This window comes from Cellvibrio sp. ARAG 10.3, from assembly GCF_051846955.1.
GTDB lineage: Bacteria > Pseudomonadota > Gammaproteobacteria > Pseudomonadales > Cellvibrionaceae > Cellvibrio.
Map to the genome: position 1 here is coordinate 1 of NZ_JBPYCU010000022.1, position 57,671 is coordinate 57,671.

The 57,671-nt window shown below is 51.6% G+C and carries 44 protein-coding genes (1 of these 44 running past the window's edge); 21 read left to right on the plus strand and 23 right to left on the minus strand.

The features are described from left to right. Window positions 1-106: 106 nt before the first annotated feature. From ACSV5M_RS19465 to rpsB, 17 genes are all read right to left on the minus strand, one after another. On the minus strand, window positions 107-1,057 hold the full coding sequence (locus ACSV5M_RS19465; protein WP_439178287.1) for an acetyl-CoA carboxylase carboxyltransferase subunit alpha: 951 nt from the start codon (window positions 1,055-1,057) through the stop codon (window positions 107-109). 194 nt (window positions 1,058-1,251) lie between these two features. Continuing rightward, a complete protein-coding gene (dnaE, locus tag ACSV5M_RS19470) occupies window positions 1,252-4,752 on the minus strand; it encodes a DNA polymerase III subunit alpha (RefSeq protein WP_439178344.1) in 3,501 nt (1,166 codons plus the stop codon). A 154-nt stretch (window positions 4,753-4,906) separates the two neighbouring features. Then, window positions 4,907-5,521, minus strand: a complete 615-nt coding sequence (gene rnhB / locus ACSV5M_RS19475; protein WP_439178288.1) for a ribonuclease HII — start codon at window positions 5,519-5,521, stop codon at window positions 4,907-4,909. Next, window positions 5,508-6,674, minus strand: a complete 1,167-nt coding sequence (gene lpxB, locus ACSV5M_RS19480) for a lipid-A-disaccharide synthase (RefSeq protein WP_439178289.1) — start codon at window positions 6,672-6,674, stop codon at window positions 5,508-5,510. The genes rnhB and lpxB overlap by 14 nt, the downstream gene beginning before the upstream one ends. An 8-nt stretch (window positions 6,675-6,682) precedes the next feature. Continuing rightward, entirely contained in the window at window positions 6,683-7,453 is a 771-nt protein-coding gene (lpxA, locus tag ACSV5M_RS19485; protein WP_439178291.1) for an acyl-ACP--UDP-N-acetylglucosamine O-acyltransferase, read from the minus strand. A gap of 137 nt (window positions 7,454-7,590) precedes the next feature. Then, complete coding sequence (gene fabZ, locus ACSV5M_RS19490) at window positions 7,591-8,028, minus strand: 3-hydroxyacyl-ACP dehydratase FabZ (protein WP_439178292.1); 438 nt, start codon at window positions 8,026-8,028, stop codon at window positions 7,591-7,593. A gap of 112 nt (window positions 8,029-8,140) precedes the next feature. Then, entirely contained in the window at window positions 8,141-9,166 is a 1,026-nt protein-coding gene (gene lpxD, locus ACSV5M_RS19495) for a UDP-3-O-(3-hydroxymyristoyl)glucosamine N-acyltransferase (RefSeq protein ID WP_439178293.1), read from the minus strand. A 27-nt stretch (window positions 9,167-9,193) separates the two neighbouring features. Continuing rightward, window positions 9,194-9,706 carry an OmpH family outer membrane protein gene (locus ACSV5M_RS19500; RefSeq protein ID WP_439178294.1) on the minus strand — a complete coding sequence of 171 codons (513 nt, stop codon included), beginning with the start codon at window positions 9,704-9,706 and terminating at the stop codon, window positions 9,194-9,196. Between the two features lie 38 nt (window positions 9,707-9,744). Continuing rightward, the gene (gene bamA / locus ACSV5M_RS19505) at window positions 9,745-12,372 is read right to left on the minus strand and encodes an outer membrane protein assembly factor BamA (protein ID WP_439178346.1); all 2,628 of its coding nucleotides are present in this window, start codon (window positions 12,370-12,372) and stop codon (window positions 9,745-9,747) included. Between the two features lie 64 nt (window positions 12,373-12,436). Continuing rightward, entirely contained in the window at window positions 12,437-13,789 is a 1,353-nt protein-coding gene (rseP, locus tag ACSV5M_RS19510; protein WP_439178295.1) for an RIP metalloprotease RseP, read from the minus strand. A gap of 11 nt (window positions 13,790-13,800) precedes the next feature. After that, the gene (ispC, locus tag ACSV5M_RS19515; protein ID WP_439178296.1) at window positions 13,801-14,988 is read right to left on the minus strand and encodes a 1-deoxy-D-xylulose-5-phosphate reductoisomerase; all 1,188 of its coding nucleotides are present in this window, start codon (window positions 14,986-14,988) and stop codon (window positions 13,801-13,803) included. Between the two features lie 3 nt (window positions 14,989-14,991). Next, on the minus strand, window positions 14,992-15,834 hold the full coding sequence (locus tag ACSV5M_RS19520) for a phosphatidate cytidylyltransferase (RefSeq protein ID WP_439178297.1): 843 nt from the start codon (window positions 15,832-15,834) through the stop codon (window positions 14,992-14,994). Then, entirely contained in the window at window positions 15,827-16,537 is a 711-nt protein-coding gene (gene uppS, locus ACSV5M_RS19525) for a polyprenyl diphosphate synthase (RefSeq protein ID WP_439178347.1), read from the minus strand. Before uppS ends, ACSV5M_RS19520 begins: the two co-directional genes overlap by 8 nt. A gap of 204 nt (window positions 16,538-16,741) precedes the next feature. Next, entirely contained in the window at window positions 16,742-17,299 is a 558-nt protein-coding gene (frr, locus tag ACSV5M_RS19530; protein WP_439178298.1) for a ribosome recycling factor, read from the minus strand. Then, the gene (gene pyrH / locus ACSV5M_RS19535) at window positions 17,299-18,033 is read right to left on the minus strand and encodes a UMP kinase (RefSeq protein WP_087466342.1); all 735 of its coding nucleotides are present in this window, start codon (window positions 18,031-18,033) and stop codon (window positions 17,299-17,301) included. The genes frr and pyrH overlap by 1 nt, the downstream gene beginning before the upstream one ends. A 113-nt stretch (window positions 18,034-18,146) precedes the next feature. Next, entirely contained in the window at window positions 18,147-19,016 is an 870-nt protein-coding gene (gene tsf, locus ACSV5M_RS19540) for a translation elongation factor Ts (protein ID WP_439178300.1), read from the minus strand. A gap of 87 nt (window positions 19,017-19,103) precedes the next feature. Then, window positions 19,104-19,844, minus strand: a complete 741-nt coding sequence (gene rpsB, locus ACSV5M_RS19545; protein WP_439178302.1) for a 30S ribosomal protein S2 — start codon at window positions 19,842-19,844, stop codon at window positions 19,104-19,106. A 375-nt stretch (window positions 19,845-20,219) separates the two neighbouring features. On the opposite strand from rpsB, the gene uxuA reads away from it, so the two are divergent. The 9 genes from uxuA to ACSV5M_RS19590 all read left to right on the plus strand — a co-directional run bounded on the left by uxuA (window position 20,220) and on the right by ACSV5M_RS19590 (window position 29,869). Next, the gene (uxuA, locus tag ACSV5M_RS19550; RefSeq protein WP_439178304.1) at window positions 20,220-21,413 is read left to right on the plus strand and encodes a mannonate dehydratase; all 1,194 of its coding nucleotides are present in this window, start codon (window positions 20,220-20,222) and stop codon (window positions 21,411-21,413) included. A gap of 169 nt (window positions 21,414-21,582) precedes the next feature. Next, window positions 21,583-22,353 (plus strand): type I methionyl aminopeptidase, encoded by a 771-nt coding sequence (gene map, locus ACSV5M_RS19555; RefSeq protein WP_439178305.1) that lies wholly within the window; start codon window positions 21,583-21,585, stop codon window positions 22,351-22,353. 3 nt (window positions 22,354-22,356) lie between these two features. Continuing rightward, on the plus strand, window positions 22,357-25,044 hold the full coding sequence (locus ACSV5M_RS19560) for a [protein-PII] uridylyltransferase (RefSeq protein WP_439178306.1): 2,688 nt from the start codon (window positions 22,357-22,359) through the stop codon (window positions 25,042-25,044). A 129-nt stretch (window positions 25,045-25,173) separates the two neighbouring features. Then, window positions 25,174-26,373, plus strand: coding sequence for a succinyldiaminopimelate transaminase (dapC, locus tag ACSV5M_RS19565; protein ID WP_439178307.1), 1,200 nt, complete (start codon window positions 25,174-25,176; stop codon window positions 26,371-26,373). Continuing rightward, window positions 26,370-27,041: an endonuclease III gene (nth, locus tag ACSV5M_RS19570; protein WP_439178309.1), complete on the plus strand. Its 672-nt coding sequence runs from the start codon at window positions 26,370-26,372 to the stop codon at window positions 27,039-27,041. Before dapC ends, nth begins: the two co-directional genes overlap by 4 nt. A gap of 20 nt (window positions 27,042-27,061) precedes the next feature. Then, entirely contained in the window at window positions 27,062-27,409 is a 348-nt protein-coding gene (locus ACSV5M_RS19575; RefSeq protein ID WP_439178310.1) for an ArsC family reductase, read from the plus strand. A 132-nt stretch (window positions 27,410-27,541) separates the two neighbouring features. Then, entirely contained in the window at window positions 27,542-28,573 is a 1,032-nt protein-coding gene (dapD, locus tag ACSV5M_RS19580) for a 2,3,4,5-tetrahydropyridine-2,6-dicarboxylate N-succinyltransferase (protein ID WP_439178312.1), read from the plus strand. Between the two features lie 132 nt (window positions 28,574-28,705). Next, window positions 28,706-29,407, plus strand: a complete 702-nt coding sequence (locus tag ACSV5M_RS19585) for a YebC/PmpR family DNA-binding transcriptional regulator (RefSeq protein WP_439178314.1) — start codon at window positions 28,706-28,708, stop codon at window positions 29,405-29,407. Between the two features lie 72 nt (window positions 29,408-29,479). Beyond that, window positions 29,480-29,869, plus strand: a complete 390-nt coding sequence (locus ACSV5M_RS19590; protein WP_439178315.1) for a TM2 domain-containing protein — start codon at window positions 29,480-29,482, stop codon at window positions 29,867-29,869. A gap of 109 nt (window positions 29,870-29,978) precedes the next feature. Here the strand turns inward: ACSV5M_RS19590 and ACSV5M_RS19595 are convergent, their stop codons facing one another. Genes ACSV5M_RS19595 through ACSV5M_RS19605 form a run of 3 tightly spaced genes read right to left on the minus strand, consistent with a single transcriptional unit; the run spans window position 29,979 to window position 34,753 of the window. After that, window positions 29,979-30,920 (minus strand): DUF4340 domain-containing protein, encoded by a 942-nt coding sequence (locus tag ACSV5M_RS19595; RefSeq protein ID WP_439178317.1) that lies wholly within the window; start codon window positions 30,918-30,920, stop codon window positions 29,979-29,981. Between the two features lie 10 nt (window positions 30,921-30,930). Then, on the minus strand, window positions 30,931-33,801 hold the full coding sequence (locus ACSV5M_RS19600) for a Gldg family protein (protein ID WP_439178319.1): 2,871 nt from the start codon (window positions 33,799-33,801) through the stop codon (window positions 30,931-30,933). Next, window positions 33,791-34,753: an ABC transporter ATP-binding protein gene (locus tag ACSV5M_RS19605; protein WP_439178320.1), complete on the minus strand. Its 963-nt coding sequence runs from the start codon at window positions 34,751-34,753 to the stop codon at window positions 33,791-33,793. Before ACSV5M_RS19605 ends, ACSV5M_RS19600 begins: the two co-directional genes overlap by 11 nt. A gap of 428 nt (window positions 34,754-35,181) precedes the next feature. Between ACSV5M_RS19605 and ACSV5M_RS19610 the strand changes: the two genes are divergently transcribed. The 8 genes from ACSV5M_RS19610 (at window position 35,182) to ACSV5M_RS19645 (ending at window position 51,325) form a co-directional block, all read left to right on the plus strand. Then, a complete protein-coding gene (locus ACSV5M_RS19610; RefSeq protein ID WP_439178321.1) occupies window positions 35,182-35,652 on the plus strand; it encodes an Hsp20 family protein in 471 nt (156 codons plus the stop codon). A 204-nt stretch (window positions 35,653-35,856) separates the two neighbouring features. Next, on the plus strand, window positions 35,857-36,984 hold the full coding sequence (gene dapE, locus ACSV5M_RS19615; RefSeq protein ID WP_439178350.1) for a succinyl-diaminopimelate desuccinylase: 1,128 nt from the start codon (window positions 35,857-35,859) through the stop codon (window positions 36,982-36,984). Between the two features lie 500 nt (window positions 36,985-37,484). Beyond that, window positions 37,485-41,261, plus strand: coding sequence for a cellulase family glycosylhydrolase (locus tag ACSV5M_RS19620; protein WP_439178322.1), 3,777 nt, complete (start codon window positions 37,485-37,487; stop codon window positions 41,259-41,261). A 580-nt stretch (window positions 41,262-41,841) separates the two neighbouring features. Then, complete coding sequence (locus ACSV5M_RS19625) at window positions 41,842-44,901, plus strand: TonB-dependent receptor (protein WP_439178323.1); 3,060 nt, start codon at window positions 41,842-41,844, stop codon at window positions 44,899-44,901. A gap of 73 nt (window positions 44,902-44,974) precedes the next feature. Continuing rightward, a complete protein-coding gene (locus ACSV5M_RS19630) occupies window positions 44,975-46,477 on the plus strand; it encodes a tryptophan halogenase family protein (protein WP_439178324.1) in 1,503 nt (500 codons plus the stop codon). Between the two features lie 33 nt (window positions 46,478-46,510). Further along, window positions 46,511-47,776 carry an ABC transporter substrate-binding protein gene (locus tag ACSV5M_RS19635; RefSeq protein ID WP_439178325.1) on the plus strand — a complete coding sequence of 422 codons (1,266 nt, stop codon included), beginning with the start codon at window positions 46,511-46,513 and terminating at the stop codon, window positions 47,774-47,776. Next, window positions 47,773-49,794 carry a methyl-accepting chemotaxis protein gene (locus ACSV5M_RS19640; RefSeq protein ID WP_439178326.1) on the plus strand — a complete coding sequence of 674 codons (2,022 nt, stop codon included), beginning with the start codon at window positions 47,773-47,775 and terminating at the stop codon, window positions 49,792-49,794. Before ACSV5M_RS19635 ends, ACSV5M_RS19640 begins: the two co-directional genes overlap by 4 nt. 277 nt (window positions 49,795-50,071) lie before the next feature. Continuing rightward, entirely contained in the window at window positions 50,072-51,325 is a 1,254-nt protein-coding gene (locus tag ACSV5M_RS19645) for a carbohydrate-binding protein (RefSeq protein WP_439178328.1), read from the plus strand. A gap of 62 nt (window positions 51,326-51,387) precedes the next feature. Here the strand turns inward: ACSV5M_RS19645 and ACSV5M_RS19650 are convergent, their stop codons facing one another. Both ACSV5M_RS19650 and ACSV5M_RS19655 read right to left on the minus strand, forming a co-directional pair. Continuing rightward, window positions 51,388-51,900, minus strand: a complete 513-nt coding sequence (locus tag ACSV5M_RS19650) for a carboxymuconolactone decarboxylase family protein (protein ID WP_439178329.1) — start codon at window positions 51,898-51,900, stop codon at window positions 51,388-51,390. A gap of 103 nt (window positions 51,901-52,003) precedes the next feature. Continuing rightward, entirely contained in the window at window positions 52,004-52,948 is a 945-nt protein-coding gene (locus tag ACSV5M_RS19655; RefSeq protein WP_439178330.1) for a LysR family transcriptional regulator, read from the minus strand. 96 nt (window positions 52,949-53,044) lie between these two features. Here ACSV5M_RS19655 and ACSV5M_RS19660 point away from each other — a divergent pair, with 96 nt between their 5' ends. Both ACSV5M_RS19660 and ACSV5M_RS19665 read left to right on the plus strand, forming a co-directional pair. Further along, window positions 53,045-54,283 carry an MFS transporter gene (locus tag ACSV5M_RS19660; protein ID WP_439178332.1) on the plus strand — a complete coding sequence of 413 codons (1,239 nt, stop codon included), beginning with the start codon at window positions 53,045-53,047 and terminating at the stop codon, window positions 54,281-54,283. Window positions 54,284-54,353: 70 nt separating this feature from the next. Beyond that, complete coding sequence (locus ACSV5M_RS19665; RefSeq protein WP_439178333.1) at window positions 54,354-55,250, plus strand: phytanoyl-CoA dioxygenase family protein; 897 nt, start codon at window positions 54,354-54,356, stop codon at window positions 55,248-55,250. Between the two features lie 7 nt (window positions 55,251-55,257). Here the strand turns inward: ACSV5M_RS19665 and ACSV5M_RS19670 are convergent, their stop codons facing one another. Beyond that, on the minus strand, window positions 55,258-56,199 hold the full coding sequence (locus ACSV5M_RS19670; protein ID WP_439178335.1) for a LysR substrate-binding domain-containing protein: 942 nt from the start codon (window positions 56,197-56,199) through the stop codon (window positions 55,258-55,260). A 127-nt stretch (window positions 56,200-56,326) separates the two neighbouring features. On the opposite strand from ACSV5M_RS19670, the gene ACSV5M_RS19675 reads away from it, so the two are divergent. Together ACSV5M_RS19675 and ACSV5M_RS19680 are read left to right on the plus strand one after the other, a co-directional pair. Further along, the gene (locus ACSV5M_RS19675; protein ID WP_439178336.1) at window positions 56,327-56,584 is read left to right on the plus strand and encodes a DUF2798 domain-containing protein; all 258 of its coding nucleotides are present in this window, start codon (window positions 56,327-56,329) and stop codon (window positions 56,582-56,584) included. 87 nt (window positions 56,585-56,671) lie between these two features. After that, a protein-coding gene (locus ACSV5M_RS19680; RefSeq protein WP_439178337.1) for an MFS transporter crosses the window boundary here: on the plus strand, window positions 56,672-57,671 show its 5' portion. Its footprint extends 233 nt past the window's final position; 1,000 of the gene's 1,233 nt are visible here — the first part of the coding sequence; it begins with the start codon at window positions 56,672-56,674; its stop codon lies beyond the right edge, outside the window.

Below are 57,671 nucleotides of genomic sequence, written 5' to 3' on the forward strand. Positions count from 1 at the left end.
AGTCAGGGACGACTTGAAGGAGCTACAGGGATGTATTCATGCGTTTTCGAAACAAAAGGCCTAATGACAAACGGATTCGAAGCACCACTCTAATAGTGATTGAAGGCTATGGATTGCCGTAACTCATCAACCGTTGGTAACGACGTTCCAGCACATTATCAATGTGTTCCTTATTCAAGCGATCAACCTGATCAATCAAACGCTCTTGCAGTTTTACGGCCATGGCATCGATATTACGATGAGCACCACCTAACGGCTCGGGAATGGTTTCATCCACAATGCCCAGGTCTTCCAACACCTTGGAGGTAACACCCATTGCCTGCGCGGCGTCTGGCGCTTTGGCGACGGTCTTCCAGATAATATTGGCGCAGCCTTCTGGTGAAATCACGAAGTACGTGGAGTATTGCAGCATGTTGAGGTGATCGCCCACGCCGATGGCCAAGGCACCGCCGGATGAGCCTTCACCAATCACCGTACAAATAATCGGCGTGCGCAGACGCGACATCACGGCAAGGTTCTGAGCAATAGCTTCGGAGATACCGCGCTCTTCCGAGTCGATACCCGGGTAGGCACCGGGGGTATCGATCAGCGTCAGCACGGGTAATTTGAAACGTTCGGCCATCTCCATCAGGCGCAAGGCTTTGCGATAACCTTCGGGCTTGGGCATACCGAAATTGCGGTATACCTTGTCGTGAACAGTGCGGCCTTTTTCTTCGCCGATCACCATTACCGGTTTGCCGTCCAGACGCGCCACGCCGCCGATGATGGCCTTGTCGTCACCAAAGTGACGGTCGCCGTGCAACTCATCCCAATCGGTAAATACCCGACTGATGTAGTCCGATGAATAAGGTCGTTGGGGATGGCGGGCTACCTTGACGATATCCCAGGGAGTTAGGTTGGAATAAATACTTTCGGTCAGTTTGGTACTTTTTTCACGCAGCTTGGCGATCTCGTCCGCGATGTTAAGATCGTTGGCATTGCCAACCAATTGCAGCTCTTCGATCTTGCCTTCCAGGACCGCAATCGGCTGTTCAAAATCCAGATAATTCAGATTCATATCACTAACTGGCTCAAAGTTTGTGTGTGTTGCGTGGTGATTTATTCAGGTGCCACTCCGGATGAGTCTCCAGATACGCCGGGCACGATAAGGTCGCCTAAGATACGCTAAAGTGCCCCGCGAGTCGACCTCCGGGGCATATTTTCCTGATGAAATGTAAAAGCAATCAATAGCTTAGCGGTCAAGGTGAGCGGTTAATAAACCAGCCGCACTTTCGTGGTTCCGTATTGGTCGCGCAGGCGCTGCAATAAATCGTCCTCCGGCCGAACCAGCCAGGCGTTCCCCAGGCGCAGTTGTGCCCGGGCATTGCTACGCTGGTAGTCAATCACCAGGGGGCAACGTCCCTCGCGGTAGGGATCAAGGATACCGCTCAATTCACTGATGAAGTTTGCCGGTAAGTTGCCTGACTCCAACTCCAGGCATAATTCCCGCGCTTTTTCCTGGCGCACATCTGACAGCAGGCTGATGGTGTCAGCACGCATTTTTAGCAAGCCGCTGTAATCGTCGTAACTGACCTGCCCGTTGATCACCAACAAGCCGTCTTTCATCAACAGGTCGCGGGATTGGTTATAGGTATCTGAAAAGATGGCGACCTCAATGCGGCCGGTTCGATCATCCAGGGTTACAAAGGCCATGGTGTCGCCACGCTTGGTCTTCATTACACGTTGCGCCACAACCAGACCCGCAACAGTCTGGTTACTTTTTTCCGGCTTCAAATCCGCGATGCGCGATGACACCAGGTGATTCAATTCACTGTCGTATTCATCGATAGGGTGACCGGTAAGATACAAACCGAGCGTTTCTTTTTCCGCGTGCAGACGCTCTTTCATGGTCCAGCTACGCACGCGATGAAAATCGCGGTAAACATCTTCATCGCTGCCAGCGCTGGGCACCACATCACCAAATAAATCCATCATGCCGGCGCTGCTGTTCGCGGCTGATTGTTCAGCGGTTTTGACAGCCTCGTTCATTGCCGCAAACATCACCGCGCGATCGTGATCGATATTAATGCCCGGCCCGAGCTTATCGGCTGCGCCGGAACGAATCAGTGCTTCGAGCGCGCGCTTGTTGACTTTTCGTGGATCAATACGCGCGCAGAAATCAAATAAATTTTTAAAGGGCCCGCCTTCATTGCGTGCAGCGATGATGCTTTCTACCGGGCCTTCGCCCAAGCCTTTGATCGCACCAAGGCCGTAGATAATATTGCCTGCATCATTCACCGTAAAATGGAATTCACCGCTGTTCACATCCGGCGGCAAAGGCATCAACTTCATCTGGCGACATTCTTCGATGAAGGTTACCACCTTATCGGTTTTATCCATGTCCGACGACATGGTCGCCGCCATAAAGTGCGCGGGATAATGGGCTTTTAACCAAGCCGTTTGATACGACACGATGGCGTAGGCAGCGGAGTGCGATTTGTTAAAACCATAGCCCGCAAACTTTTCTACCAGGTCGAAGATTTTGATCGCCAGGTCTGGATCAACACCTTGTTTCTTGGCGCCGTCTTCAAAGACTTCCCGCTGCTTGGCCATCTCCTCGGGTTTTTTCTTACCCATGGCGCGACGCAACATGTCTGCACCACCGAGCGTATACCCGGCAAGCACCTGGGCAATCTGCATCACCTGTTCTTGATAAACAATAACGCCGTAAGTGGGTTCGAGTACCGGCTTCAAACTGGCGTGCTGAAATTTAGCGTCGGGATAGGCAACCTGGGCGCGGCCGTGTTTCCGGTTGATAAAGTCGTCCACCATGCCCGATTCCAAAGGACCGGGGCGGAACAAGGCAACCAGAGCGATCAGGTCTTCAATGTTATCCGGCTGCAAACGTTTGATCAGGTCTTTCATACCACGCGATTCCAACTGGAATACGGCGGTAGTTTCTGCGCGTTTTAATAGCGAAAAGGTTTTGGGATCATCAAGCGGAATGGCGCTGATATCCAGGGGCGGCTCGCCTTTTTTGGCGCGCTGCTTGTCGATCATCAGGCGCGCCCAATCGATGATTGTCAGCGTGCGCAAACCGAGGAAGTCGAACTTCACCAGGCCCGCTTCTTCCACATCGTTTTTATCGAATTGGGTTACCAGACCGCTGCCGGTTTCGTCGCAAAACAGCGGCGAAAAATCGGTGAGCTTGGTGGGCGCAATCACCACACCACCGGCGTGTTTACCGACGTTGCGCGTCAGTCCTTCCAGCTGTTTAGCCATCTCCCAGATTTCCTGGGCATCACCATCCGTCTCCAGGAATTCACGCAGGATCGATTCCTGCTCCAGCGCCGCTTCCAATGTCATACCCGGTGTGGGCGGGATCATCTTCGATAATTTGTCGGCAAGTCCGTAAGACTTACCCTGCACACGCGCCACATCGCGCACCACCGCCTTGGCCGCCATGGTGCCGAAGGTAATAATCTGGCTGACAGCATCGCGGCCATAATTGTCGGCCACATAGGAAATCACTTTATCGCGATTATCCATGCAGAAGTCGATGTCGAAGTCGGGCATGGAAACCCGCTCGGGATTGAGGAAACGTTCAAACAGCAAATCGTATTCGAGCGGATCGAGGTCGGTAATTTTTAAAGAGTAAGCGACGAGCGAACCGGCACCCGAACCCCGTCCGGGCCCAACCGGAATATCGTGATCTTTGGCCCACTGGATAAAGTCCATTACGATCAGGAAGTAACCGGGAAATCCCATCTGCACAATGATGTCGAGTTCAAACGTCAAACGGTCATCGTATACCTTGCGCCGCTCGGCATAATCCGGCGCGGATTTATCGAGGATACGTTCGAGTCTTTCTTCCAGACCTTCATGGGAAATCTTGCGGAAAAATTCCGCTTCCGTCATGCCTTCAGGAATCGGGTATTCGGGCAGGAAGTATTTGCCCATTTGAATCGTAACATTACAACGCTTGGCGATTTCAACTGTATTGGCAATCGCCTCCGGAATATCACTGAACAACTCCGCCATCTCTTCCGGCGAACGCAAATATTGTTGATCGCTATAGCGGCGCTCGCGACGTGGATCATCCAGGGTGCGGCCTTCACTGATACACACACGCGCTTCATGCACTTCAAACTCATCACGTTTTAAAAAACGCACATCGTTGGTAGCCACGACGGGACATTGCATCTCATCCGCCAACGCAACCGCCTGATGCAAATATTCTTCATCGTTTTCACGACCGGTACGCTGCAATTCCAGGTAAAAGCGGTTGGGGAAATCGCGCATCCAACCCTGCAACAATTCGTGCGCTTGGGCCGCGCGTCCTGCCAACAAACACATGCCTACGTCGCCAAGCTTACCGCCGGAAAGCGCAATAACGCCCGCACTGTGCTCACTGATCCATTCACGCTGCACATAGGCAATGCCCTGCTGCTGACCGTGCTGCCAGGCGCGGGAGATCAATTCAATAATATTTTTATAGCCGGTGTTGTCCACCGCCAACAAGGTTAATAAAGTGGGCTTACCTTCGGCATCGGTACTCGCCATCAGGAAATCACTGCCGACTATCGGCTTGATACCGGCGCCTTGTGCCGCTTTGTAAAATTTGATGAGGCCGTAAAAATTGGTTTGATCGGTAACTGCGCAGGCAGGCATCTTCAATTCGGCAACCCGTTTTACCAACGGCTTGATTCGCACCAGGCTGTCGACCAGTGAGAATTCGGTGTGGAGGCGAAGATGGACAAAGTTGGTAGCCATGGCTGTAATTTTTTCCAGACCTTTCATTGAGAAACCGCAAGAGAATTGGGTGGAAGAGTGTGGGACACGCCGTGAACCCATCCCTGGGGGCTCGACAGCGGCGTCCTGCCGCTGACGGTCCCAAACTCTTCCACCCAATTCCCAATCAGCAACGTCAGAATAATTCTATTTGCTCAATTCGCGCCTTAACCGGCGCATAAGACTGGCGATGAATCGGTGTAATACCCAGCTTTTCGATAGCGTCCATATGCACTTTGGTCGGATAGCCTTTGTGATCAGCAAATCCATAGCCGGGATATTGCTTATCCAGCTCCAGCATCTCACGGTCGCGCGCGACCTTTGCCAGGATGGAGGCCGCGCTGATGGCTGCTACACGGCTATCGCCTTTAACCACAGCTTCTGCGGCATATTTCCATTTCGGTAATTTGTTGCCGTCCACCAGGACATGCTCCGGCTGAATATGCAACCCTTCAACCGCACGCCTCATGGCCAATAAGCTGGCTTGTAAAATATTAATCTGATCAATTTCAACAACGGTCGCCCGCGCAATGCACCAGCTTTTCGCGTGTACTTGAATTTCGTCGAATAAATATTCGCGGCGTTTTTCAGACAGTTTCTTGGAATCGTTCAAACCATCAATGGGGCGCTCCGGGTCGAGAATAACCGCTGCTGCGACAACATCCCACGCCAAAGGACCACGCCCGACTTCATCAACGCCGGCAAATAAATGCCCCGGATAACATGAAATAAACGGCTCAGGCAGCGTCATGCTGAAGGCCCTTGGTTCGAACAAGTTGCGCAATAGCGTCAGCCGCACGATCACTGGCATTGCGCTTTATCGAATGATGCATGTCATAAAAGGTATCACGCAGGGTCTGGGTTTCTTGCGGATGCTCAAAATAATGCATCACGGCTGCGCTCATGTTTTCTGCCGTTGCATCATCCTGCAATAATTCCGGAACCAGTTTTTTCCCGGCCAGCAAGTTGGGCAAGCCCACATAAGGTGTCTTTACCATACGCGACAAAATTGCCCAGGAAAGCCATGATAATTTGTAGGCGATTACCATGGGGCGCTTCAATAACATAGCTTCAAGGGCTGTGGTGCCGGAAGCCATCAGCACGACGTCCGCCGCCGCCATCACAGTTTGCGACTGACCGTTCACCAAATGGATGGGATAGTCAACATAGCTGCTGAGCTGCAAATGCAATTGTCGATAACGATCTGCATTGGCAGCAGGAATGATAAATTGCAACGCGGGGTTACGGCGCAGGCAGTGCACCGCGGTTTCCATAAAGAGTTGCCCGAGTCGTTCAACTTCATTACTCCGGCTACCGGGCAACAGCGCTACGACTTTCGCATCCTGCGCAATGTGCAAGGTGTTACGTGCAGCTTGCTGATCGATATCCAATGGAATTTCATCGGCCAAATGGTGGCCTACAAACGCAACGGGAACCTGGTGTTGCTGATAAAATTCTGCTTCAAACGGCAGGAGCGTCAGCATTAAATCCACTGAGCGCGCTATCTTATGAACCCGCTTTTGTCGCCAGGCCCACACCGATGGACTGACATAGTGAGCCGTGGGAATACCTTTTTCTTTCAGGTCGCCTTCGAGTGTCAGGTTAAAATCCGGCGCATCAATACCGATGAAGACAGCGGGAGGATTGGCAATAAAATGAGCGCGTAAAAAAGAGCGAATTTTTAATAATTCCGGCAAACGTTTTAGCGGCTCCACCAACCCCATCACCGCCAGGCGATCTTGTGGAAAAAAAGAATGGAAACCCAGTGCCAGCATGCGTGGACCACCGATACCGGAAAATTCCGCTTGGGGAAAATGTTTGCGCAACGCGGTCATCAGTCCGGCGCCGAGAATATCTCCCGATGCTTCTCCCACCACGATGCCGATACGCAGACGACCCGACATCCCGCCCCCTATCGCACAATGCCGCGAGACGATGACTTCAATGAGTCGATGAGAATATTCAGGGCGTTACTGGTTTTGGCCATCTGTTCCAGTTCTGCAATGGCTTCATCGAGTGTCAAGCCGCGCCGATAAATCAATTTGTAAGCCTTGGTGATGTTGGTAATGTCTTCAGAGGTAAACCCCCGGCGACGCAAACCTTCGGCATTTACACTTTTTGCTTCCGCCGGACTCCCGTTAACCATAACGTAGGCAGGCACATCTTTACCGATTGCCGTGCCCATGCCGCTAAAACTGTGCGCGCCGATCTTGCAAAACTGATGCACCAGTGTAAAGCCACTGAGGATGGCCCAATCATCAATATGCACATGCCCGGCCAGGGCTGTGTTATTTACCAGAATACAATGGTTACCGATCACGCTATCGTGGCCGATATGTACGTAGGCCATCAATAAATTGTGATTGCCGATAGTGGTTTCGTGACGGTCCTGAATAGTGCCGCGATGAATGGTGACGCCTTCGCGAATGATATTGTTGTCCCCGATCACCAGGCGAGTCGGCTCACCTTTGTATTTCAGGTCGGGAGTATCTTCTCCCACCGATGAAAATTGATAGATCCGATTATTTTTACCAATAACCGTGGGTCCTTTGACAATCACATGGGAAGCGATAACCGTACCCGCACCAATTTCCACGTCGGGACCAATAATAGACCAGGGACCAACCTCAACATCAGAGGCCAGTTTGGCAGAGGGATGGATGATAGCTCGTGAATCAATCAAGGAATTATTCTCACCATTCTGGTTGACTGAGGTGTTGCCGATCCACCTGTATCACTCGCGATAAAATATCAGCAGCAAACAGAGACACACAAAAGATCAGTGCAGTGAATCAACAACCCATGCCTATGCCTGCACGATTAGATTTTACGATCAGCACACAAAATTGTTGCTGACGCTGCCAGGGCACCGTCTACCGTTGCACGGCATTCGAATTTCCAGATACCACGTTTTTCCGAGACGACACGCGACTCCAGCTGTAAACGGTCGCCGGGGATTACCTGACGTTTGAAACGCACATCATCAACACCCGCAAACAGATAAATCGAGCCGTCTTGCGGTTTCTTTTTAGCACTTTTGAACCCCAGGATACCGGACGCCTGAGCCATGGCTTCAATGATCAAAACACCGGGAAAAATCGGTGCCTGAGGGAAATGGCCATTGAAGACTTCTTCATTCACTGTGATGTTTTTGTAGGCAATAATTGATTCGCCTTCCACCAACTCCACGACTCTATCGACCAATAAAAATGGATAACGATGAGGTAAGTATTCGCGTATTTCATTGACATCCATCATGGTCGAAGACCCCTGCATACTCAGCTTTTAAGCTTATAAAAAATATGAAGAGACTTTTGCACTCAGGTTGCATACTGCAACACATCATACAAAAGCCTCGCGGTTATTCAGATCAATCTTTTTTTACATCTTTTTCAAGACGACTCAGGCGAGTCGCTATCGCATCCAACTGGCGAAAACGCACCGCATTCTTGCGCCACTCTTTCGTTGTCGAGATTGGTGTACCCGAGGAATAGGAGCCAGGCTCAGATAAGGAACTGGAGACCATGGTCATACCGGTAAAATGAATATTATCGCCTATATCAATATGACCAACGACGCCAACGCCGCCAGCGAAGGTACAGTTTTCACCTACCGTGGTACTTCCCGCAATAGCAGAGGTCGCGGCCATCGCACAGTTTTTACCCAGCCGGACGTTGTGGGCTATATGAACCAGGTTATCAATGATGACACCATCGTCCAATACGGTATTGCCCAGAGCACCGCGATCCACTGTTGAACAAGCGCCTATCTCGACACGATTACCAATGATAACACTACCCAATTGGTGGATCTTGACCCACTCCTTACCATTGGGCGCAAAGCCGAAGCCATCAGCACCGATGACTGACCCACTGTGGATAATACAGTCACTCCCGATGGAAATACCGTGATAGATCGTCACATTGGCCATCAACCGGGTGTTGTTCCCGATGATCGTGTCTTCGCCAATCACTGTACCGGGCCCCACAACAACACCATCACCCAGGCTCGCTCCCTTGCCGACCACCGCGTGGGGTGCAATGCTGACATTTTCTCCCAACATAACACCCTCGCCGATAACAGCAGAAGGATGAACGCCGGCAACTTCAGTACGGCTGTGATCAAATAACCGGGTCAGCCGCGCATAACCCACGTAGGGATTGGCAACCACCAATTTGTTACCAGCGAATAATGCTGCCTGTTCATGGCTCAGAATCACCGCACCTGCATCGGAGGTTGCCAGATATCTGGCATATGCAGGACTGGCGATAAAACTGATGTCGTGGGCTTGTGCGGATTGCAGGCTGGCGAACGCACTGACATGGTGATTGGGATCGCCAACCAGCTCAGCATCAATGTACTGAGCCAGTTCGGCAAGTGGATAGGATTTTTTCACCAGATTTGTCCCAAGCCAGAGGATGTATTACTTGGCTTTGTTTAACATATCGGTCAGTTTTTGCGTGATATCAAATGCGGGTGCTGCATGTATAGCAGCCTGGCTGTTCAATACCAACCCGATGTTATCGGCAGCAATTAACTGCTCAAGCACGGTACGGGTTTTTGGTGTCAGGTCTTGCATTACACGCTGCATAACGGCTTGCCGTTCGGCTTGCAGCTTTTTCCCGGCGAGTTCGTAATCTGCACGCAGGTATTCCACTTTCTTGCGGTGCTCAGCCTGCTCTTCCGCAGACCAGGTCATGCCGTCTTTTTCGGCCGCTGCCTGCAAATTTTTCATATCGGCAACCAGGCCATCAAGCTTTGCTTTCATTGCGGCGTATTCGGGGTCTTTATCGAGCTTAGACAGATTTTGTTTAGCCAATTCGGTACCCAACATAGCTGCCTGAACGTCCAGAATGACAACCTTGCCTTGTGCAAAGCTAACTGCGGACAGGATGGACAGCAAGAATGCAGCAAAGAGTTTCCGGGTAACACTCACAATTTTTATCCTCTTGTTTATTAACTAAAACACTATTATCAGAAGGTTTGTCCGAGAGAGAATTGGAAGAATTCAGTCCGATCATATTCGTTTTCCTTCAGTGGCCTTGCAATGCTGAATGTCATAGGCCCAAAGCCGGAAATCCATGTCAAACCAAAACCAGCGGAGGCATTGATCTTGGAAAGGTCGACATCATAACAGTTACGCTGACCAACGCCACAGTTTGTATCAAACACATTGCCCGCATCGATAAAAAAGGTTGATTGCAGCATGCGCTGGTCCTTGATAAAGGGCAAGGGGAACAAGATTTCAGCGCCTCCTTCGATCAGGACGTTACCACCGAAGGCACCACGGTTACGGCCGAAATTGTTGGAATCGCTGACTGAGGTTATAAGGCGACCAGGCGTACAGTTAATGTTCGCTGCATTAAATGCACTAGGGTCCTCACAAAGCACATAGGTTTGTACCGTTTCACCCGTATCCATCACACCATCACCGTCCACATCATCCCACACAGAAGGAAGGCCGGAAGGAACATATTCTGCTTCTCGTGTCCCACGCGGACCAAGAGTATTGCGTTCAAAGCCACGGACAGAACCAAAGCCACCAGCATAGAAATGCTGGAAGAATGGTAACTCTTCCATGTCGCCGTAGCTGTCTGCATATCCCAAGCGTGAATGCAGGCGTAAGGTAAGATTGCGGGTCAGCGGCTTGAACATCTGCGCATCGTAATCCAGTTTGTAGTATTGCAAGTCACCTCCGGGTAAGGAAACCTCAACCGAGAGTCTTTGGGATGCACCACGAGTGGCCAGAATGCCGCGATTAAGTGTCGATTTGCCCCAGAACAAACTGGTCGTCACATCCTGGAAATGATCGCCATAGACATCAAGAAAACCCGGTTCGGCAACCACATCAGAAGTCAAGGGCATAATATCAATGGTACCTAATGGGTAGTCACCGCCGTTCGCAATGATATCCGCAATCACATCCAAGTCTTGCTGTCTAATATAACCCCTATTCACAATATTGCCCCGAGTAATCTCACGCGGCGCATACGTATTGGGTTTTACCGTCAAATCACGAAACCCAATATCAAAACCAATACGCTCAATATCAGAAATCGGATAACCAAAACTCATCTTGCCGCCGTACATATCGGTGCTGTATCCCGATACGTTGACGATGTCGTATTTGGTTTTTTGGTAGTAGAGACTGAACCCACGGCTCACGCCATCGACGGTGAAATAAGGATCGTTGTAACTGAAGTTGTAACCCGTTTGATAACGGTTATGGGAGAAACTGAAACCTACTTGCTTGCCGCTGCCGAACCAGTTGTTTTGCTGGATAGAGGCCGAAAATAACAGGCCTGAATATTGCGCATAACCTACTTGTAGACCCATGCTGCCGGAGGGCTGCTCTTCAACCGTGAAATCCACATCCACTTGATCCGAGGTGCCAGGCACTTCGACCGTATCCACCTTCACTTCTTTAAAGAAACCCAGACGCTCCAGACGCACCTTGGAATGTTCGATTTGTGCCGTCGACGCAGAGCCACCTTCCATCTGCCGCATTTCACGGCGCAAGACTTCATCAATCGTCTTGGTGTTGCCACGGAAATTAATACGATTGACATAAGCGCGCTTACCCGGCTCGATAAAGAACGTCACTTTAACGGTTTTATCTTCATCATTACGCTCTGGCAATCCTTCAACCTTGGCAAAGGTATAACCTTCATTGCCCAGTCGCTGAGTGATGTATTCTGCCGAGGTGGTCATCAGGATTTGTGAAAAGGTTTGGCCTTCGCGAACAAGTATCATGCGGCGCACAATCGTCTCATCAATTGCCGGATCGCCAGCGAGATCAACGCCATTAACTTTGTAGATATCACCTTCGCTGACGTTCGCCGTGATAAAGATTTTTGACTTATCAGGACTCAGGGATACTTGTGTTGAATCGATTTTAAAATTCAGATAACCGCGATCCAGGTAATAGGATTCGACCCGCTCCAGGTCACCCTTCAATTTTTCACGGGAGTACTTGTCGTTGCCACTGATCCAGGAAAAGAGCCCGCTTGATTTTAATTCAAACAGATCGATCAACTCTTCATCGCTAAAGGCATCGTTGCCGACAATATTGATTTGCTTGATGCGCGCGACCGCGCCTTCGGTGATATTGATCTTGACCTTTACCTGATTGCGCGGCAGATCTTCAACTTCCACGTCGACGCTGGCACCGTAGCGACCTTGCGCAATATATTCACGCTGTAATGCCTGACTGATGCCTTCAAGAGTTGCGCGCTGGAAAATTTGCCCTTCGGACAAATTATTGTCTTTTAAGCTGTCCATCAGGCTTTCGGTCTTGATGACCTTGTTGCCTTCAATTTCAATCGCATTAATCGCCGGGCGCTCCTTGATAACCAGAACCAGCACGTCTCCATCGCGACCCATGGAAACATCGGCAAAATAACCTACCTTAAAAAGCTCGCGGGTGGCGTTCTGGATATCCGTCTGGGTGACGACATCACCAACGCGAATCGGCAGCGCGCTGAACACCGTTCCGGCAGAGACCCGTTGTAAGCCCTCGACGCGAATATCACTCACCCGAAAACTTTGTGCCTGTGCGGCGAATGACATCATCAACACTATCAAGCAACAGAAAAATCGCATCGAAACTCGCTTCATATCATCGGTTCTAGTTTGGTCAGTAAGAAGTGGCAATCGGGCTGCAGGGTTACAGCCGCATAATGTCGTTATATAGAGCCAGTACACTCAATCCGATCACCAGAAATAAGCCCACCTGATAACCAGCCAGTTGTACTTTTTCTGATACCGGGCTGCCTTTTATTGCCTCAATCAGGTAATACAGCAGATGCCCACCATCCAATACCGGAATGGGCAAGAGATTAAAAACTCCCAGAAAGATACTGAGTAACGCCAGGAAGGCGATGAAGCTTTCCACACCACTCTCCGCCGAAGAGCCCGCCACCTTAGCAATGCTGACCGGCCCGCTCAAGTTTTTCGTGGAAATTTCTCCAAGCAGTAATTTTTTTACGGACAGGAGGACAAAGCCGGAGGTATCCCAGGTCCGTTCTACACCCGCGACAAAAGCTCCCCCGATGGAATAGTGGTTTTGGCGGATCATGTCATCGGGCCAGGGCTTTAATTGCAAGGCCACACCGACGCGACCGATGGTTGTACCATCCTCGGTGATCGCTTCGGGAGTCACCTGTAAACGTGTCTCTACGCCGTCACGTTCAATCAACATCTCAATCGGCTGGCCCGGTCGCTGTTTGACGTATTCAATCCAGTCAGTACCCGACGTCATCGCCTCTCCATCTGCTGCGAGCACCTTATCGCCAACCTTCATACCCGCCAGATCGGCTGGGCTGCCTGGGGTAATGGCTGCTGCCAGGGTGTCCACGCCGGGGGTAAAAAAGCTCAACCCCAAGCCCTGCAATGGATCAGGCTCTTCAACACCTTTTAACCAATCGTCCAAAACCACTTCGGACTGATAACGCAACGAAGAATCCGGGTAGCTCAGCGATACATACATCACCCCGGTCTCACCGAGACGCCGCAGCAGCTGTTGATAGACAGCCTGGCGGGTCGGGGTAGGTTCACCATCAATCGACAGGATCTCCTGCCCCGCCTCCAGGCCGGCGTGATCGGCCAGAGAGCCCGGCTCAACGGAGCCGATGACCGGCGCAAGATCCCTGACCCCGGGGATAACCAGAGCCCAGAACAATAAAATGGCGAGGATAAAATTGGCCACCGGCCCGGCAACCACAATGGCCATTCGCTGCCAGACACTTTTGCGATTAAAACTGCGATGCAGATCTTCAGGAGGCACTTCCCCTTCACGCTCATCCAGCATCTTGACGTAACCACCCAGGGGAACAGCGGAGATGGCGTACTCAGTACCCTGTTTATCGTGCCAGCGCCACAGCACATTGCCGAAGCCAATCGAAAAGCGCAGCACCTTGACGCCACAGCGCCGGGCCACATAAAAGTGACCAAATTCGTGGACGGTAACCAGCACGATGATCGCGACCAGGAACCATAAAATCATTTGCGCTACTGCCACAGACAACCTCGTTAGAGTGAGCCGATAACCGACATTGCCATGGCTCTGGCTTCGGAATCGGCGTTTTGGACAACGTCCAATGACGCTGGTTCAGTGATTGGAAGACGCATTAATACACTTTCTATTACTTGGGAAATCTGATCAAAACGCAGGCGTCGCTGCAAAAAGGCCGCCACCGCCACCTCATTCGCCGCATTCAGGACGGCCGGCGCTGTGGCGCCAGTTGTAGCGGCTTCCTGCGCCAGACGCAAGCACGGAAAACGTTCGTAATCGGGAACAGAGAAATCCAGCCGCGCTGTGGCGAATAAATCAAGACTGGCCACGCCGGATTCAATACGCTCCGGCCATGCCAGAGCATGGGCGATAGGGGTACGCATGTCCGGGTTGCCCAGCTGAGCCAGCACCGAGCCGTCGATGTACTCGACCAACGAATGAATCACACTTTGGGGATGGATCACCACGTCAATCTGCGTTGGAGATGTATTAAAGAGCCAACAGGCCTCAATCAACTCAAGCCCTTTATTCAGCATGGTGGCAGAGTCGACAGATATTTTTTGCCCCATACTCCAATTGGGATGCGCACAGGCTTGTTCCGGTGTGACATCCCGCAATTGCTCCAGAGGTGTCGCACGAAAGGGACCGCCCGACGCCGTCAGTAAAATTTTGCGTACGCCACTGCTCGCCAGTCCCTGCTGCAGATAGTCCGAACGATGATTCGGCAAGCATTGGAATATCGCATTGTGTTCACTGTCGATGGGCAGGAGTGTGGCGCCATGCTCGGCAACGGCGCGGGTAAATAACCCCCCCGCCATCACCAGAGCCTCTTTATTAGCCAAGAGGACTTTTTTACCAGCCTTGACCGCCGCAAGTGTCGGCAACAACCCGGCTGCACCGACGATAGCGGCCATCACCGTATCGACCTCGGCGTGAGCCGCTACCTCGGCGAAGGCTTCAGCCCCTTGCAGAACTTCTGTCGCACATCCCTGCTGGACCAAGACGTTCTTGAGCTCCAGGGCAGCAACAGGATCACGCAGTACGGCATAACGTGGTTGATGCTGGACACATTGACTCGCCAGCAACTGCCATTGGCGATCGGCAGTTAAGGCAAAGATACCGTAGCGCTCAGGGTGGCGCGATAGCACATCCAGCGTACTGATACCTATGGAGCCGGTGGCCCCCAGAACCGTGACCTGTTGCATGGCTTACCCCGGCCAACCTGTACTGAGCAAAGCCAACGCAAAGACCGGTGCGGCGGCCGTTAAACTGTCTACCCGATCCAGAACCCCGCCATGACCTGGCAATAAAGCGCTGCTGTCCTTGATGCCACGCTGGCGTTTCAGCATGCTTTCGAATAGATCACCCAGGACAGACACCAGACTTGTCGGCAGGATAATGGCCAGCAGCAACACGTAGTTCCCACCGACAAATACCCAAACCACGATGGATAGCAGGAAATTAAAACACACACCGCCCAGGAATCCTTCCCAGGTTTTGCCGGGACTGACCGCTGGTGCAAGCTTGCGTTTACCCCAGCGCCGACCGGTGAAGTAGCCTCCGATATCAGCACAAGCCACCACCGCCACAATGAGCAAAACCAACAAGGCACCATGGTCCTGGGCGCGGACGTAGGTGAATGCCGCCCAGGCAGGCACTAATACGCACAACCCCATAACCCCACGCAAGAGCGAATGGCGCCACAGGATGGCACTGGAGGGGAAACCCTGTACAAACAACAGTGCTACTGCCCACCAGATGCACCCGACGACCAGAAGGTTACGGAATTTATCCGGATCGAGCACAACATCCACCGACCAGACAAGCACCCCCAGGTAATGGCCTGCCAGAGCGGTGACCACGGCCAGCAGCAGCACATAAAGAAGTCTTTGCCAGGGACGAACGAAACCGGAGAGGTTGGCCCATTCCCAGCCGCCAACCAACATGACGATGGCAACAAAAGCCGAAAACAGCGGGATCGGAAAGTAAAAAAGTGCGGCAAGGAAGATAGCTACCAGAAACAATGCCGTAATCACCCGCTGTTTAAGCATCCTGGCCTCCCACAGCACGGACCTGGGTCACCTGTTCGCTGGTTAGACCGAAACGGCGCTGGCGCTCTTTGAAGGCTGCCGCAGCGGCATGCAATTCGGCCCCGTCAAAGTCCGGCCACAACTTGTCACTGAAGTAAAGCTCGGCGTAGGCTGCTTGCCATAACAGGAAATTACTGATGCGGATTTCACCGCCAGTCCGGATCAACAAATCCAGCTCAGGCAGATCCGCCATAGAGGTATAACGATGGAGCAGATCCTCGTTGATGTCATCGGTAGCCAGCCGACCCGCTACAGCCTCTTCGGCTACGCGTTTGGCCGCCTGGGCAATATCCCAGCGACCACCATAGTCAGCGGCAATAACCAGGGTAGTCTCACCATCCCGGGTTGCTTCCTCGGCTGCTTCGATGGCCTTTTGGATAGCGGGACTGAAACGGCTGCGATTACCGATAACCCGCAGGCGCACGCCTTTTTTGTGGAGTTCGCGGGCTTCTTTCTTGAGATAAAGCAGAAACAATGACATTAGAGCTTCCACCTCAATAGGTGGACGCTTCCAATTCTCGCTGCTGAAGGCAAATAACGTCAGTACCTCGATGCCCAGTTCCTGGCAGGCGCTCATGACATCGCGAATACGCTCAACACCGACTTTATGGCCGGAGACACCGGCCATACCCCGCTGTTTTGCCCAGCGATTATTGCCGTCCATAATGATGGCCACATGGCGCAGGGTATTTGTGGTCACTCATGACTCCTGAGGAAAGCTTTTTTCAGTTGATAATCTTGCCGATAGTTTGTCCGCGAGCAGGTCGGTTATCAAACGAATCACTGCCCGACCGGATAACCGCTCGGGCAGGACAAACGAAATCGGGATACGCCGGAGATACATTTCCGGGCCGGCATCAGCGGGGCATTAAATCGCCATCAAATCCGTTTCTTTGGCCGCCAGCGCCTTATCAACTTCGGCAATATATTTATCCGTTATTTTTTGGATGTCGTCTTGTGCACGACGATCATCATCTTCACTGATCGCCTTATCTTTAAGCAGCGCCTTCACATTCGACAAAACGTCGCGACGTATGTTGCGCACGGCAACACGGCCATTCTCCGCCTCTGCGCGCGCCTGTTTGATGAAAGTCTTGCGCGTTTCCTCTGTCAGCATCGGCAGGGGAATACGGATAAGACCGTTATTGGTAGACGGATTTAATCCCAGGTCAGATTTCATGATGGCCTTTTCAATATCAGGCACCAGATTGCGCTCCCAGGGGTTGATAGACAAAGTACGCGCGTCTTCGACGTTCACGTTGGCTATCTGGCTGAGCGGTGTATCAGTACCGTAGTAAGACACCATGATGCCGTCGAGCAAGCTTGGATGCGCTCGGCCCGTACGGATTCTGGAGAAGTTGCTAATCAGTGAATCAACCGCCTTTTTCATACGGTTTTCAGCATCTTTTTTTATGTCATTAATCATCAGTTTTGTCCCTCTTCAATCAAGGTGCCTTCGTTACTGCCAACTACAATGTTCAGCAAAGCACCGCTTTTGTTCATACGAAAAACACGTACCGGCATGTCGTGTTCACGACACAGGCAGATGGCCGTCAGGTCCATCACACCCAGCTTTTTATCCAGGACTTCGTCATAGGTCAGGCGATCATACTTGGTCGCGGTGGCGTCTTTCATCGGGTCTGCCGTGTATACACCATCTACTTTGGTCGCTTTCAGAACAATATCGGCTTCCACTTCGATACCGCGCAGGCAGGCAGCGGAATCAGTAGTAAAGAAAGGATTACCGGTACCGGCGGCGAAGATTACCACTTCACCGGAGCTCAGAAAACGAATCGCACGGCGGCGATCATAGTGTTCGACAATACCGCTCATGGGAATTGCCGACATGACCCGGGAAGAAATATTGGAACGCTCAAGTGCATCGCGCATGGCCAGTGCATTCATCACCGTGGCCAACATACCCATATGGTCACCGGTTACCCGGTCGAGCCCGGCGGCATTCAGGGCAGCACCACGAAACAGGTTTCCTCCCCCGACAACCAGACCAACCTGAACCCCTATCCCCACTAACTGCCCGATTTCCAGGGCCATCTTGTCCAGCACCTTGGGATCAATACCGAACCCCTCCGACCCCATCAACTCCTCACCACTCAGCTTCAGCAAAATCCGCTTGTACTTCTTCTCTCTGGGGTTTGGCATAGACTTGGACTCCGTAAGATGGGTAGGCGAAAAAATCACGGCAGTTTAACAGCAAAAAGAGGCTGAGTGGGACACCCAGCCTCTTTTAATGGGAGGTCTAGCAACAGCGGAGATTAACCCTTGGAAGCCTGCACCTGGGCAGCAACTTCCGCAGCAAAGTCGACCACAACCTTCTCGATACCTTCGCCCACTTCCAGACGCACAAAGCTGCTCACAGAAGCGCCAGCATCTTTAGCCAGTTTACCCACAGTGACTTCAGGGTTCTTAACAAAGGGCTGATCGATCAGACTGGCTTCTTTGAGGAACTTGTTGATACGGCCAACCATCATCTTTTCAACAATCTCGGCAGGCTTGCCAGCCATGTCCGGTTGCGCACGAATGATGTCTTTCTCTTTCTCTACCAGATCAGCCGGCATTTGCTCGGAACTGACAACTGCCGGGTTTACCGCCGCAACGTGCATGGCGATATCTTTGGCCAGTTCTTCGGTGCCGCCTTCCAGTTGTACCAATACCGCAATACGGCTGTTCAGGTGAACGTAACCGCCAACCACACCGCCTTCAACCAACTTCACGCGGCGCACACCGATGTTTTCGCCGATCTTTTGTACCAGCGCTTCACGAGCGTTTTCCAGATCGCCCGCCATCAGGGCAGCTACGTCGGTTTGCTTGGTGGCAAAAGCCTTGTCAACAACGCTGTTAACAAAAGCCAGGAAGCCGGCATCGCGCGCAACGAAGTCGGTCTCGGAGTTAACTTCGACGGCTACACCGTAGCTGTTGTCATCGGCAACTTTCACGGCAACCACGCCGTCAGCAGCGGTACGGTCCGCTTTCTTGGCGGCTTTCAGGCCGGAAACCTTGCGCAGGTTTTCAATCGCCAACTCGATATCACCGTTAGCTTCGCCCAGCGCTTTTTTACACTCCATCATGCCCAGACCGGTACGGTCACGCAGTTCTTTTACCATTGTTGCGGAAATAGCTGTCATGGTTTTGTCCTCAGTCAGTATTCAAATTCTGGTTTGAAAAAAGGGGGCAAAGCCCCCTTTCGTTGCATCTCGCACAGCGCCCGAGGCTTATTCGGCAGCGCCTTCTTCAGCAGCGACATACTCATCTTTATTAGGTACAGCAGACGCTGATTTGGCACCTTCCAGACAAGCATCGGCAATCGCCGTTACATACAGTTTTACCGCACGGATGGCGTCGTCGTTACCCGGGATAACGTAGTCAATACCTTCCGGGTTGCTGTTGGTATCCACGATACCGATAACAGGAATACCCAGCTTGTTAGCTTCCTGGATCGCAATGCGCTCGTGATCAACATCGATAACAAACATCGCGTCAGGCAGGCCGCCCATCTCTTTGATACCGCCAATGGAACGCTCAAGCTTTTCCATGTCGCGGGTACGCATCAGCGCTTCTTTCTTGGTCAGTTTCGCAAAGGTACCATCCTGGCTTTGCGTTTCCAGGTCGCGCAGGCGACGGATAGAGGCACGGATGGTTTTGTAGTTGGTGAGCATGCCACCCAACCAACGATGGCTGACAAATGGTTGGCCAGCGCGTTCGGCTTGTTCTTTAATAGTTTTTTGTGCGGCGCGCTTGGTGCCGACAAACAGGATTTTCTTCTTCTGGGAAGCCATTTGCTGGATCAGCGCCAGCGCTTCGTTGAAGGCTGGAACAGTGTGCTCCAGATTGATGATATGGATCTTGTTACGCGCACCGAAGATATAACGACCCATCTTCGGGTTCCAGTAACGGGTTTGGTGACCAAAGTGGACACCGGCGGAAAGCATATCGCGCATGCTTACTGTAGGCATAAGTTTTTCCTTTCGGGTTAAGCCTCCATATACCCCATCAACCAACCCGTCAGGGCACCCAGGTTCAATGTGTCGGTATATGTGTGACGTTAAAGTTAAGTAAGGTGCGGGGGCACCTGGCAGCAAAATTTCGCTGCCGCTGGGACTTTCGAAACCACCCAAAACCACTCAGAATCAATGTAGTGGGCCGAAAGAGGCGCGCTTTATACCACAGTTTGTGTTACAGATAAACAACTCTCTGCCGACGTGGTTAAGCTGCCGCCCCCAGATCTTAACTGGCGCGGCCAACAAAACTGACAGAACCAACTTGCATACTAGTATTCACTTACCGTCTAATAGAGACGTCCTTTATCAACCTTCTGACTCGGTGTTGTTATGAAAGAAACCTGGCGCTGGTTCGGCCCCAAAGATCCTGTCTCCCTGCAACATATCGCCCAAGCCGGGGCGACCGGCATAGTCACCTCCTTACATCACATTCCCACCGGCGCGGTCTGGCCGATGGAGGATATCCTGGAGCGCAAGGCGCTGATTGAAGCCCACGGGCTTGAATGGGCCGTGATTGAAAGCATTCCGTTACACAATGACATCAAGACCCGTACCGGTAATTACCGTGAGTACATCGCCAACTACCAGCAGTCCATCCGCAATGTCGCCGCCGCTGGCGTCTACGACATCTGTTACAACTTTATGCCCGTGGTGGACTGGACCCGCACCAACCTCAGCTACACGCTGCCGAATAAAAGCCAGGCACTGCGCTTTGAGATGAGCGACTTTGCGGCCTACGACGTTTATATCCTTCAACGCCCCGGTGCCGAGGCTGATTACCAGCCGGATGTATTGAGCAAAGCCAAGGCGCGGCTGGATGCGATGACGGATGAAGAAAAAGTCCTCCTGGAGAAAAACATCATTGCCGGCCTGCCGGGTGGTGAAGGCTCCTACGACCGGGATGGGATTCGCGCCGCTATTGATCAGTTCATTCAGATGGGCGACGCCGGCATGCGCGCCAACCTGTTTGCATTCCTGAAAGAAGTCATCCCCGTTGCGGAAGAAGTGGGCGCGCGGATGTGCATTCACCCCGATGACCCACCTTTCTCACTGTTTGGCCTGCCGCGCGTCGTGTCCACCGCCGATGATGCCCGCGCCTTGCTGAATGCGGTGCCCAGCCCGGCCAACGGCCTTACCCTGTGTGCCGGCTCCTATGGCGCCCGCTGCGACAATGATCTGGTCGCCATGGCGCGGGAGTTTGGCGAGCGCATCTATTTTGTGCACCTGCGGAATATAAAGAGGGAAGACGATGGCTCCTTTTATGAGTCCGACCACCTGGACGGCGACAACGACATGGTGGGACTGGTCGAAGCCTTACTGGATGAAGAAGCGCGCCGGGACAAGCAGGGCATAAAGCTGCCGAAGATCAGTATGCGCCCGGACCACGGCCACCTGATGGGTGATGAGATCGGTAAAACCGGGATTAACCCAGGCTACTCCTTTGCCGGCAGGATGAAGGGCCTGGCAGAACTGCGCGGTGTTATTCACGCCGTGTCAGTCATGCGCAACCGCGCCAACGCATAAACGCCCCCCTACAGCGGTTTCAGACAGGGACCTTCCGAAGCCGCGCTGCCCCCACTCTTGCTCCACAGCCCCCTCAATACCAGGTCGCGCCAAGTTATCCCTGTAGAACCAGCCCCTTATCGTTTAGAATGTGGGCCTTTCAATCGCCAATGAGAGTTAGTGTTCACTCATGTCTGTGACTATCAAAACCCCTGAAGAAATCGAAAAGATGCGCATTGCGGGCCGTATGGCCGCCGAGGTGCTGGAGATGATCGGCCCCTTTGTGCAGCCCGGCGTTACTACAGCCGAACTGGACAAGATCTGCCACGATCACATTGTGAATGAGCAGAAAGCCATCCCCGCCTGCCTTGGCTATCGCGGTTTTCCCAAATCTATCTGCACCTCGGTGAACCAGGTGGTATGCCACGGCATTCCGTCGGATAAAAAAGTGCTCAAAAACGGCGACATCGTCAATATTGATGTCACCGTGATTTATGACGGTTACCACGGCGACACCAGTGCCATGTACTTTGTGGGCACCCCGGCATCTCATGCGGAGCGCCTGGTTAAGGTGACCCAGGAATGTATGTACAAAGCGATACAGATCGTCAAACCCGGCTGCACTCTGGGTGATATTGGCCACGTGATCCAGCAGCACGCGGAAGGCAATTACTATTCTGTCGTGCGCGAATATTGCGGTCACGGTATCGGCAAGGTGTTTCATGAGGAGCCGCAAATTCTCCATTACGGCCGCCCCGGCACTGGCATGGCTCTGCGCGAAGGCATGTGCTTTACCATCGAACCCATGATTAACGCCGGCAAACCCCATACCAAACTGAAAGGTGATGGCTGGACCGTGGAAACCAAAGATGGGCGCCTCTCTGCCCAATGGGAGCACACCATGGTCGTTACCAAAGACGGGGTTGAAGTTCTGACCGCGCGTACAGGAGAAGTGTTTTAAATCATGCTGAACCCTTCGGTGCCCTACTTCGAAAGACCGCTGTTCTTTTTTGATCAAAGCCGTTTTCGTCGCGCCCTGAGTGAACAACCGATTATCACGGTGTTCAAGGATGCGCTGGCAGCAGCGAATGGGCAGTTCAACGCACGCTTTTGCGAAGGGGAAGATATCCGCACCCTTGTGTACGAACGCGCGCTGTTTATTGATTGCATATTGCATTATGCCTGGTATCAATTCGAGTGGCCTGAAGGGATCAGTCTGGAAGCTGTTGGCGGTTATGGCCGTGGCGAACTCCACCCGTTTTCTGACATTGATTTATTGATATTACACACGCCCGAAGTTCTACCCGCCTATAAAGACAATATTGAACGTTTCCTTACCTTGTTGTGGGATATCGGGCTGGAGATTGGTCATAGCGTCCGCACAATCAAGCAGTGTGTGGAGATCGCCCGCAGCGACATCACCGTCGCGACCAACATCATGGAATCGCGCACCCTGGTGGGCGACGGAAGCCTGCGTCAGGAACTACAACAACTTACCTCACCTGACCAACTCTGGCCTGTCGATGAATTCTTTCGCGCGAAATGGGACGAGCAGATCCAGCGGCACCAAAAATATAACGATACTGAATATAACCTTGAACCCAATATCAAGAATGCCCCAGGCGGCATCCGGGATATCCAGGTAATTTGTTGGGTGGCGAAACGCTACTATCAGGTACGCACACTGCGCCAGCTCCACGGCAAGAACTTTTTTACCGAGGAAGAATTCTCCATGCTGTACAGCGGCGAGGAATTCCTCTGGCGAGTGCGCTACGGTCTGCACATGGTGGCCAAGCGGGCGGAGGAGCGATTGCTGTTTGATCACCAGCGCGAACTGGCCAAATTGTTTGGTTACACCGACAACAGCGAAAACCTCGCGGTCGAACAGTTCATGCACAAGTACTATCGCACGGTACTGGCGTTGCGCGAATTAAACGATGTGCTTCTGCAATATTTGCAGGAAGTGATCCTGAACAAGGATGCCGCACATCATATCGTTCCGCTGAATGAACGTTTTCAAATTCGCGATAATTACATTGAAGCAGTCCATAACACCGTTTTTGAGGATCGACCATCAGCGCTACTGGAAATCTTTGTGCTGATGGCGCAACACCCAGAAATCGAGGGGGTTCATGCATCCACTATTCGGTTGTTGCGGGAAAACCGTTACCTTATTGATGATAACTACCGGCGCGATCCTAAAAACACCCAGCTTTTTATGAAGTTGCTACAGCAGTCTGCCGGACTGGTTGAACAGCTGAAACGCATGACCCGCTACGGCATCCTCGGTTTATATTTGCCGGAGTTCGGCCGCGTCACCGGGCAGATGCAACACGATTTATTTCACATCTACACGGTAGATGCACACACGCTCAAAGTGGTACAGAACATGTGCAACTTTTTGCTGCCATCGGCCAAAGAAGATTTCCCCGTGGCCGCTCATGTGGTCACGCGCCTACCCAAGCTGGAGCTCTTGTATATCTCCGGCCTGTATCACGATATCGCCAAAGGCCGCGGCGGCGACCACTCGACACTGGGCGCGGTAGACGCTGAAGAATTCTGTCAACGCCACGGTATTTCACCGCGCGAAACCCGCCTGGTGTGCTGGCTGGTGGAACAGCATTTATTGATGTCGGCGGTTGCACAAAAACAGGATATTTCTGATCCGGAAATTATTCACAATTTTGCCCTGCGCGTCGGCGATCAGCTACACCTTGATTACCTCTACTGCTTGACTGTGGCCGACATCAACAGCACCAACAAGGAATTATGGAACACCTGGCGTGCCAGCTTGTTGCGGCAATTGTATCTGGATACGCGCCGCGCGTTGCGTCGCGGCCTGGAAAACAATATCGATAAACAGGATTTGATTGAAGAAACCCAGCAGGCAGCCATTCGCAAGCTCGAACGTAAAGGTATCAGTGCGGATCGCGCATGGCAGATCTGGGGCGATATGGGCGAGGAATATTTCCTGCGCGAAAGTTTCCAGGATATTGCCTGGCACACTGCCGCCGTCGCCGAGCAACAGGACGACGCACCGCTGATCCTGATCAAGAAGACCACCAATAAAGAGCTGGCTGGCGCGACACAAATTTTTGTACGCAGCAAAGAGCGCAAGAATGTGTTTGTCGCGGTGGCCTCCGCGCTCGACCAACAAAACCTCAGCATTCAGGATGCGCGCATTTACAACTCCAAGTCGGGCTACACCATCGATACCTTTTTTGTGTTAAACCAGAATGGTGAGCCCTTGGGCAGCAATCCTGCCGTGCTGAAAAGTATTCACAAGGCACTGCAAGACGAACTACGTCTGGCGGACAATTATTCTGAAGTTATCACCCGTCGCACGCCCCGCCGCCTGAAGTATTTTTCCATGCCCACGCGTACGTCACTGAGCAACGATATGATCAGCGGCTACACCATGCTGGAAGTAATCAGCCCGGACCGGCCCGGCTTGCTTGCCTGTATCGGCCGTATTTTTCTACAGTTCGGCGTGCAATTGCAGAACGCCAAGATCGCTACGCTTGGCGAGCGTGTGGAAGATATTTTCTTTATCAGCGATAACCAGGGTTTCCCGCTCAGCGACCCCGATATGTGCGAGCGTTTGCAGCGGGAAATATGCCAACAACTTGACCGGCGCGTAACCAGTCAATAATGAATGGAGCGCGTAGGTCGGATTAGCCGCAAGGCGTAATCCGACATTATCATTGAACAGTAAACCCGTCGGATTACGCCTTGCGGCTAATCCGACCTACGATTTATAAACGCATGTGAAGTGTTGATAATGAATCCGGATTTGCAACAACTCCATCCCTACCCTTTTGAAAAATTGGCTGCGCTGAAAGCGGCGGTGACGCCACCGGCACATCTCTCACACATCGCGTTATCCATTGGCGAACCGAAACAAGAACCACCGGCATTTGTGTTGCAAACACTGGTCGACAACCTAGCTGCCTTGTCCCAGTACCCGACCACCAAAGGATTGCCGGAATTGCGCCAAGCCATCGCGACCTGGGCGACGCGGCGCTTTCAATTAAAGCCCGGCAGCTTTGATACCGAACGACATGTATTACCCGTCAATGGCACGCGCGAAGCCTTGTTTGCTTTTGCGCAGGCCCTGGTGGACCGTCAGCAACCCGAGTCACTGGTCGTGAGCCCGAACCCTTTCTATCAAATTTATGAAGGTGCAGCGATTCTTTCCGGGGCCGAACCCTTCTTTTTAAATTGCACGCCGGAAAATCATTTTATTCCCGACTTTGCAGCGGTAGATCCCGCTGTGTGGCGCCGCTGCCAGGTTTTATTTATCTGTTCACCGGGCAATCCCACGGGTGCCGTAATGAGCAGTGCGCAGTTAAAATCCCTGATCGCGTTAGCCGATCAATATGATTTTGTTATCGCATCAGATGAATGTTACTCGGAATTATATTTTGACGAGCAACAACCGCCAGCCGGCTTGTTGCAAGCCTGTGCAGAATTGGGTCGCGACGATTTCGCACGCTGCGTGGTGTTCCACAGTTTATCCAAGCGTTCCAATCTGCCGGGGCTGCGCTCCGGCTTTGTGGGTGGCGATGCAGAGATCCTGAAAAAATTCCTGCTGTATCGAACCTACCACGGTTGTGCGATGCCTGTGCCCACACAATTGGCCAGCGTGGCGGCATGGAAAGATGAAGAACATGTGCGCGCTAATCGCGCCGCGTATCGTCAGAAATTCGAAGCTGTGTTGGCTATTCTTGACGGTGTACTGGATGTCAGCATGCCCGATGCCAGCTTTTACCTGTGGCCCAAAACACCACTGCGCGGCGAAGATTTTGCGCAGCAATTATTTGCGCAACAACATATCACCGTGTTGCCCGGTAGTTACCTCGCCCGCACCAGCGGAGGTCTGAACCCTGGCGAGGATTATGTCCGCATGGCGCTGGTGGCGCCGCTGGCGGAATGTATCGAAGCAGCGCAACGTATCAAAACTTTTATTACCCATTTATGAACAGCCAAAAAAATCTAACCAAACAGGAGCGAGTGGATTTTATATTGCAGCGCTTGCAGACACTTTACCCTGCACCGCCTATTCCTTTGCAACATAAAGATCCCTACACCCTGCTGGTTGCTGTATTGCTGTCGGCGCAGTGCACTGACGAACGTGTTAACCAGGTAACACCCGCGTTGTGGGAACTCGCCGATAATCCGTTTGATATGGCCAAGGTACCGGTAGAAAAAATTCAAGCCGTCATCCGCCCGTGTGGCCTGTCGCCACAAAAATCCAAAGCGATTTCGCTGTTGTCACAGATACTGGTCAATGAGCATGCCGGGCAAGTACCGGAAGATTGGGACGCGCTGGAGCGTTTGCCCGGCGTAGGACATAAGACCGCCAGCGTGGTGATGAGCCAGGCCTTCGGCCACCCGGCGTTTCCGGTGGATACCCATATTCACCGCTTGGCCCAGCGCTGGGGATTGACCAACGGTAAAAATGTGGTGCAAACCGAAAAAGACTTAAAACGGTTGTTCCCCAAAGACACCTGGAATGCCTTGCATCTGCAAATTATTTATTACGGCCGCGAACATTGCAGCGCGCGCACCTGCGATGGCACCGTCTGCGATATTTGTCGCACCTGTTACCCCAACCGCAAGAAACCGAAGGTTGTACTGAAAGCCTGATTTGAACAAGAGCATTGGTTATGACAATTACCCTCTACGGCATCAAGAATTGCGACACCGTCAAGAAAGCGCGTGATTGGCTAGCTACACAGAAAATCGATTATCGCTTTCACGACTTTCGCGTTGACGGCCTGACCGAAAACCAGGTTAAGGAATGGATCAATACTCTCGGTCTGGATACATTGGTAAACAAACGCAGCACCACCTGGAAAGAACTGGATGAAGCAACCAAATCCGTTTTTGATGCACAAACGGCCGTAGCTGTGATTGTTAACAACCCGACCTTGATCAAGCGGCCGTTACTGGATACCGGCAAGCAGCAACAGGTGGGTTTTAAGGCAGCCGATTATGCGCGCGTATTTGGTTAATTGGAGAATGTGTCGGATTACGCCGCTGCGCGGCTAATTCGACCTACCCTTCGCACCCTGTAGGTCGGATTAGCCGCACAGCGGCGTAATCCGACATAAAAAGATTTTTACTCGCAAGCAATAGGAAAGACTATGACAACTCTTTATAGCCTCGGACTCGGTGTCGGCACCCACAATGCAAAAGGTGAATGGCTTGAAATTTTTTACGCGCAGCCACTGCTGAATCCTTCGGCCAATACCGTCGATGCCATTACTAAAATCGTGAACTACACCGGTGGCAACCACGCGATCAATATCACCCCTGCACAAGCCACCGAATTGGCCGATGCACTGGCGGGCGCTGGCGACGACAGCCAGTCCGCTGTTGCGCGCACGCTCAGCAAAAGTCAAAGACCCCTGGTTGTGACACTGTTGGAAAGTGATACCGGCCCCGCGAGTGTGCCGGAAGCCTATTTGAAATTGCATCTGTTATCGCATCGTCTGGTAAAACCCCACGGCACAAACTTGAACGGCATCTTTGGTGTATTGCCTAACGTGGCCTGGACCAACCAGGGCGCCGTTGATCTGGCAGAATTACCGGAGCGTCAATTGCAAGCGCGCGTGAACGGCGAATTACTTGAAGTGGCCTGCGTCGATAAATTTCCCAAGATGACCAACTATGTCGTACCGAAAGGCGTGCGCATTGCACACACCGCGCGTGTGCGTTTGGGCGCGTATCTGGGCGAAGGCACCACCATCATGCACGAAGGTTTTGTGAACTTTAATGCGGGTACTGAAGGCCCGGCGATGATTGAAGGCCGTATCTCCGCCGGTGTGTTTGTCGGTGCGGGTTCTGACCTGGGCGGTGGCAGCTCGACCATGGGCACCTTGTCCGGCGGCGGCAACATTGTGATTTCTGTCGGCAAGGAATCACTGATCGGCGCTAACGCCGGTATCGGTATTCCCTTGGGAGATCGCTGCAAGGTGGAATCCGGTTTGTATATTACCGCCGGCACCAAGGTGATTGTGCTGGATGACACCGGCGCTGAAGTGAAGACGGTAAAAGCCCGTGAATTGGCCAACGAATCAGATTTGGTATTCCGTCGCAACTCCATTACCGGGCGAGTGGAAGTGGTTACCAATAAAAGTGCATTGCAGTTAAATTCGGCGTTGCACAGCAATTAAATTCTCCACATCGTTTTGTTCATCAATGTTGTCTGTTGCTATGAGTGAAACCTTGTGATGCTGTAACTTTATGTCGGATTACGCCGCGTTGCGGCTAATCCGACCTACTTTTAAACCTATCGGGAGAGAAACATGGGTGCCCAGTGGAAAGCAAAACATCGCGAAGCGGCGGCAAATGCCAAGGGTAAACTATTTACCAAACTGACCAAGGAAATCATGATTGCGGCGCGCAATGGTGCGGACCCCGATATGAATCCCCGTTTACGCCTCGCCGTAGAGCAAGCCAAAAAAGCTTCCATGACACGCGAGACACTGGAGCGCGCCATTAAAAAAGGTTCAGGCCAACTGGACGGTGCGGTGAATTACGAAAAAGTCACTTACGAAGGTTTTGCGCCGCATCAGGTACCGGTGATTGTTGAATGCCTGACGGACAACGTGAACCGTACGATCTCCAGCATGCGCGTGCTGTTCCGCAAAGGGCAATTAGGCTCGTCGGGTTCTGTGTCCTGGGATTTTGATCATGTCGGTTTGATTGAAGCCTCGCCGGCCAATGCGGATGCTGATCCGGAATTGGCCGCTATTGAAGCCGGTGCGCAGGATTTTGAAACGAATGACGACGGCGTAACATTATTTATTACTGATACCACGGATCTGGATTTGGTGTGCCGCGCTTTGCCTGCACAGGGTTTTACCGTGGAATCGGCCAAGTTAGGGTATCGCCCGAAAAATCCGGTGAGCTTAACCGGTGAAGCGCTGGAAGAAGTGGAACATTTTCTGGCGGCTATCGATGACGATGACGACGTGCAGGAAGTTTATGTGGGTTTGACGGATTAAACGGGTTGTCGGGTTACGCGGCGTTGCCGCTAACGCGACCTACGGGTATCGATTATTTGAGGCGGTTAAACAGTGAAGGTATCAACGCATTCGGTGTTAATTGGTTACATTACCTGGATCATGGGTTTTATGGGGGCGCATCGATTTTATTTCGGAAAACCGCTCACCGGGACGCTGTGGTTTTTTACCTTTGGTTTGTTGGGCATCGGTTGGTTGATTGATATTTTCTTCATTCCCTCCATGGCCCGCGAAGCGGATACACGCTTTCGCCCCGGTCCGATTGATTATTCCGTGGCGTGGATTTTACTGGCGTTTCTCGGGCTCTTTGGCGTTCACCGCATGTATTTGGGCAAGTGGATTACCGGTTTGATTTACCTGTTTACCCTGGGCCTGTTTGGCCTTGGCTGGTTGTACGACTTGTGGACCTTGAATGGCCAGATCGATGAGCGCAACCGCGATTAAATGCAAGGTCGGATTAGGCGCCCAGCGCCGTAATCCGACATAAAACAAAAAGATGTGATGTTAAAACCTTGTCGGATTACGGCGCTGGGCGCCTAATCCGACCTACGGGTTAACCGTTGGTTTTGTCCTTTTCCCCCTCGGTTTTTTGCTCTTCCGCTTTCAAGGCCAATTGCGGCTGGCGTATCTGGGTAATGCGATCATAGTCAAATTGGCTGACCGTGAAAGCTTGCTCCTGATCATCGCGCTTAACGAAATACTTATCGTCTGACTTCAGGAATTCATATTGCCGCTCGCCGGCACCCGTGTTTACCCTAATAACAACCGGCTCTCCTTCCGGTTGTTGCTCAGCTACATCAATAATGCGCAGGTTGCTGAAGGCGTTCGCCAGTTCCTGTGCTTTTTGGGTATCAACTTTGAGGCTTTCTGCATCCGTAGCGTCGTTTGGTTCTCCGGCAAATGACCATTGGTCATCCGTTTTTTGCAGCGTGTAATCCGGCCCTTTAATCTGCTTTAAATCCTTGGCGCTGAGCAAGGTTTTATCCAGCCATTCCGTGTCGGCGACCGGCATGTCAAAACTGTTCAGGCTCACCGAATAAACCTCATCCTCACCCGGTCGACGCACATGTACCTTGCGGAAGCCGGGTGAGGTGCCCAGCAACACCTCACCCAGTTTTTTATCGCCTGCAAACAGCTCTACACGGCGCTGGAAATTATCATCGGTGAGCTCAAAACGTTCGTGACTTGATGTGGTTGTGGTCACTGGCCAACTCACCTTGGTCGCCTGAAGTTTATCGAGCAACGCCGGCACTTTTTTATCCACTACCGGCAATGCGTGCAGCTCCGGCAATTGCCATTGATCGCCGGATTTTTGCAGCGTCACATGGCTTTCCGTATCCGCAATAACCAGTTTATCTATTGCTGCCGTTTCAAAACTGAGCAAAGGCTCGCTGGTCGCCTGGGGCGTTGACTGCGCTTTATAAAAGAACAGCCCACCCGCCAGAACCACCTGTGCTGCCAGGATCCCCGCCAGCCAACTATGGTATTTTTTCATGGTGTGCTCCCTAGTGTGCGAGTAATTGTTGATAAGCTTTTTGACGTGAGCGGTTTATCTGGTAACGCACGCCCGCCACAATCAATAGCGCCAGTAACGCCAGGCCATAGTTCAGGTATTCCCAGAACAATTGCGTGCTGTGCTCCAGGGTCGGCAAGGTGCGATTGAAATTGCCGCGCGAACGAATGCTCAGCAAGCCGGCATCTTCCAGTGACCAGTCGACGGTGTTAGCCAGCAATTGCAAGCTGTTAAGGTATTCGCCACCGCCCGCTGCACCGGCCATCTGCAATAATTGATCGGTGAGAAAATCGTTGGAGCTGAACAGAATAATCCGCGCAGACTCTGGCGAGCGCTCGATCACACCGGATACCGTCGTGGTATCACCTGCGCCGTCTTGCGTGTTTTCTTCATCAGCCTGTGCCAATAGCGGCGACGCTTTTCCGGCGAAATAGGAATCAAACCGGCCTGCCGATATAACACCGAGCAAGCGGGATTTTTGTTCGCCCTCCGGCGTAAACCGACTCAGGCTGCCACCGTCAACACGAGGCATGACCTGCGTGGAGGTGGATAACCAGGCGTTGTCGGATGAACGTAGCAATTCCGTTATCGTGCGCGACTTTTGTTTTTCCTGATCGACAATGATCGGCGATGCCCAGGCCAGGGTCGCTTGCGGCAGGTTGGCCGTAATCGGGTTGTCCTGATTCAATCCTTCACCGCGTACATCAACAAAGTAGGGATAATCCAGCATGCGGATTTCCTGCACGGTAAAGCCACCCACATTCCGTGCAACCGGCACCGGGAAAGGCACGTTTTGTGTGTCCATGACCAACTGGTTCTCGATCTGCAAACCGTGATGCGTGAGCCATTCCTGCAAACCGCTGGTTTGTGGTTGCACACTCAGGCTGCGATTGGAAACACTTGCCGAATACGGCGAGGTTGCCGCGATAACCGTGCCGCCCTGCATGAGGAATTGATCCACCGCGAAGAGTTGTTTTTCATCCAGGTTTTTGGGCGCAGCGAGTAACAGGATATCGGCTTGTCCTGACACACGGCCATCGCTCAAGTCCTCCCCTACCACATTCAGTTCAGCACCCAGGAAACTTTCCAGCTGATTAAACTGCGGCGAATTCATACCGCCAAATTGATGAGGCGTCGCCGGTGCGGGAGCAACCAGTGCTACGGTTTTGGTAAATCCGCTAGCGAAGCGTTTAATGGCCGACGATAAATTTCGCTCAAAACTCGCTTCACTCATATCGTCCAGTGGAATCTGTACAACCTGTTCACCCTGGCCGAGCGTCAGGTAGAAATAAAAGCGGTCGTTGCTAAACAGATTGGTCGCCATGGGCTGGAAACCGTAGTCCTGTAAAATCTGTTGGCCCACTGCACCGCCATTGGCTTCCGGTTCCAGGAAATTCACTGTTAACCGACCCTTGGATTGCTGCTGCATGGTTTGCGTGTGTTCGGCTACCACTTTGCGGAATTCTTGCAAAGGCTGCGGCAGACGCGCATCGGCAGAGATATACGCATTGAAAGTAAGCTCGCCTTTTACCGTATCGAACAAATTGCCCCCGGCCTGGTAAGTGTGCAGCACTTTTTTGATGGCCCGGGTCAGGTCATGTTCCGGGTTGCGCAACTGCACATTCAGGTCGCCTTCACCACGGGTTTTAATCTCAATCAACTCACGGAAGCCGAGAACCTGATATTCATCGCCATACTGCACCAGCACGTTGAAATAAGAATTCACCACCGCGGCCTGATAGCGATCTGCCACCTGGAAGGGCACCGGTTGAATGGCGTACTTTTGATTAGCCTCTTCTTCCAGATCCGGTTGCGTCACCGGGTCGACAAATTCAACGCGCACCCGGCCGTCGCTGACCACTGCATATTCCTGCATCAGGTCGCGCAGTTGCGGTACCAACGGCGATAACAGCGGGTGGGTTTTGCTGCTGAAGTAACCGCGTAACAGCAACGGCTCCTGCAATTGTTGCAGGTATTCTTCCGTTGCCGGTGAGATGGAATACTGGTTGCCGGCGGTGGCATCAATGCGCAGGCTGTTGACCTGGCCCAGCCAGAAATTTGCACCGACCGCATTGGCAACCAACAACGCCGTCATTACCCGCCAACCCGTGTGATGCTCGCGGCTACCGGTTAGCGCCCAGCGCTCGCGTTCAAGCGAGAAGGTATTCAGCGTGAGAAACACAGCAATCAAACTCAGGTAGTAATACAGATCACGCAGATCAACAACGCCGCGCGTAATGGATTCAAAGCGCGAGCCGGTACCGAGCAAGCGCAACCACTCCCCGGCCTGGTTACCGAAAAAGTCTGTCAGGGTTTTGCTGCCCAACAGATAAAAGATACCGCACACCGCAACCGCCGTTATGAGGCTGACTATCTGGTTATCACTGCGCGAAGAAACAAACAGGCCGGTGCTGAGATAGGCAGCACCTAACAAAAAGGTTGCAAGGTAACCCGCCCAGACTGGCCCCCAATCGAGCTCACCGATGATGGCCACGGTAATGGGTAAGGGCAAAGTAATCAGCAAGGCAATCGCCAACAATGCCAGGCAACCGAGGAATTTTCCCAGTACAAAATGCCACACCGGCACGGGCTGGGTCAGTACATGCTCCAGGGTACCGGTACGCCGCTCTTCGCTCCACATCCGCATGGTGAGAGTGCTGGCAAGGAAAATTAACAGCAGCGGCATCCACTCAAACAAGGGGCGCACATCAGCGATGTTGCGCGAGAAAAATGCTTCGCCCCAAAAGAAAATAAACAAACTGACTGCCGCAAACACAGCCAGAAATAAATAGGCCACGGGCGACGCAAAAAATAAGGTAATTTCCTTGGCCGCAATACGGCGAATGGTGTGTTTAGGCTGCATGGCGCATACCCTCCTTGTCGGTTCCGGTTTGTTGATTAACTTCGCGGAACAGGGATTCAAGATCGCGCACTTCGGCATATAACTGATACAGGTCGGCACCCGCTGCAATCACTGCCTTTGCCAGTGCAGCCCCGACAACATCCAGTTCAGCATCGTCATTCAGGGTCACGCGATGAACGGCGCGCGCGCCATCACCGGATTGAAGTTCACATAAATGAACACCGGGAATATGTGCGAGTGTGCGAAGGCTATCGTCACTCATCGGGCTGGTAATGAGTTGCAGGGAGCGGCTTTGGCGCAGGCTATCCAACCGCGCATCTATCACCAGGCGACCGCCGCGCACCATCAGCACACGGTCACACAGGGCATCAACTTCCTGCATGATATGAGTGGACAAAATGACGGTAGCTTCCTGGGCAATATCGCGAATCAGTTCACGCATTTGTAATGTCTGGGTGGGGTCCAGGCCGTTGGTAGGTTCATCAAGAATTAACAGGCTGGGTTTACCCAGAAGCGCCTGCGCCACACCAACCCGCTGCTTAAAACCGCGCGACAGGGTCGCAATCGGGGCCAGTAATTTTTCACCGATAGCCGTGGCTGATAAAACCCGCTTGACCTCTGCCTGCTTCTGCACGCCGTGTAAACCTTTCAATGAGGCAGCGTAATCCAGATAGTCGGCGACAGTCATCTCTGGATAAACCGGCAAGCTTTCCGGCAGATAACCGATATGTTGCTGCACCGTTTTCAGATGCTGACTGAGATCCAAACCGTTCATTTTGATGTGGCCGCCACTGGGCTCCAGATAACCACTGAGCATCTTCATGATGGTGGTTTTACCCGCGCCGTTGTGGCCCAACAGCCCCACAATTTCACCTTTTCCAATAGAGAAAGTCACACCGTCCACGGCAACGACGTCGCCATAGGTGCGCTTGAGAGAATTGACATCAAGCATAATGCCCTCCATTAATAGACGTAGCTAATAGAGAAAAAAATAAAAATAAATTTAATTAATTTTTACGCAAAACAGAGGGGGATAACGTGCGGTCTTGAGACGGCATATAGTCAAGTTATACATTGTTATTATTCCTGGTTAACCGGGGACATTCCCATCAACAATGGTATGAAATGATTACAGCGCCGCTTAGATAGGGGCGGTTGATAAAAGTTTCAAGGGTTGTGGGTTGGGTTGATTTTGGGCATCGTTCATGTCGGATTACGGCGCTGTGCGCCTAATCCGACCTACTCGTTTGCAAAAATTTTTTGTTGCGGGTATTGAAAAAAATATTGCCTGCCCTAGATAAATAATTGCCTCGGGTCTCTTGAGAACGAGGCATTGATATTAACTGTATTGTTTATCGCTTCTTAATGGAGGATATCGTTATGAATACAATTGATCTCACCCCCCTCTATCGCAGCAGCATCGGTTTTGATCGACTGGGTGCACTGCTGGATACCGCGCTACGTGCTGAACAGGCTTCTGCCGGTTATCCCCCGTACAACATCGAAGTGGTTGGCGACAACCGCTACGGGATCACCCTGGCCGTTGCCGGCTTTGATCGGGACGAGCTGGATATCCAGGTAGAAAAAGGCGTACTGACCGTTCGCGGTAAAAAATCCGAGGACGGAAAGGAAGAACGCAAGTATCTGTACCAAGGCATCGCCACCCGCGCGTTTGAGCGCAAATTTAATTTGGCCGATCACGTGGAAGTCACCGGTGCCGAGTTGACTAACGGCTTGTTGACCATCAGCCTGGTAAAAGAAATTCCGGAGGCGATGAAACCCAGAACCATCGCCATCAATCAATCCGGCAATGTGCTTGAACACCAGGCCGGGAAAGACAAAGCTGCCTAGTGCAATCAGGGCGACGGCTAAGGCCGCCGCCCTTTTTCTTTCCGGGTCTTTCCGGCTTTAGCGCAACTGAGAGCCTTCAGCGAAACTGAGGGCCCGCAGCGAATCCGAGAGCACTCAGCGAAACTGGGAGCCTTCAGCACATAATGATAGAATCGCGGCCTTTGCCACATCACCTGCCGATTCCCAGGAAGCCGCGTTATGTCTTTGTCCTCCACCCTGCAACTCGCTCTTGACCTTATCCGTTGCCCTTCGGTAACACCCGACGACGCTGGCTGCCAGGAGATGATGATCCAACGCCTGGAAGCTATTGGCTTTCGCACCGAGCGGCTGCGTTTTGGCGATGTGGATAATTTCTGGGCCGTGCGCGGAGACAGCGGCCCGCTACTGGCGTTTGCCGGCCACACCGACGTAGTGCCCACCGGCCCGGAAGCCAACTGGAATAATCCACCCTTCGAACCCCGGATTATCGACGGCATGTTGCACGGACGCGGCGCCGCAGACATGAAAGGCTCACTCGCCGCTATGGTGGTTGCCTGTGAAAATTTTGTGGCGCAACACCCGGACCATCGCGGGCGCATCGCCTTTCTGATCACCAGCGACGAAGAAGGCCCCTCCATTAACGGCACAGTGAAAGTGGTGGAGTGGCTCGAAGCGAATCACACCAAGATTACCTGGTGTATCGTGGGTGAACCCTCATCCACCCAGGTGGTGGGCGATGTGATTAAAAACGGTCGGCGCGGTTCACTGGGCGGGTTATTAACGGTGAAAGGCATCCAGGGTCACGTTGCCTATCCGCACCTGGCAGATAACCCTATTCACAAGCTGGCCCCGGCGCTCGCTGAACTAGCCGCTGAACATTGGGACGACGGCAATGAATTTTTCCCGGCCACCAGTTTTCAGGTTTCCAACATCAACGGCGGCACCGGTGCCACCAATGTGATCCCCGGTACGGTTGAGGTGGTATTTAATTTCCGCTTCTCCACCGAACTTACCGATGCCATCCTGCGTGAGCGCACCGAAGCCATTCTGAAAAAACACGGCTTGAATTACGATCTGACCTGGACACTCAGTGGCCAGCCGTTTCTTACACCACGCGGTGATTTGGTGAATGCGGTCGTAGCCGCCATTAAAAGCGAAACTGGTCGCGAGGCTGAACTTTCTACTTCCGGTGGCACGTCAGACGGTCGCTTTATCGCCCCTACCGGCGCGCAGGTTGTTGAACTCGGCCCCATCAACGCCACGATTCACAAAGTGGATGAGTGTATCAGCGCAGCGGACCTGGATACTCTGACGGGTATTTATGAAAAGGCGCTAAGAAACCTATTAGTGTAAAAACCACATATAAATCACGTCTACTGAACAACTTTCCTGGCTCGTATGTCGCGCTCGGCAGAGCGCTTGAGGCCAAAAATAACGGTTACTATTCCCCCAGCTTTTAAGCCATTATTTACTAATGAAAAAATATGTTAATAATGTGAACTGTAATCGGTTACACACAGCCTGTAACCGATTACACTATCCCCTCTGCTAATGGTCAATAAGATTTAATAAATGCCAGGTGCAGAGAAAGACTGCATCCGCACCGTTATTCGATTTCTTCCGATTAACTGCTCTCTGATCTTTGTTCTGCCCTGGCTTTGTTGCAAGAGCTTGTCGTAGCCGCCGAAACGGCGATATGAGTGGCGGAAACAATGCTGCGGATCGCTTATTAAAAACTCACTATAAAGGCAAAAATCATGACGATAAAAAATCTGCGTCCTTCCCCAGAAGGCACGTGCACCTTTTTTAATAGATTTTTAAAAGCAAGCCGACGCTTCTATGGCATATCAGGGATGATTCTGACCGCTTCTCTTGCTTCTACGAGCGCTTTTGCAGGCTTTTCGGTATCGGGAACGCAGTTGCTGGATGGCAATGGAGAACCATTTATTATGCGGGGCGTGAATCATGCCCACACATGGTATCCCGATCAGACCGGTGCTTTTTCAGACATCGCAAATACCGGGGCTAATACCATCCGGGTGGTGCTGAGCGACGGACAACAATGGACGCGCAATAGCGCTGCTGATGTGGCCAATGTCATCTCACTTTGTAAGCAAAACGAGCTGGTATGCGTGTTGGAAGTCCATGATGCGACGGGTTACGGTGAGGCCAGTGCGGCAGGCACTCTGACTAATGTAGCGCAATATTGGGTGGACATTGCTGATGTTCTGCGTGGACAGGAAGACTACGTCATCATCAACATTGCGAATGAACCCTATGGCAATAATGTTGCGGCAGATGCATGGGCTACCGGTCATCAAGCCGCCATCCGGACATTGCGCGGAGCGGGCCTCACTCACACCTTGATGGTGGACGCGGCAAACTGGGGGCAAGACTGGTCGAATACCATGCTGCAGAATGCTTCCAGTGTGGCGTCCGCGGACAGCCTGGGTAACACCATGTTTAGCGTGCACATGTATGAGGTGTATCAAAACCGCAGCACGATTGAAAACTATGTGACTACATTCCTGAACTCACACAATCTACCCTTGGTGGTCGGTGAATTCGGTGCAGACCACGGCGGAAATTTTGTCGATGCTGATTCAATTCTCGCCGTCTCCGAACAGTACGATATCGGCTATATCGGATGGTCATGGTCGGGTAACGGCAGCTGCTGTTATTCGCTGGATATCGTTAATAATTTCGATGCATCAAGCCTTTCAACCTGGGGCGACCGTTTGATTAACGGCACCAATGGAATAAGACAAACGTCCGAGCTTGCAACAATTTACAGCGGCGTTGTCACCAGCAGCAGTTCAACGTCTTCAAGCGTGGCTTCCAGCGCGGTCAGCTCCATTTCCTCCAGTGCCGGAGGCGGGTCTACAGCAGCATCCTGTAATTGGTATGGGAGTACTTTCCCCGTGTGTGCCAACCAAGCTACGGGTTGGGGTTGGGAGAATAACCAGAGCTGTATTGCGCGTGCCACGTGTAGTGAACAGCCGGCCCCCTACGGCCTAATAGAAGCTTCATCAAGCTCCGTCTCCAACGGCAACAGTTGTGGTACGGCAGCCAATGGCTATCCAGTGTGTTGTGGTGGCAGCGCATCGGACCCGGATGGAGACGGTTGGGGTTGGGAAAATAATCAGAGTTGTGTGGTGCAACCAATTACTGCTTCGAGTGCCTCCAACTCCAGCATCAGCGTTGGAGTAACCAATATTGCCCTGGCAAAACCCGCGACATGGTCCTCTGTTGATGGATATGCAGGTGACGGATCGGCTGCTGTCGATGGCAATACCAGCACACGTTGGGCAAGCGCATGGAATGATGCAGAATCGCTCTCTGTAGATTTACAATCGATCCATTCATTGAGCCGTGTGGTACTGAATTGGGAGGCCGCCTACGGACGCGCCTACCGCATTCAAGTATCAAATGATGCACAAAACTGGACCGATATTTATTCTGAAACGGCGGGTAACGGCGGGGTCGACGATCTGACGGTATCCGGTACTGGTCGCTATGTAAGAATGCTCGGTGTATCCCGCGCGACAGCATGGGGTTATTCGTTGTGGGAGTTTGAAGTGTATGGCGTTCCAGCGGGTAGCTCAGCGTCGAGCACATCTTCCAGCACTATATCGTCCAGCAGTACACCCAGTTCCAGTAATTCATCTTTAAGCAGTAGTGTTGTGGCTTCATCTGTTAGCAGTGTCGCTAGCAGTTCTACTCCCAGCTCAGGTGAGATTCTTGAGTTCGGCCCGGCAGACGCAACCTATACCGGCGGTGCGGTTAACAGCGGCACTTATGGTGAGCTAGGGGGAAGCCCTTCCGCTATCAGCTGGAATTTTACTGCTCCTGTTGATGGTGAATACCGGATCGTATTCAGCTATAGCACTCCATACGGACCTAAAACGAATCACCTCTCCATTGCGGGCATATCTTCAGCGTTGAACTTTGATTCTGTAAATATTGCAGCGTACGAACAGACAATGAATCTCTCCGCAGGTCAACATACGGTTACCTTATCAGCCGAGAGCAGCGATTGGGGTTACATGGCTGCACACGGATTAACCGTAGAGCTATTGGGCGGCCTTACAATAACCAGCCCGGCTAATTTCGCTCAACTTCCTTCCGGTGCCGACATCGAAATTGCGTTCGAAAAATTTGGATCGGGCGATCTGCTGTATTCAATCAATGGTGGCGAAACTCTGCGGCACACCGGTTCAAGTCCGCTCGTTATCCCCACCCATGGTGATGATGTCTACCGGATTTCCCTGTCTGTGGACGGAACCGGAATCAGCAAATCACTACGCGTAACTGTGGGCAATCCACCGGCGTCCGAATTCGTTGAAACGCAGGGGACACAGTTTGTTTTGAACGGTCGTCCGTGGTATTTCAATGGTACCAACCAGTATTACTTGATGTTCAAACCAAAGCCGATGACCGATGATTTTTTCGAGCGTGCAGCACACCTTGGCATGAATGCAGTACGCACCTGGATGTTCTGTCATCACTCGGGTACTCATGACGGCGTATGTATTAACCGTTACGACGGAAGCTCTTCCGCCACAGCAGAACAGGCACGTGAACATTTCCTTGCACTGAAAAGTAATCCCACCGCTGAAGAGCAAGCAATTTTAGACCGTAGTTGGGATCTTCTCGATTACTACGTGGCGAAGGCCGAGGAAAAAGGAATAAAACTGGTGCTTGCACTGGGTGACAATTGGCCCGGCAACAGTATGGGTGGCATCGATGTATTCGCTCGGGCTGTGGGAGGAAATGGTATACCGGGAGCCTACAGCAACGTCGAAGCGCGCAAGCTGTACAAGATGTGGGTCGATGTTGTGTTGAACAGGATGAACTCCTACACAGGCGTGCGTTACAAAGATGATCCCACAATCATGATCTGGGAACTGGCGAATGAACCACGTTGTACCGGAGGTTCAGGGTGTGCTGTCGGTTCAACTGATTATGAAAATTTCAACGCATGGATAGCCGATATTTCTGCGCATATTAAACAAGAAGCACCCAACCAATTGGTGTCCATCGGCGCAGAGCTTGATAACAATGATACCGACGCATTTGTGAGAGGCATCCACGAGCATGCCACCGTAGATGTCGTGAGCGCACATATTTATCCGAAGCCATGGAATCTCACGACGGATCAAGCAACCTTTGATTTATTTAATAGCCGCATTGAGCTGGCGCGGCAGATCGGCAAGCCACTGTACTACGGTGAATTTAGTTATCGCATGGAACAAAGCACGGGTCAGGCAGACGCCCAACATCGGGCAGATCTGTTCGAGGCCTGGTATCAAATTGCTTACGCAAACCGGGATGTATTGGGTGGCATGATGAGCTGGCAGCTATCTGGCCTCGAGTGGGGCAACGGCAACACCGGTTCATGCCAGTGGTGCTCTGGGCCATATGGCGAGTATTCAGGCGGTTGGTACGGTAACCATGACGGCTACCAGTTTTACTGTACGCTGAATGATTCCGAGTACAGTATCACCGGCCTCGGCGCTACCGGAACTAACGTGGAAGGCAGCGTGATCAATCTGGAGTGGCACAAGCCAACCTGTGATGTGGTGCGAGGTTATTCGGATCTCATTCATAGCTTAAACAACGAGCAATAAAGGCTTTAAACAGTAATAAAAAGCCGCTCTCTGTATAACGGAGGCGGCTTTTTTGGTATGTCATCCCAGCGGATGAAGTAAACCGGTTATGAAATGTAGTCACTAAGACAAAATGAAAACGGTTACACAAACACCGTCGGTAGCTTTGTTAAAAAATCCGCCACCCTGACCAATAATTAAACATTTCACACGTCTTCCTCGCCTTTTCTGCCGCCGGACTCCAGTGGCTAACGCCAGTCGACGTCTTTTTCTGTTTCTATTTGTTCATCTCTTGTCACTCTTGGTAACAAAATATGTATACGGTTACAGCTGGACACCTCTCTAATTAACATATCAAGTATGCTAAAGAAGGTAGCTAAGGCAATCAAAAATAGAAGATAATCTATTGTTTTAAAAGTAAAAAATTAAATAACTACATGTTTGCCACTGTTTTAACTAACGAAAACATACGTCTAACATAGATAAAATAACATTGAAAATGTAATCCGTTACAAATAGCATGGTCTTGCTTAGGCGTCGCTGGTCACCCCACCCAAAGCGACGCCGGAACTCCATAAAAATCACAAAGGAACTTAAGCTCATGAAACGTATTAACTCTTTTTCACTCAAGCTATTACCCAGCCTGATCGCTACGGTTGTCGCTGCCGGTGCTCACGCACAAAGTGACGTTATCGAAGAAGTTTTTGTCAGTGGCGTGCGCAGTGCGCAGGAAAAAGCCATTGATATAAAGCGCAATTCAGCGGAGGTTGTCGACTCCATCTCGTCTGAAGACATAGGCAAGTTGCCCGACTCCACCATCTCCGATTCACTGCAACGCATTACCGGTGTGCAGATTGCCCGCAGCGCCGGACAAGGCGGACTGGTCAGCATTCGCGGCTCCCGCGAAGTGCTCTCAACCTTAAACGGGGAACTCTTTCTCACGGCCGAAAATATTCTCAATAGCCAGGCGAATTACACCGACGTACCCGCTGCGTTGATCAGCGGTGCGAACGTGTCAAAATCCTCCAGTGCGAAACAATTGGAAGGCGGGATCGGGGGCAGCATTGATTTGTTGACGCGCCGCTCGCTAACGTTGGACGAAGGCTTTAGTACATCGGTCCGCGTCCAGGGCAGCCATGGCAGCATCACGGAAGAAACCGATCCGGAAATCAGCGGGTTACTGGGCATGAACTGGAATGACCAAACGGCCATGTCGGTCGGTTTTTCCTACGCGGATCAAACGCTTTCAGATAACATCGTTTACTCGCGTGCGGGCGAAGAACGCACTGCGGAAAGCTGGGGTTGCGATTGCGACCTGGATGGTGACGGCGCAAAAAATACCGATTCACTGATGATGATGGCGTGGAATGGCCCCCAACTATACAACCGTATCGCAGAGCGTGAACGCCTCGGCTTGACGTACAACTTTAATTCTCAATTGAGCGACTCGTTGGAATTAAACATCGACATGTTTTACAACACCATGGATGAAAGAGCGTCGGGCAATTTCCTCAATGTGGGCTCCGAAGGAATTAATTACAATCGCGCTAACATCACACAGCTACACGGCGTGAATTCTACTGGCGATACCGGCCTTTATACCAACACTTACGCAACAGGCTTCACCGCTAATATGTATGGCGGCGTTCGCGCCGGTGTGGATTCCGATTACGTAGATACCTCGGCGTTCAACAACAGTATTGAACTGAAATACGACAACGGTGGTGCGTTTACCGGTAGTGTGCGCCTGGTTTCCTCGCGTGCTGATCGTGAGCAAAGCAATCTGGATCTCGCACAAAGCGCTCAATCTCCTGGCGGTAATGACGGGCTGGTTTACAACGTTGATGGTGACACCCGCGTAGTAAACCCGGGCTGGATTGAAGATTATTATCCCGTCACATTCACCACCAATAAAGACAACGTAAACGTTATATTTGATGAGACATTTGCCAATCGTCTCGCGCAAACAGAGTCCTGGTATTTCCACTCAGCCTGGCTCGAAGGCGAAACGCACGAATCGAACCTGGATGTGCTGCGTTTTGATGGCAATTTCAAATTAGCGGATGAAGGTATTACCTCGATTGATTTCGGTGTACGCCGCGCTGACCGCGATATGTCACGTAATACTTACCACTACTTCATGGATACCGGGTTAGTAGCTTACGAACCCGACACCATGACGCCCTACAACATGTTGGTTAAGTATCACGAAGCCGGCTATGTACCTAATGTCACCAGCGGTGGTCAATTTGCCAATTACCTGATTGAAGTGTCCGATGGCGTTTACGACACTGTAGACAACCTGAACATCGAACCGGTGCGCGGGATTAATTTCGATGAAGCTTACGTGGGCGAATACCTCCACATGGTTGATGACATGGGTGCTGTTGTCGACAACTATAATCTGAGCATACCCATGGTTGATGTCTCTCGCATCGGTGACCACAAGAGTTTTATGGATAACCTCTATGAAACTGATCATGTCCGCAAACAACGCCCCGACGCCTCCTACACTGTTGCAGAAACACGCGAGTCGTTTTATATCAGTGCCAACTTCGAAAGCAGTCTCACCGATTTAATTACCCTGACAGGTAACGCCGGTGTACGCCATGTCACTACTGACATCACCGTAGAACGTAATATTACTGACGGAACGCTTGTACCCGATGTATTTGCCGGTGCCGACCCTAACCACACGCTATATCAGGATCAGGGCGATGAATTCCTGACAGTCAGCCATTCTCACTTCTTGCCTAGTGTTAATGCCAACTTTCTGTTTGGTGATAGCTTCAAGATAAAATTATCTTACGACGAGCGTACCTCATTGCAATCACTCAATAATTTTGGTGAGGCATCCAGCACGACGTACAGCAGCTTCCAGACCGATCCGGATACTGGCGCCACCTACCAGGCAATTCAGGAAGTTAAACGCGGTGGCAATCCCTACCTTGATCCATGGAGCGCCAAAGTCTACAACCTGGCCACAGAATACTATCCTTCCGATAATGCATTGCTCGGTTTGACATTCTTCTACATGGATATCGGCGGCTTTGTGGATACCCGAAGCACCAGCGCCGCTCTGCCCGACTCTGATGGTGTTGTGCGTAATGGTGCAACCGTCCAGGAACTGGTTAATGGTAAAAACGCTACGGTTGAAGGTGTGGAGTTTACCTATCAACAAAGCTTTGACTTCCTGCCCGGCTTCCTTGCCAATACCGGTTTAACGTTTAACTACACCTACTCACCAAGCACCAAAGAGGGTTGGGAATTTGCTGCTGACGGTGAAGATGTCCCCTTCAACGAAACCGCAAAAAATCAATCCAACATGGTTATCTGGTACAACGATGATCGGTTCGAGTTCCGGGTTGCAGCCAACTATCTAGGCAAGCGCTACGATGGTCAACTCGTCAGCTGGACAACTGATCCGCTCGCTACCGACAACGACGCCCAAATATTAGGTGGACTTGACCGTTGGGAAGACGAAACACTCTACGTTGATCTCAACAGTACCTACCATATCAATGACGCCGTTGATATCAACCTGAACGTGCAAAACCTGACTGAAGAAGGTTCCTACAAGTACATTCACTGGTCAGATTTCCGCAGTGAATACCACGCTTATGAACGTCGTATTACGCTCGGTGTGAACGCCAAGTTTTAATCATGGCCTCCTCGCTTAGGGGGCGGCTATCGCCCCCCGTTTTACTGAGCCAGTTATGTAATAGGTAGTTCCCATGCACCCCATTAAATCGTTGGTCATTGTCGGAGGTGGTACTGCAGGATGGATGGCAGCGGCATTTTTTGCCAAACGTTTCAGTAAAGAAGAGATTGACATAACGCTCATTGAATCAGCCAATATCGGTACCATTGGTGTCGGTGAGGCCAGTGTCCCCTCAATGAAGTTTTTCCTGACTGACCTGGGCATCACGGAAACCGATTTTATTGAACAAACCCAGGCTACGTTCAAACTCGGTATCGATTTTGAAGGATGGCATATGCCGGGAGAAAAATTCTTTCATCCCTTTGCCATGTTCGGTGCAAAAATTGCCAAGGTTCCGTTTCACCATTATTGGACACACTTACGTACACAACAGCTCGCCGAACCCATCGATGAGTATTGCTTGCCTGCGCAAATGGCACGCGCTAATAAATTTTCTTTACCCAGTAACGAGGCGCTTGATATTGCGCGCTTTAATTATGCTTATCACTTTGATGCAGGGCTATTTGCAGAATACCTGAGTGTGTTCGCACAAGCGCGAGGGGTTATCCGGCTAGAAGCCACTGTGTCTGTCGCCTTGCGGTCTTCTGACAATGGCAAGATTACCGCGCTGATGCTCAGCGACGGACGTCAGATCAAAGGTGACTTTTTTATCGACTGTTCCGGATTTCGCGGGTTATTAATCGAAGAAGCCCTACATACCGGCTATGAGCATTGGTCCGACTGGTTACCCTGTGACCGTGCTATTGCACTGCCCTGCTCTCATCAAGGGTTTATACCACCTTATACTCGGTCGCTGGCCTGCAAAGCAGGCTGGCAGTGGCGCATCCCTCTGCAACACCGCCACGGGAATGGTTATGTTTATGCCAGCCGCTACATAAGTGATGATGAAGCGCTTGGGGAATTAACCAATAATTTACATGCTGAACCTGTGGCAGAACCCAGGATAATACGTTTTACCACCGGCGTGCGCCGTAAGACCTGGAATAAAAACGTCTTTGCGCTAGGTTTGGCAAGCGGATTTTTAGAACCGCTGGAGTCGACCAGCATTTATATGATTCAAACGGCGCTCACCACATTATTCAATTATTTCCCCACATCGACAGAAGACAGTGCTCTGGCCACCAATGTCAACCGAATCCTCGCTGAACACAACGAGAAACTGCGGGATTTTATTATCTTGCATTACTTTTTAAATCGGCGTGTCGGCGAAGACTTCTGGGATGATCGACGAGCCATGTCGATACCCGATAGCCTGCACCAGCGTATTGACGAATTCCGCACCACCGCCAATCTGCGTCTTAATGATGTCGACTTTTTCCAATTGAGTTCATGGTTGGCTATGTTCGCCGGTTTTAATCGGTTGCCAGAATACCAACACCCCAAAGTTCGCCATGTAGACAATTCTCTACTGGTTAATGAATTGCAACAAATGCGCGCCGCTATTCACCGAATAACACAGGAACTTACACCGCATCAACTGTTTATTAATAAAAAGTCGAAGCAGACCTTCAATTAATCTGAAACCAAAATAATAAGACGGAATATTTTTATGAGCTCTACATTCGCCAAATACCATTGGTCATTATTGTTGTACCTGTTCTTTCACTTATTCTCTTGCGGCACCAAGGCTGCCGTAGCAGGTGAAATCACTTTTTTCTCGAATCGGGTCGACCTGGTTAACAATGGTAGCTATGCGCGCTGGGTTCGTGAATTTCAGGCCCAATACCCGCAAGCCCGAGTAAAGGTCCAAGGTATCACCGATTATGAAAGCAGCATGCCCAAGCGATTTGAGGCGCGGGATTATGGGGATGTGATGCTGGTACCACGCGATATGCCCAGGCAAACTTACCCCAAATATTTTGTGCCGCTCAATGATCTTCAACTTAGTGAAAATATTTATTTTCCTGACAACTGGGCCTACGATGGAAAACATTATGCCTATACCCAAGGCGTTATTGCCGAGGGACTGGTTTACAACAAACGTATATTCAAAGCCTCAGGTATCGACAGCCCACCCTTGACGCTTGATGACCTTCTGGCCAATGCAGCCAAACTCAAAACCGACAATAAGGTTCCGATTGCACTCAATATAGGCGCCGCCTGGCCATTGCAACAGTGGGATAAAGCGGTAATGGCTCTCAGTGGCGATGGTAATTATTTTGCCAAAATGATTCAGGATTCCCAGCCCTTCTCAGCAGGCAAGCCTTACTATAAATCACTCAAGATCGCGCATACATTATTTACCTCCAGTTACAGCGAGGAAGATTTTATTCTCAACAATTGGGAGCCTTCCAAACAGGATTTTATCGTCGGAAAAAATGCCATGTTTTTCCTCGGTAACTGGGTAGTTCCGCAGCTGGTTGAGTCCGGCATGCGTAGCACAGACATTGGCTTTATTCCCTTTCCTTTTGATAATTCAGGGCAGCCCAAGGCTATCCTGAATTTCGATTGGGGTATGGCGGTAAGCCGCTACAGTAAAAACCCGGATACCGCCAAGGCATGGATAAAATTCATTATTACCCACTCCGACTTTGCCGATGTGGCCGGATTTATCCCCACCGACAAATCACGCAAATCCAGAATGCCGCAGCTAACAGAATATATGTCGCATCAGCCGGTAATTATTCAGGCTGCCCCCGAAAGTAATGATTTTATTCGCCTCGCCAATAAAGCCGGTATGGATTTTATGAGTGGTAATTACATCCGCGACATTTTGCTCAGTCCGGACTTTGAAGGAAGTATGGCTTATTGGAATAAACGCTGGCGCCAGGCTAAGGCAAATTTCCATACCACGGCGTCAGGTGAGCAACCATGAAAAACTTATCTATTGTTGCACAGGTCATTTTTGGTTTTGTTGTACTGTTGGTACTACAGCTGGTCGTAGCAACATTCAGTATTACCAGTCAAAATCATTTGTCGACTAACGTCGACTTATCCTCTGGCGTTGTCACACCTTTACTTCAATCCAGTGCGCTACTGACGCAGAACCTGCAAGGTGCGGCGCAGTCCGTGAGCCAACATGCAGCGGAGTTGGAGTTACAGCGGTTAAATCAACTACAGGAAAAATTTCAGGCCTATCAGGATAGCTATCGCCGTGAGTATCAACACGCCGAGGATTACGCGGATGGAATTCCTGCGATAGCCGCACAACTTACCGCACTCAACCAATCCACAGAATCGACTTTCACGCTGGCACAAGCCCACCTGGAAGCACATGAGAATATGCTGCAAACAAAAGCGAGTGAATTCCAGGCACTACGTCAATTTGAAGACACCTGGCAGTACTTTGGCGCGGAGATGAAAGATATTCGCTTTAACATGGCAGATGCGGATATTCCCTCACAGTGGTTGCTGGCTTCAATAGAACAGGATGCTAACGAAGCCTCTGCACTCTTATCGAAGGTTCCCTCCATTCAGGCTATTGATGAGCTGCGTGAGCGAGCACGCGAGTTGCAATATTTCTGGGGCAATGTGGATAGAAAATATCAGGTTATGCAACAGCGTTTCCCGGCGGTCGCTGAACCCTTGAGTGACGTTGTTGCTATTCTGGAAAAACATATCACAGCGGACGATGGCGTTTTACATCAACAACAACAGTTGCTGGATTCGGAATCGGAAAGCCGTCGTTTATTGCAAGAACTGATACAACATCTTGATGGCAGCATGGATAAACTGGCCGCGCTGAACGATCACTTGAAGTCGTTATCGGACAATTCCAGTGAAGACACCAAAGCCGCGCTATCCAGCGGCGGCGCAACCATCTGGTCGGTATTCTTTATTTCCTTGATTGTCGGGGTAGCCGTGGCCGCCAAGGTCGTTTCCGGTGTGCGCCGACCTATCAAACAGCTGGTGCGGCGATTGGAATCGCTGGCAGAAAACGATCTGCGCGATCGCCATGAAAAATCGACGTCGGGTGAATTTGGTGAGATCTCTACTTCTCTGGACAAGCTCGTGAGCAATCTTATGCAAATTGTGCGCGACCTCAAAAGCCAAACCAATCATTTGCTTGTGATGGCTGATGCGACCAGCCGCATCAGTTCTAACTCCCGTCAGCAAATTGATTACCAAAAATCCCAAGCAGAAACCCTGGCATCTGCCGTTACCGAAATGGAACAAACAGCGCGGGACGTCGCGGTCAACGCTCAAAACACCAATCAGGTGGTATTCGATATTTATTCATCCACCAAATCTAGCCAGCAGGTCGTGAACGAAAATAAAACCTTGATTGGTAATCTGAATGACGAATTGAATCAGGCCGCGCAAGTCATTGACAGTTTGCGAAAAAACTCGGATGGCATAGGTTCCATCGTCTCCGTCATCAACGGTATCGCGGCGCAAACCAATCTATTGGCGTTAAACGCGGCCATTGAAGCTGCACGCGCCGGCGAACAGGGCCGAGGATTTGCTGTAGTTGCCGATGAGGTGCGTGCGCTGGCGACACAGACACAAGCATCTACCGCCGAGATAACGGACATGATTACCAATTTGCAAGCCAGCGCGATCAGAGCGACGGATATTACATTGCGCAACAAAACTATCGCGACGTCTTGCGTTGAACAATCGGACCTGGCCAGCGAAGCACTGGCTGGCATTGCCGGCGGATTGGATCGTATCAAGGACATGACTGCCGCCATCGCACAGGCGGTTAGAGAACAAAGTCAGGTAGCCACAGAGTTAGCCAAGGGTGTCGTCAGGATGTCTGATATAGCCGATGGTGTGCAACGCGAAGCCATAGAACTGGAAGAATCCAGTCTTGCCCTGAATCAGATGGCGCACCAACAGGAGCAGTTAACCGGTAATTTCGTTTTGCCTGCGCAGGCTACAGGGCGTTAGATGGCTGAAGAACTAACAGGTCATGTCGCTACGGCACTCTTCGCATCAGATTCCTCATTTCTGAATAGGGCTCTTATTGCGACGTTCGGGTCAGTTTTTCCTACACGAACTTGTAGCCCTGCGCACAAAAATCTTAATCGAACGATTGCAACTCCCGGTTTCATTATCGTTAGAGGTGGATGATCCGCCGTCGAGAGGCACCTTGCCTGTCGGAATTATCCACGGGAATCCGCCAAGGGTTCTTCACCAACAATAACGAATTGTGGAGCTTATTATCATGCCTGATTATCAACATTCAGCTATTCAGCGTTTGTCATTCCTATCTGCATTATCTTCGGCGCTATTTACACAGCGGCGGCTCGCGGTATTTTTGCTCGTCATATTATTCTTACCCCACGCCAACGCCCAAAACTGGCAACTGATCTGGAGTGACGAATTTAATTACTCCGGCTATCCCAATGGTAATTGGAGCCCGGAAATCTGGAACCCCGGTGTGGTGAATAATGAATTGCAACATTACACCGCCAACCTTGACAACGCTTACGTCTCCAATGGCACGTTAAAAATTAAAGCCGCCGCAGTGTATAACAATTCCACTGGGCAGAATGATTATTACTCAGCGCGGTTGAACTCCACCGCATCCTGGACCTATGGGCGATTTGAAGCACGCATGAAGCTGCCCGGCGGCTGGGGTACCTGGCCGGCGTTCTGGCTGTATCCCGATGATGATTTTCGCTACGGCACCAATCGGGTAACCAATTATGGTTGGCCCAACGCCGGCGAGATCGACATCATGGAGAACGTCGGTTATGACCAGAATGTTATCCATGCCTCGACCCACAGCGCGTGCTGTTTCTGGGCCGTGGGCACCCAGCGTACCGGCACCATCAATGTCGCGGACCCCACAGCAAACTGGCACGTGTATGCCGCCGAATGGTACCCGGATCGCATTGCGTTTTTTGTGGATGGCGTGAATTATTTTACGGTATGGAACGATGGCACCGGTTGGGAATCCTGGCCGTTTAATCACAACTTCCACATTATTTTGAATCTGGCGGTCGGCGGTGATTGGGGCGGTGCGCAGGGCGTTGATCCCAATATCTGGCCACGTATTATGGAAGTGGATTACGTGCGGGTTTATCAACAAAGTGATGCGGCGCCCATTCAGATTGAAGCGGAAAATTTCGCACAGATGTCCGGTGTGCAAACAGAAAACTGTTCAGAAGGCGGACAAAATGTCGGCTGGATTGAAGCCGGCGACTGGATGGTGTGGGACGTAAATATTCCATCATCCGGCAGCTACAACATTCAATACCGTGTCGCCAGCCAGAATGGCGGTGGTTCCATTCAATTCGAGCGCGCCGGCGGCGGCCTGATTTACGGCACTATCGGTGTTCCAAACACCGGTGGCTGGCAAAACTGGACCACCATTTCCCACAACGTGAATTTAACGGCGGGCCAACAGCAGGTGGCAATTTATGCACCGGCAGGTGGCTACAATTTGAATTGGATTCGTATTACGCGGAATTAATATACAACACGGTAGAAGGACATAATGGATAGCAGTTCTTCTACCGCTATTTCACCGCATAACTACACCGTTATTTCCACCAGACTGCACGTCACGGTATAACCCAGTGCGCGCTTGATGGTAGGGTAAATAGCGACAGTCGCTATACACACTCCCAGTTCTATTAATTGCGCTTTATCGAGAGCCTTATTGATGCGTTCACGCAATACCGGATCAACCAGTTGATAAGACGCCACACTGGTAGAAAAATCATAAATATCTTTCAGGTGTTCAGGCAGATTACTGCCACCACTCAATGTTGCTGCAACCCACTTCCGATCCACACCGGCCTCTAACGCCATACGCACATTGAGTTGTACACAATGCCCGCAATCAGCCACCTGCATGGAGGCTAACTTGGCAATCCAGTATGTGTCGGTATCAAGGGTTTCTCGATGTTGGGATAAGGGTTGAAAGTTTGCGAATTTTTCATAACCCGATGGTGAGTGCTGTAAAAATTCGTGCAGATAACCTGCGTCATATTGGTAATGTTCTTCAAAATCTTTTAACTGCTCGGAATAATTTACCTGGGCCATAACCACCTCGTTTAATAGATTGCCAGACGCCGGATCAGCATCCGCCAAGGCAGGAGGCTTTCCGGGATGGCCGTATTATCGCTGCCCGGTTACAGGCCACCAGTTACTTACTATCGGGATTAGCGATAGGTTCAGACAGCGCAACAGGTTCGCTGTAATATTTTCCGTAAAGGCGTCCGGCTTCCCGTGCAAACCATTTGGCTCCAATACCTTGTGGTGTTTTCGTTGACCAAAGCAGGTCTACTCCCAAGCTCCAGGATGTCAGCGCATTATTGATAGTTAACTCAATCAATTTCCCGGTTTTCAGAAATGGGCGTGCTGCTTCGTAGGGTGCATTGACCCAGCCCACCCCCCGGTGGGCCAGCTCCATCGCCTGCAATAGTGAATCACAGGTCCAGATTTGTGCTGATAACTGCCAGCGTTTATGACTGGTGGCCGACGCAGTAATAATTTGTCGATGCTTACCCAGGTCATTCAACGAGACGACATTGGCCTGCGCGAGCGGATGTTCCCGACCAACAAGTATCAACACTTTTTGTTGGCCAAGATTCGTAAAATCAATTTCTTCGGGATAAGCATCGCGGCTGGTGACGAATGCGAAATCGGCTGCGCCATTGGCAACCATGGCAATGATTTCATTGTCAACGGCGGTATTGGATACCACTTGCGTAAAGGGAAAGCGTTCAGCGAATGTTGCCAGCATATCGTTCAGCCTATCAGGCATAACCAACTCTTCGAACGCCAGCCGCAGCTGGCTTTCTTCACCCACCTGATATGAGGCAGCAGCTTGGTGAAAGCGCTTCATCTGGGCCACTACCTGTCGCGCCAGGGGCAACAATAATCCGGCAGCGTCGGTTGCAACCGGATATTTCCCAGTGCGATCAAACAAGCTCAGATTCAGATCCAACTCCAGGTTCTGGATCTGTGTACTCACCACACTTTGCACTTTACCGAGTTCGCGCGCGGCTGCAGAAAACGAACCCTTTTCGCAGGCTGCGATAAATGCGCGTAACTGTTCAATACTGATTTGATCCACGGTATCTTTCATCTATCGCAATCCCAGATAGTAACTCACTCTACTTAGTTGAATGATCGACATAGTATCCACCCTCGAACGTACAATCACTTTGCGGTGGAGAAGAATATGCTGTCGTCACGTCGAATGTTGCCGATTATACTGACAATATTTACCGGTTTTATTGGCTTCAGTTTACCTTTTCCCGTATTCAGTCATTTATTCCTCGCGGTTGATTCAACTTTTCTACCACCAGAAATCGCGTTTGATGAGCGCAAAATCCTGTTGGGCCTCGCGCTTGCATTGTATCCACTTGGCCAGGTACTCAGCGCACCCGGATGGGGTCGTTATTCTGATCGGCGCGGGCGCAAGCCAGCCTTGACCGTGTCGTTAATCGTAGCCAGCACCGGCATGGCGTTGGTTGCGTTCGGCGTATTCTCCAATCATTTGTGGGCCGTGTTGGTGGGAAGACTTATCTCCGGCCTCGGCGAAGGCAATATGGCGATTGCACAAGCAATGGCCAGCAACGATGGTCGCGATCATGAAGCCGGTAATTTTGCCGCACTCTCCATCGCCATGAACGCAGGCTGGATCATCGGTCCGCTACTGGGTGGATTTTTGGGGGACCCAACTGCAACGCCGTTTAGCAGCCCTGCCTTGCCTTTCATCCTGGCGGTTGTGATGTATTTGCTCAACGTTGTCGTGGTCCTTGTGTTTGTTGAGGAACGGCCAAGGCTGCCACCTGGTATTGATAAGCCCCAAGCGTTAAAGATGACGCAGGTTCTTCGCCAACCCAATATGCTGGCGGTGTTAACGCTGACGCTGCTGGCATTTTGGAGTGTATATACCCTGTTCTCGTATTTACCACCCTACCTCGTGCAAGTGTTTGCATCCACAACGGCTGATATCGGTATGTACTGTGCGTTATTAAGTGTGCCATTAATCATTGCCGGACTACTGACAAGTGCGCTGAGTCGCATGCTGGACATAAAGAATTTAACAGCACTTGCACTCCTGCTCATAGCGAGCGGACTGTTATGGCTGACCAACGCAAAATCCATCGCCGGATTGATTTTACCGGTGAGTATAGTGGCTTTCGGAATAGTATTTATTGAGGTCACCAGTGCGCAATTGGTTGCTCGATTAGCTACATCGCAAGATAAAGGCGAGCTAATGGGCATTTACCGCAGTGTTGTGGTGATTGCTGAAGTCGTCGCTACCTTGGCCGCAGGGTATTTAGCCGGTGTGGATGCCGTCACACCGTTTATCGTCGCCAGTATGATGGCAATTTTTTCCCTGTTTTTCCTGCGCCAATTACCGCGTGAAGAGCAAGCCCCAACATGCGAAGCGAATGAATCTTGCGGGTGATTTTTGCATCATGGGCGCTATCGACTTACAATCACGCCTCACAAATTTAATCAAACAGGAGGAAAATTTTATGTTTCTGCCCGATGACATGTACCCTTCGCGCACCGGCGCGGATGAACAAGTCATTCCAAGAAAAGATCCCGTCGTTTATCCCAATCCTTCTCTTTCTGAAAAACCACTCGCAAAAGATTCACTGGATTTCTACGCCGACAATGGTTTTCTGGTGTTGCCAGATTACCTGCCGGAACAGGTTGAACCGCTGCTCGCGGAGATTGAATCACTGAAAAAAAACATGGTGGGTGAAGAGGCACTGGTGAGCGAGCCGGGCAGCCGCGAAGTGCGCACCATCTTCAAACCTTTTCAGTACAGCGATGTGATTCGCAATTTTTTTCGCGACCCGAAAATTCTTGACGTGGCCCGTCAGTTGTTAGGTTCTGATGTGTATATGATGCAGTCGCGCGTCAATATCAAACCGGCTTATACCGGGCGTTCTTTTGCGTGGCATTCAGATTTTGAAACCTGGCACGTAGAGGATGGCATGCCGCGCATGCGTGCAGTGACCGCCTGGATTATGTTGACCGAGAATCATGAGCACAATGGTCCGTTGTATGTTATTCCCGGTTCGCATCAATTGTATGTGTCATGTGCCGGTCAAACCGGAGCGGAAAATTATAAAACGTCATTGAAAGCCCAGAAACTCGGTGTGCCGCAACCCGACACCATGAATGAGATTCTCGCCACGCGCGACATCAAAGCCATCACTGGCAAGCCGGGCACGGTGGTGTTTCATGAATGCAATATTCTGCATGGTTCGCCGGATAATATTTCCAATGATCCGCGCACGATTTTAATGTGCGTGTACAACAGCGTGCTGAATAAACCGGTGGCGCCCTTCGGCGGACTTGAGCCTCGGCCGGATTTTTTAAGTAATCGGGATCAGCGGCCAATTACCTCCCTGGCAGTCTAGGCCGGTTTTACTCGCCCAAACTTTTCACCTGCCATTCCGGCGGTAGCGCGTTTATCAAAAATTCGGTAAACGCGCGCACCTTGGGTGTCAGCTCGTGGCGATCACGCAATACGATGAACAGCTCAAGGGGTTCCGGAATCGCGCGGGCTATACCGGCGGTCTGGCAGGATTCAAATAGCACCTCCAGCTCGCCACGCTCCACATAACGACGCGCAATAAAATCTCCCAGGCGTGCAATACCGGCGCCGTTGGCGGCCAACCGCGCAAGTACATCAATGTCATCGCTCACTGTCGCCACGCGTATCTTCGCATCGAAGGCAACACCATTGCGCGTAAAGCGCCAGTGATAAATTTTTCCGGTGGTGGGCATCCGAAACATCAAACCTGCGTGCCCAGCCAGATCATCGGGGCTTTTGGGTCGCCCCATCCGTGCTAGGTACGCCGGTGACGCACAATACAGGAAGGGAATATTGGCAATGCGACGCGCGACCATCCCGTCTTCCAGCTGTTGCTTGAAACGGATGCTGACATCGACAGCATCGCGAACATGGTCAACGTTGTGATCCGTGGTGAGAATTTCTACCGATACTCGCGGGTAGGTCGCGTTGAACTCAGGTAACAGAGCCGCCAGCACATGGCGACCAAAGGCCGCCGTCGAAGCAATCCGCAGACGGCCCTGGGGTTCACCGGACAATTCACTCACGGCACTGTTCGCCAGCTCCAGTTCATGGACGATATGGCGCACCTTGCTGTAGTACAGCTCGCCGGCTTCGGTTAAACGCAAACTCCGGGTGGTGCGCGTGAGCAAGCGCGCGCCCAACTGATTTTCCAGCCGGGTGATGTTTTGACTCGCCGCTGCCGCACTGATGCCCAGCAGCCGCGCGGCCGCGGCAATACTGCCCGCGTCCACCGTCTTGACGAAGCTGTCGATTCCGCGCAAGTTTTCCATAGAAATTCCAATGAATAGATAAATAGATCCGTAAGTTTAGCTTAATACTGCTTGCAGCCAAACGGCTCTACCGCCAGCGCCTTACGGCGGGTAGATTGAGTCGCACATCTGTTCAAAGGAGTTACTCATGACCCAGCAATCCTTTTCTGCCAGCCGTAAGCTCCATCCGCGTTTTACGTCCGTCGTCTTCGCGTTCTATATGTCCGGTATCATGGCGTTTCTGATCTGTATGGTGGTGACTGCTGCAAACCGGGGCTTCAGCGATCAGTATTTCTTGCAGGTACTTAACGCCTACAAGCTCGCCATGCCGGTCGCCTTTGTGTGCGTGATGATTGTGCGTCCACTGGTGGTGAAGCTGGTGAGCTGGACGGTCCAGCAGGGGTAGCCGGTTAATTAGGTGTACAAGCGGGTTGACCTGCCGATGTAGCCACGGGTACCTTTCGCGCTCATTCATCCGCTCAAGCAGGTTTCCGTGCAACGCTACTGGCAATTTGTCGCCTCGTCCTGGCCGTTATTGGCCTTTGGCTTCGTCAGCATTTTCTGGGGCAATCTGGGGCAGTCATTCTTTATCAGCTGGTACGGTGCCAGCATCCAGGATTCCCTGTCCCTTTCCGCCGGTGCCTACGGCACAGTCTATTCATCAGCAACCTTGCTCAGCAGCCTGGTGATCATGGCCTTTGGCGGCATGATTGATCACTGGCCCCTGCGCCGCTTCGCCACCCTCGCAGCCATCGGTTTGACCGCCGCCTGTGTAGCCTTGGGCGCAGCGAACACACTGCCGATGCTGTTTCTGGGGTTCTTTCTCGTGCGCCTGTGTGGGCAAGGATTATTCCCGCACACGGCGCAAACCACCATGGCGCGTTATTTTGATAACCATCGCGGCAAAGCCTTAAGCATCTCCGCCAGCGGCGTACCGGTCGGTGAGATTGTGCTGCCCTTGCTGGCAGTGGCGCTCATCAGTGCCGTTGGTTGGCGCGAAAGCTGGTGGGTGCTGGCGCTCACCATTCCGCTCATTTATTTGCCGACGATGTATTGGTTACTGCGCCGGGCGCCGATCAACGAGCACGAGGCTCCATTAAGCTCAGCCAGTCCTCATCATCACACCAGCCGTGGACGACGGGAGATGTTGCGCGACTACCGTTTCTGGCTGGCCTTGCCAACGGTGGTTTCGGGCCCCTTTATCCTCACCGGTGTCTTTATTCATCAAGGTTTCATCATCACGCAGAAACAATGGGACCCTTTATGGCTGGCCAGCTGTTTTGTGGTGTACGGGGTTGTGCACTGGGTTAGCTCCATGGCCGCTGGTGTATTGGTGGATCGATTTACCGCGCGCCGCCTGCTGCCGATGATTGTGCTGCCCCTCGCGGGTGCCATGTTCAGCCTCGCATGGCTGGACGGCTCCTGGGTCGCCCTCTTGTTTATGACCTTGCTCGGCATCAACATCGGTATCAGCAGCCCGATCACTGGCGCAC

Coding starts and splice junctions, on each gene's coding strand:
- dapC (WP_439178307.1), top strand. CDS start 25,174: ATGAATCCGGATTTGCAACAACTCCATCCCTACCCTTTTGAAAAATTG.
- ACSV5M_RS19675 (WP_439178336.1), top strand. CDS start 56,327: ATGACCCAGCAATCCTTTTCTGCCAGCCGTAAGCTCCATCCGCGTTTT.
- ACSV5M_RS19665 (WP_439178333.1), top strand. CDS start 54,354: ATGTTTCTGCCCGATGACATGTACCCTTCGCGCACCGGCGCGGATGAA.
- dnaE (WP_439178344.1), bottom strand. CDS start 4,752: ATGGCTACCAACTTTGTCCATCTTCGCCTCCACACCGAATTCTCACTG.
- ACSV5M_RS19620 (WP_439178322.1), top strand. CDS start 37,485: ATGATTCTGACCGCTTCTCTTGCTTCTACGAGCGCTTTTGCAGGCTTT.
- ACSV5M_RS19635 (WP_439178325.1), top strand. CDS start 46,511: ATGAGCTCTACATTCGCCAAATACCATTGGTCATTATTGTTGTACCTG.
- ACSV5M_RS19645 (WP_439178328.1), top strand. CDS start 50,072: ATGCCTGATTATCAACATTCAGCTATTCAGCGTTTGTCATTCCTATCT.
- ACSV5M_RS19585 (WP_439178314.1), top strand. CDS start 28,706: ATGGGTGCCCAGTGGAAAGCAAAACATCGCGAAGCGGCGGCAAATGCC.
- rnhB (WP_439178288.1), bottom strand. CDS start 5,521: ATGACGCTGCCTGAGCCGTTTATTTCATGTTATCCGGGGCATTTATTT.
- ACSV5M_RS19575 (WP_439178310.1), top strand. CDS start 27,062: ATGACAATTACCCTCTACGGCATCAAGAATTGCGACACCGTCAAGAAA.
- uppS (WP_439178347.1), bottom strand. CDS start 16,537: ATGGACGGCAATAATCGCTGGGCAAAACAGCGGGGTATGGCCGGTGTC.
- lpxB (WP_439178289.1), bottom strand. CDS start 6,674: ATGTCGGGTCGTCTGCGTATCGGCATCGTGGTGGGAGAAGCATCGGGA.
- frr (WP_439178298.1), bottom strand. CDS start 17,299: ATGATTAATGACATAAAAAAAGATGCTGAAAACCGTATGAAAAAGGCG.
- ACSV5M_RS19630 (WP_439178324.1), top strand. CDS start 44,975: ATGCACCCCATTAAATCGTTGGTCATTGTCGGAGGTGGTACTGCAGGA.
- nth (WP_439178309.1), top strand. CDS start 26,370: ATGAACAGCCAAAAAAATCTAACCAAACAGGAGCGAGTGGATTTTATA.
- ACSV5M_RS19465 (WP_439178287.1), bottom strand. CDS start 1,057: ATGAATCTGAATTATCTGGATTTTGAACAGCCGATTGCGGTCCTGGAA.
- bamA (WP_439178346.1), bottom strand. CDS start 12,372: ATGCGATTTTTCTGTTGCTTGATAGTGTTGATGATGTCATTCGCCGCA.
- ACSV5M_RS19595 (WP_439178317.1), bottom strand. CDS start 30,920: ATGAAAAAATACCATAGTTGGCTGGCGGGGATCCTGGCAGCACAGGTG.
- dapD (WP_439178312.1), top strand. CDS start 27,542: ATGACAACTCTTTATAGCCTCGGACTCGGTGTCGGCACCCACAATGCA.
- fabZ (WP_439178292.1), bottom strand. CDS start 8,028: ATGATGGATGTCAATGAAATACGCGAATACTTACCTCATCGTTATCCA.
- ispC (WP_439178296.1), bottom strand. CDS start 14,988: ATGCAACAGGTCACGGTTCTGGGGGCCACCGGCTCCATAGGTATCAGT.
- ACSV5M_RS19605 (WP_439178320.1), bottom strand. CDS start 34,753: ATGCTTGATGTCAATTCTCTCAAGCGCACCTATGGCGACGTCGTTGCC.
- pyrH (WP_087466342.1), bottom strand. CDS start 18,033: ATGCCAAACCCCAGAGAGAAGAAGTACAAGCGGATTTTGCTGAAGCTG.
- rpsB (WP_439178302.1), bottom strand. CDS start 19,844: ATGCCTACAGTAAGCATGCGCGATATGCTTTCCGCCGGTGTCCACTTT.
- uxuA (WP_439178304.1), top strand. CDS start 20,220: ATGAAAGAAACCTGGCGCTGGTTCGGCCCCAAAGATCCTGTCTCCCTG.
- ACSV5M_RS19610 (WP_439178321.1), top strand. CDS start 35,182: ATGAATACAATTGATCTCACCCCCCTCTATCGCAGCAGCATCGGTTTT.
- ACSV5M_RS19670 (WP_439178335.1), bottom strand. CDS start 56,199: ATGGAAAACTTGCGCGGAATCGACAGCTTCGTCAAGACGGTGGACGCG.
- ACSV5M_RS19655 (WP_439178330.1), bottom strand. CDS start 52,948: ATGAAAGATACCGTGGATCAAATCAGTATTGAACAGTTACGCGCATTT.
- ACSV5M_RS19560 (WP_439178306.1), top strand. CDS start 22,357: ATGCTGAACCCTTCGGTGCCCTACTTCGAAAGACCGCTGTTCTTTTTT.
- ACSV5M_RS19660 (WP_439178332.1), top strand. CDS start 53,045: ATGCTGTCGTCACGTCGAATGTTGCCGATTATACTGACAATATTTACC.
- ACSV5M_RS19640 (WP_439178326.1), top strand. CDS start 47,773: ATGAAAAACTTATCTATTGTTGCACAGGTCATTTTTGGTTTTGTTGTA.
- ACSV5M_RS19600 (WP_439178319.1), bottom strand. CDS start 33,801: ATGCAGCCTAAACACACCATTCGCCGTATTGCGGCCAAGGAAATTACC.
- ACSV5M_RS19650 (WP_439178329.1), bottom strand. CDS start 51,900: ATGGCCCAGGTAAATTATTCCGAGCAGTTAAAAGATTTTGAAGAACAT.
- map (WP_439178305.1), top strand. CDS start 21,583: ATGTCTGTGACTATCAAAACCCCTGAAGAAATCGAAAAGATGCGCATT.
- ACSV5M_RS19520 (WP_439178297.1), bottom strand. CDS start 15,834: ATGCTTAAACAGCGGGTGATTACGGCATTGTTTCTGGTAGCTATCTTC.
- ACSV5M_RS19625 (WP_439178323.1), top strand. CDS start 41,842: ATGAAACGTATTAACTCTTTTTCACTCAAGCTATTACCCAGCCTGATC.
- tsf (WP_439178300.1), bottom strand. CDS start 19,016: ATGACAGCTATTTCCGCAACAATGGTAAAAGAACTGCGTGACCGTACC.